Source organism: Burkholderia sp. YHN3-13 (assembly GCF_055810675.1).
This window is the reverse complement of record NZ_JBVVNQ010000004.1, coordinates 504,275-558,253: the sequence shown is the minus strand read 5'-3', so window position 1 is coordinate 558,253 and position 53,979 is coordinate 504,275. Positions and strand designations below refer to the sequence as shown.

The 53,979-nt window shown below is 67.5% G+C and carries 39 protein-coding genes (1 of these 39 running past the window's edge); 21 read left to right on the top strand and 18 right to left on the bottom strand.

Features of this window, described 5'->3' with window-relative positions; genetic code table 11:
• Window positions 1-266: 266 nt before the first annotated feature.
• Together AC0KUR_RS14000 and AC0KUR_RS13995 are read right to left on the bottom strand one after the other, a co-directional pair.
• Window positions 267-980: an OmpA family protein gene (locus AC0KUR_RS14000; protein ID WP_473376045.1), complete on the bottom strand. Its 714-nt coding sequence runs from the start codon at window positions 978-980 to the stop codon at window positions 267-269.
• A 97-nt stretch (window positions 981-1,077) separates the two neighbouring features.
• Window positions 1,078-11,889: a YadA-like family protein gene (locus AC0KUR_RS13995; protein ID WP_473376044.1), complete on the bottom strand. Its 10,812-nt coding sequence runs from the start codon at window positions 11,887-11,889 to the stop codon at window positions 1,078-1,080.
• 451 nt (window positions 11,890-12,340) lie between these two features.
• Here AC0KUR_RS13995 and AC0KUR_RS13990 point away from each other — a divergent pair, with 451 nt between their 5' ends.
• The 3 genes from AC0KUR_RS13990 (at window position 12,341) to AC0KUR_RS13980 (ending at window position 16,307) form a co-directional block, all read left to right on the top strand.
• On the top strand, window positions 12,341-15,322 hold the full coding sequence (locus AC0KUR_RS13990) for an ATP-binding protein (protein ID WP_473376043.1): 2,982 nt from the start codon (window positions 12,341-12,343) through the stop codon (window positions 15,320-15,322).
• A 332-nt stretch (window positions 15,323-15,654) separates the two neighbouring features.
• Window positions 15,655-15,987 carry a SymE family type I addiction module toxin gene (locus tag AC0KUR_RS13985; protein WP_049032091.1) on the top strand — a complete coding sequence of 111 codons (333 nt, stop codon included), beginning with the start codon at window positions 15,655-15,657 and terminating at the stop codon, window positions 15,985-15,987.
• Complete coding sequence (locus tag AC0KUR_RS13980) at window positions 15,987-16,307, top strand: XRE family transcriptional regulator (protein ID WP_034189630.1); 321 nt, start codon at window positions 15,987-15,989, stop codon at window positions 16,305-16,307. Before AC0KUR_RS13985 ends, AC0KUR_RS13980 begins: the two co-directional genes overlap by 1 nt.
• Before the next feature lie 423 nt (window positions 16,308-16,730).
• Here the strand turns inward: AC0KUR_RS13980 and AC0KUR_RS13975 are convergent, their stop codons facing one another.
• From AC0KUR_RS13975 to AC0KUR_RS13965, 3 genes are all read right to left on the bottom strand, one after another.
• On the bottom strand, window positions 16,731-17,573 hold the full coding sequence (locus tag AC0KUR_RS13975; RefSeq protein WP_124670673.1) for a peptidylprolyl isomerase: 843 nt from the start codon (window positions 17,571-17,573) through the stop codon (window positions 16,731-16,733).
• 533 nt (window positions 17,574-18,106) lie between these two features.
• Window positions 18,107-18,841, bottom strand: coding sequence for a glycosyltransferase family 25 protein (locus AC0KUR_RS13970; RefSeq protein ID WP_473376042.1), 735 nt, complete (start codon window positions 18,839-18,841; stop codon window positions 18,107-18,109).
• Between the two features lie 71 nt (window positions 18,842-18,912).
• Window positions 18,913-19,227, bottom strand: coding sequence for a hypothetical protein (locus AC0KUR_RS13965; protein ID WP_034189633.1), 315 nt, complete (start codon window positions 19,225-19,227; stop codon window positions 18,913-18,915).
• A 365-nt stretch (window positions 19,228-19,592) separates the two neighbouring features.
• Between AC0KUR_RS13965 and AC0KUR_RS13960 the strand changes: the two genes are divergently transcribed.
• The 10 genes from AC0KUR_RS13960 (at window position 19,593) to AC0KUR_RS13915 (ending at window position 32,800) form a co-directional block, all read left to right on the top strand.
• A complete protein-coding gene (locus AC0KUR_RS13960) occupies window positions 19,593-21,131 on the top strand; it encodes a tetratricopeptide repeat protein (protein ID WP_473376052.1) in 1,539 nt (512 codons plus the stop codon).
• 81 nt (window positions 21,132-21,212) lie between these two features.
• Window positions 21,213-22,067: a CgeB family protein gene (locus tag AC0KUR_RS13955; protein WP_473376041.1), complete on the top strand. Its 855-nt coding sequence runs from the start codon at window positions 21,213-21,215 to the stop codon at window positions 22,065-22,067.
• Between the two features lie 543 nt (window positions 22,068-22,610).
• Window positions 22,611-23,999, top strand: a complete 1,389-nt coding sequence (locus AC0KUR_RS13950; protein WP_473376040.1) for an undecaprenyl-phosphate glucose phosphotransferase — start codon at window positions 22,611-22,613, stop codon at window positions 23,997-23,999.
• 102 nt (window positions 24,000-24,101) lie between these two features.
• A complete protein-coding gene (locus AC0KUR_RS13945) occupies window positions 24,102-25,331 on the top strand; it encodes a polysaccharide biosynthesis/export family protein (protein WP_473376039.1) in 1,230 nt (409 codons plus the stop codon).
• Complete coding sequence (locus AC0KUR_RS13940) at window positions 25,328-25,825, top strand: arsenate reductase/protein-tyrosine-phosphatase family protein (protein ID WP_034189637.1); 498 nt, start codon at window positions 25,328-25,330, stop codon at window positions 25,823-25,825. Before AC0KUR_RS13945 ends, AC0KUR_RS13940 begins: the two co-directional genes overlap by 4 nt.
• Window positions 25,822-28,092 (top strand): polysaccharide biosynthesis tyrosine autokinase, encoded by a 2,271-nt coding sequence (locus AC0KUR_RS13935; protein ID WP_473376038.1) that lies wholly within the window; start codon window positions 25,822-25,824, stop codon window positions 28,090-28,092. The genes AC0KUR_RS13940 and AC0KUR_RS13935 overlap by 4 nt, the downstream gene beginning before the upstream one ends.
• Window positions 28,089-29,312 (top strand): glycosyltransferase family 4 protein, encoded by a 1,224-nt coding sequence (locus tag AC0KUR_RS13930; protein WP_473376037.1) that lies wholly within the window; start codon window positions 28,089-28,091, stop codon window positions 29,310-29,312. Before AC0KUR_RS13935 ends, AC0KUR_RS13930 begins: the two co-directional genes overlap by 4 nt.
• Entirely contained in the window at window positions 29,309-30,475 is a 1,167-nt protein-coding gene (locus AC0KUR_RS13925; RefSeq protein ID WP_473376036.1) for a polysaccharide pyruvyl transferase family protein, read from the top strand. The genes AC0KUR_RS13930 and AC0KUR_RS13925 overlap by 4 nt, the downstream gene beginning before the upstream one ends.
• Entirely contained in the window at window positions 30,472-31,746 is a 1,275-nt protein-coding gene (locus tag AC0KUR_RS13920; RefSeq protein WP_473376035.1) for a lipopolysaccharide biosynthesis protein, read from the top strand. Before AC0KUR_RS13925 ends, AC0KUR_RS13920 begins: the two co-directional genes overlap by 4 nt.
• Window positions 31,736-32,800, top strand: coding sequence for a hypothetical protein (locus AC0KUR_RS13915; protein ID WP_069705899.1), 1,065 nt, complete (start codon window positions 31,736-31,738; stop codon window positions 32,798-32,800). Before AC0KUR_RS13920 ends, AC0KUR_RS13915 begins: the two co-directional genes overlap by 11 nt.
• On the opposite strand, the gene AC0KUR_RS13910 is transcribed toward AC0KUR_RS13915, so the two are convergent.
• Window positions 32,801-33,787, bottom strand: a complete 987-nt coding sequence (locus tag AC0KUR_RS13910) for a beta-xylosidase (RefSeq protein WP_034189642.1) — start codon at window positions 33,785-33,787, stop codon at window positions 32,801-32,803.
• 448 nt (window positions 33,788-34,235) lie between these two features.
• On the opposite strand from AC0KUR_RS13910, the gene AC0KUR_RS13905 reads away from it, so the two are divergent.
• Window positions 34,236-34,436 carry a hypothetical protein gene (locus AC0KUR_RS13905; protein WP_473376034.1) on the top strand — a complete coding sequence of 67 codons (201 nt, stop codon included), beginning with the start codon at window positions 34,236-34,238 and terminating at the stop codon, window positions 34,434-34,436.
• A 146-nt stretch (window positions 34,437-34,582) separates the two neighbouring features.
• Here the strand turns inward: AC0KUR_RS13905 and AC0KUR_RS13900 are convergent, their stop codons facing one another.
• Window positions 34,583-34,987 (bottom strand): hypothetical protein, encoded by a 405-nt coding sequence (locus AC0KUR_RS13900; RefSeq protein WP_034189643.1) that lies wholly within the window; start codon window positions 34,985-34,987, stop codon window positions 34,583-34,585.
• Window positions 34,988-35,121: 134 nt separating this feature from the next.
• Window positions 35,122-36,831, bottom strand: a complete 1,710-nt coding sequence (gene leuA / locus AC0KUR_RS13895) for a 2-isopropylmalate synthase (RefSeq protein WP_185732892.1) — start codon at window positions 36,829-36,831, stop codon at window positions 35,122-35,124.
• A 958-nt stretch (window positions 36,832-37,789) separates the two neighbouring features.
• Here leuA and AC0KUR_RS13890 point away from each other — a divergent pair.
• The 4 genes from AC0KUR_RS13890 to AC0KUR_RS13875 all read left to right on the top strand — a co-directional run bounded on the left by AC0KUR_RS13890 (window position 37,790) and on the right by AC0KUR_RS13875 (window position 40,982).
• On the top strand, window positions 37,790-38,179 hold the full coding sequence (locus tag AC0KUR_RS13890) for a fucose-binding lectin II (RefSeq protein ID WP_034189645.1): 390 nt from the start codon (window positions 37,790-37,792) through the stop codon (window positions 38,177-38,179).
• Window positions 38,180-38,302: 123 nt separating this feature from the next.
• The gene (locus AC0KUR_RS13885; protein ID WP_473376033.1) at window positions 38,303-39,109 is read left to right on the top strand and encodes a fucose-binding lectin II; all 807 of its coding nucleotides are present in this window, start codon (window positions 38,303-38,305) and stop codon (window positions 39,107-39,109) included.
• Window positions 39,110-39,259: 150 nt separating this feature from the next.
• On the top strand, window positions 39,260-39,994 hold the full coding sequence (locus AC0KUR_RS13880; protein WP_473376032.1) for a fucose-binding lectin II: 735 nt from the start codon (window positions 39,260-39,262) through the stop codon (window positions 39,992-39,994).
• A 148-nt stretch (window positions 39,995-40,142) separates the two neighbouring features.
• Window positions 40,143-40,982, top strand: coding sequence for an AraC family transcriptional regulator (locus AC0KUR_RS13875; RefSeq protein WP_124609161.1), 840 nt, complete (start codon window positions 40,143-40,145; stop codon window positions 40,980-40,982).
• 55 nt (window positions 40,983-41,037) lie between these two features.
• Here the strand turns inward: AC0KUR_RS13875 and AC0KUR_RS13870 are convergent, their stop codons facing one another.
• The 8 genes from AC0KUR_RS13870 to AC0KUR_RS13835 form a co-directional block, all read right to left on the bottom strand.
• Window positions 41,038-41,370: a helix-turn-helix domain-containing protein gene (locus AC0KUR_RS13870; RefSeq protein ID WP_049029949.1), complete on the bottom strand. Its 333-nt coding sequence runs from the start codon at window positions 41,368-41,370 to the stop codon at window positions 41,038-41,040.
• A complete protein-coding gene (locus AC0KUR_RS13865) occupies window positions 41,363-41,725 on the bottom strand; it encodes a type II toxin-antitoxin system RelE/ParE family toxin (protein WP_376699837.1) in 363 nt (120 codons plus the stop codon). The genes AC0KUR_RS13870 and AC0KUR_RS13865 overlap by 8 nt, the downstream gene beginning before the upstream one ends.
• A 307-nt stretch (window positions 41,726-42,032) precedes the next feature.
• Window positions 42,033-42,182, bottom strand: a complete 150-nt coding sequence (locus AC0KUR_RS13860) for a hypothetical protein (protein WP_473376031.1) — start codon at window positions 42,180-42,182, stop codon at window positions 42,033-42,035.
• 139 nt (window positions 42,183-42,321) lie between these two features.
• Window positions 42,322-45,663, bottom strand: a complete 3,342-nt coding sequence (locus AC0KUR_RS13855; RefSeq protein ID WP_473376030.1) for an autotransporter family protein — start codon at window positions 45,661-45,663, stop codon at window positions 42,322-42,324.
• Window positions 45,664-45,784: 121 nt separating this feature from the next.
• Window positions 45,785-45,976, bottom strand: a complete 192-nt coding sequence (locus AC0KUR_RS13850; RefSeq protein ID WP_154233779.1) for a hypothetical protein — start codon at window positions 45,974-45,976, stop codon at window positions 45,785-45,787.
• Window positions 45,977-46,152: 176 nt separating this feature from the next.
• Window positions 46,153-46,719 (bottom strand): cytochrome b, encoded by a 567-nt coding sequence (locus AC0KUR_RS13845; RefSeq protein ID WP_059556338.1) that lies wholly within the window; start codon window positions 46,717-46,719, stop codon window positions 46,153-46,155.
• Entirely contained in the window at window positions 46,716-47,789 is a 1,074-nt protein-coding gene (locus AC0KUR_RS13840) for a catalase family peroxidase (protein ID WP_473376029.1), read from the bottom strand. The genes AC0KUR_RS13845 and AC0KUR_RS13840 overlap by 4 nt, the downstream gene beginning before the upstream one ends.
• A gap of 353 nt (window positions 47,790-48,142) precedes the next feature.
• Window positions 48,143-49,510, bottom strand: coding sequence for a M23 family metallopeptidase (locus AC0KUR_RS13835; protein ID WP_473376028.1), 1,368 nt, complete (start codon window positions 49,508-49,510; stop codon window positions 48,143-48,145).
• 288 nt (window positions 49,511-49,798) lie between these two features.
• On the opposite strand from AC0KUR_RS13835, the gene AC0KUR_RS13830 reads away from it, so the two are divergent.
• Together AC0KUR_RS13830 and AC0KUR_RS13825 are read left to right on the top strand one after the other, a co-directional pair.
• Window positions 49,799-50,668 carry a mechanosensitive ion channel family protein gene (locus AC0KUR_RS13830; RefSeq protein ID WP_034189655.1) on the top strand — a complete coding sequence of 290 codons (870 nt, stop codon included), beginning with the start codon at window positions 49,799-49,801 and terminating at the stop codon, window positions 50,666-50,668.
• Between the two features lie 222 nt (window positions 50,669-50,890).
• Window positions 50,891-51,313 carry an NUDIX hydrolase gene (locus AC0KUR_RS13825; protein ID WP_473376027.1) on the top strand — a complete coding sequence of 141 codons (423 nt, stop codon included), beginning with the start codon at window positions 50,891-50,893 and terminating at the stop codon, window positions 51,311-51,313.
• Window positions 51,314-51,356: 43 nt separating this feature from the next.
• On the opposite strand, the gene AC0KUR_RS13820 is transcribed toward AC0KUR_RS13825, so the two are convergent.
• Together AC0KUR_RS13820 and AC0KUR_RS13815 are read right to left on the bottom strand one after the other, a co-directional pair.
• Window positions 51,357-52,499, bottom strand: coding sequence for a branched-chain amino acid ABC transporter substrate-binding protein (locus AC0KUR_RS13820; RefSeq protein ID WP_034189657.1), 1,143 nt, complete (start codon window positions 52,497-52,499; stop codon window positions 51,357-51,359).
• A gap of 69 nt (window positions 52,500-52,568) precedes the next feature.
• Window positions 52,569-53,606 carry a histone deacetylase family protein gene (locus AC0KUR_RS13815; protein WP_473376026.1) on the bottom strand — a complete coding sequence of 346 codons (1,038 nt, stop codon included), beginning with the start codon at window positions 53,604-53,606 and terminating at the stop codon, window positions 52,569-52,571.
• Window positions 53,607-53,735: 129 nt separating this feature from the next.
• Here AC0KUR_RS13815 and AC0KUR_RS13810 point away from each other — a divergent pair, with 129 nt between their 5' ends.
• A protein-coding gene (locus AC0KUR_RS13810; protein WP_473376025.1) for an Lrp/AsnC family transcriptional regulator crosses the window boundary here: on the top strand, window positions 53,736-53,979 show its 5' end (the start). Its footprint extends 245 nt past the window's final position; 244 of the gene's 489 nt are visible here — the first part of the coding sequence; its start codon is at window positions 53,736-53,738; its stop codon lies beyond the right edge, outside the window.

The following is a 53,979-nucleotide window of genomic DNA, read 5'->3' as shown; positions in this document are numbered from 1 at the left end:
CGGGCGGCGCCGACCGCGCGCAGCGCGGCGTCGTGGATCGTAATTGGGCGCTATCTTCGCACGAAAACGGGGCCGTCAGCCATCGCCCCGGCCGGCGGCGGCCGACGCCGCACCGCGCACCGCCATGAAAAAAACCGCCGGCTCGTGACGAGCGGGCGGTTCCAGGTACAGGGCGGGCGGGTGGGTGGGTGGGTGGGAGCGTCCTTCCATCGGCTCAGTGCCGATCGAGTCCCCGCACGTACCGGTGGAGCGTCATGCGTGACGCATTACTTCGCATCGATCCGGATCTCGACGCGGCGGTTCTGCGCGCGGCCTTCCGCGGTCGCGTTGGGCGCAACCGGGTCGGCGGCGCCGAGGCCTTCCGACACGAACGACTGCGCCTTCAGGCCGTTGCTGCTCAGGTAGTTCATCACGTTGCGGGCCCGCGACGCCGACAGCGCCAGATTGTGCGTCTTGCTGCCGGTCGAATCGGTGAAGCCCGTGATGGCCACGCGGCGGAATTCGATGCCGCCGTTGATCTGCACGAAGCGGTCGAGCTGGCTGCGCGCCTCTGGCGTCAGTACCGCGCTGTCGAACGCGAAGTTCGCGTCGCCCTGCAGCAGCACCTGGCGCTGCTGAACCGGCTGCGGCGCCGGTTGCGGTTGCGGTGCCGGCGGCGCGGCCTGCACGACCGGCTGCGGCTTGCCGCATATGAACGTGATCTCGCGCGGGTCCTTCATCGGTGCGCGGCTGTACACGCGGTCGATCATCTCGAGCGGCGTGAAACCCTTGCCCTGGCAGAATTCTTCCGCCGCACGGGCGCAGGCGTTCGCGCTGCCGAGCAGCCCATCGCAGCTCACGCGGAATACGTTGTCCGGCTTGCCCGGAATCGACACCGCCCGGATGTCGTAGGTGACGCCCGATTGCGTCGTGCACGCACCGAGCGCCATCGCGATCGCGCCGATCGATGCCGCGCGCAACAACAAGGTTTTCATGGTCATGGTGAAACATCCGCCGTGACGGCGGACGCCTGGAAAAAGTTGAATGGAGTCAGTCGGATCGACGTCGCGGGCGGGGCGCGATGCCCCGCCCGGCGACTTACCACTGATACGAAGCGCCCACGCCGACGGTGTTGCCGCCGCTCGACATGCCCACGCCGGCCTTCATCTTCAGGTTCTGCGTGATGCGGGCCTCGCCGCCGAACGCCACCGCCTGATAGCCCTTGTAGGTCGCGCCGCCGATACCGAACGACACCGTCTTGCCCGGATCGACGCCCGGAATCATCGTCAGCGCGGTGGCAGCGGCGATGCCGGAGTACGCGTTGCGCGACAGGTCGTTGACCTGACCTTGCACGCCGCCGATCGCGCGATCCATCTGGCCCTTCGTCGCCGCGTCGGACGCGTTCACGCCATCGGCCAGGTTCGAGATCGTGCGCTTCTGATCGGCCGTACCGACGGACACGGTGTTGTCGCTCGACGCCACCGAACCGGCGCCCAGCGCGACGGAGTTCTTGCCCGATGCGTTCGCACCTTCGCCGATCGCCGTCGACTTCTCGCCGGACGCGTTCGCGCTGCTGCCGATCGCGGTCGCCCCTTCGGCGCTGCTCTTCGCGCCCGAACCGATCGCCGTACCGTTGCTGCTCGATACGTTCGCGTTCGAACCGACGACCGTGGCGTTGTTCGCGCCCGTCCCGATCGTCGAGCCCGAACCCGCGGCCGTGTTGCCCGTGCCGCTGCCTGCGTTCGCCTTCGTCGTACCGTCCGCACCCACGTCGGTACCGGCGAAGTAGTCGTTGCCGGTACCGCCATCGCCCGGATTGCCCGTGCCCGGGTTCCGCTCCAGTTCGCCGACACGGTCGTCGAGGCCGCCGATCTTGTCGTTCAGTTCGCTCAACTGCCCGAAGTTCACCGCGTCATACCGGCTCGAACCGTCCGCGACGTTGCCCAGGCGCACCGGTGCCGCGCCCGAGCCGCCGAGGGTCACCGAACCGTAGTTCGGCGTGCCGTCCTTGTTCAGGTCGTAACGCACCGCGAGCGAATCGGTCGCGCCGTACTGCGCGGCGGCCTGGACTGCTTCGGCCACGGTCTTGTACTTGCTGCCGTTGACCTCGATCGACGTATCCGCGAGCTTGCCGTCCGCATCGACCGTCGTCCCGCCGCCGATCACGTCCGCCACGCTCTGCGCGGTGCCGTGCAGCTGCGCACCGTTGATCGCATCGCGGCTCGTCGCGCTCACCGCTCCCGCGCCCACGCCGGTCAGCACCCGGTCGCCCGCCGTGCCCGCGAAGTTCACGGACGTGCCGTCCGTCTCCTTCGCGACCGTGATCTCGCGCGTGTCCGCGTCCTGCTGGACGAGGCCGATCGAGCCGTGGACGAGGCTGCTCGAGATGTTCTCGATCGCATCGCCGACGTTGTCGTACGTCTTGTCGTTCACGGTGTACGTCGGGTTCGTCACGTTGCCGTTCGCGTCGACGGTCGAACCGCCGCCGAGCGACTTCGCGACGCTCTGCGACACGCCGTGCAGTTGCGCACCGTTGATCGCGTCCGTGCTGGTGGCCGATACCGCACCCGCCTTCACGTTCGTGATCGTCGTACCGTTCGCGCCCTTCAGCGTGATCTGGTCGAAGTTCGCCGAACCGTTCGCCTGCTTGTCGTACGTCACCGCGAGCGACGTCAGGCCCGCACCCGGGTTCGTCGGATCGATCGGCGTGAGCACACCCGCGCTCTGCAGTTGACCGACGTTCACCGCGTCATGCTTGTCCACGCCGTCCGCGACGTTCTTCAGCGCCACCGGAGCCGTCGCGCCCGCGCCGCCCAGCGTCACCGAACCGCGGTTCGCCGTGCCGTCCGCGTTGCGGTCGTACGTCACCGCCGCGATCGACTGGCCGCTCACCGGGTCGACCAGACCCGAATCGGCCAGCTGCTTGTTGATCACGGTGATGTTTTCCGTGTTCGTCGTCGTACGGCCGTCGAGGTTCGACAAGGCGTCGCCCACGTTGTTGTACGACTTCGACTTCGACGCATCATCCGGATCGGCCAGCGAGTACGTCGGGTTCGTCACCTTGCCGTCCGCGCCGACGGTCGAGCCGCCGCCCAGCGAATCGGCCACGCTCTGCGCCGTGTCGTGCAGTTGCGCACCGTTGACCGCGTCCGTGCTCGTGGCCGTCACCGCGCCCGCCTTCACGTTCGTGATCGTCGTGCCGGTCGCGCCCTTCAGCGTGATCGTGTCCTTCGCGGCACCGTCGTATGCGACGGCGAGCGACGTCAGGCCTGCCCCCGGGTTCGACGGGTCGACCGGCGCAACCAGGCCGGCATCCTGCAACTGGCCGAGGTTGATCGCGTCGTGACGCTCCGTGCCGTCGGCAACGTTCTTCAGTGCGACCGGCGTCGTGGCGCCCGCGCCGCCGAGCGTCACGGTATCCTTGGCCGCGCCGTCGTACGTCACCGCCATCGACGTCAGGTTGCCCTTGCCGTCGTCGCCCACCACGCCCGCGTTCTTCAGCTGGCCGAGGTTCAGTGCATCGCCGTCGTCCGTCGCGTCCGCCACGTTCTTCAGCTGCGTCGGGCCGGCGCCGTGGCCCAGCGTCACCGAACCGTAGTTCGGCGTGCCGTCCGCGTTGCGGTCATACGTGACCGCCGCGTTCGCCTTGCCGTCGTCGCCGATCAGGCCCGAACCCTTCAGCTGCGAAACGTTCACCGCGTCCATGTCGGCCACACCGGCCTTCACGTTCGACAGCGTCGTGCCGGCCGCGCCCTTCAGCGTGACCGTGTCCTTCGCGACACCGTCGTACGCGACGGCGAGCGACGTCAGGCCCGCCCCCGGGTTCGCCGGATCGACCGGCGCCACCAGGCCCGCGTCCTGCAACTGGCCCACGTTGATCGCATCGTGACGGTCCACGCCGTCCGCGACGTTCTTCAGCGCCACGGGAGCCGCCGCGCCCGCGCCGCCCAGCGTCACCGAACCGAGGTTCGGCGTGCCGTCCGCGTTGCGGTCGTACGTCACCGCCGCGATCGACTGGCCCGTTGCCGGATCCACCAGCCCCGAATCGGCCAGCTGCTTGTTGATCACGGTGATGTTTTCCGTGTTCGTCGTCGTACGGCCGTCGAGGTTCGACAGTGCGTCGCCCACGTTGTTGTACGACTTCGACTTCGACGCATCCGCCGGGTCGGCCAGCGAGTACGACGGGTTCGTCACCTTGCCGTCCGCGCCCACGGTCGAGCCGCCGCCCAGCGAATCGGCCACGCTCTGTGCCGTGCCATGCAGCTGCGAGCCGTTGATCGCGTCCGTGCTCGTGGCCGTCACCGCACCCGCCTTCACGTTCGTGATCGTCGTGCCGGTCGCGCCGCCTTGCAGCGTGACGCGATCCTTGGTGTCGTCGTCATAGCCGACGGCCAGCGGATTGCCCGAACCGCCCGAGTTGTCCGCGACGTACTGCTTCAACTGGTTGTAGTTGATCGCGTCATGGTCGTCCGTCGCATCCGCGACGTTCTTGATCTGCGTCGGGCCCGCGCCATTGCCCAGCGTCACCGAGCCGTAGTTCGGCGTGCCGTCCGCGAGACGGTCGTACGTCACCGCGGCGATCGACTTGCCATCGTCGCCGATCAGGCCCGAGCCCTTCAGCTGGCTCACGTTCACCGCGTCCAGGTCCGCCACGCCGGCCTTCACGTTCGACAGCGTCGTGCCGTTCGTGCCCTTCAGCGTCACGGTGTCCTTTGCATTGCTGTCGTACACCACGGCCAGCGATTCGCCCGTGACCGGATCGATCACGCCGCCCTTCGACAGCGAATCTTCCAGGTTGCCGACACGCGTGTTCATCGCGAACAGCTGCGAGCCGTTCACGGCGTCCTTGCTCGTCGCCGACAGTTCGCCATCCTTGACGTTGTGGATCGCCACCGGCGTGGTCGCGCCCGTGCCGCCCAGCGTCACGCTGTCCTTCGCCGCACCGTCGTACGTCACGGCCATCGACGTCAGGTTGCCCTTGCCGTCGTCGCCTACCAGGCCCGCGTCCTTCAACTGGCCGAGGTTCAGCGCATCGCCGTCGTCCGTCGCGTCCGCCACGTTCTTCAGTTGCGTCGGGCCCGTGCCATGGCCCAGCGTCACCGCACCGTAGTTCGGCGTGCCGTCCGCATTGCGGTCGTACGTGACCGCCGCGTTCGCCTTGCCGTCGTCGCCGATCAGGCCCGAACCCTTCAGCTGCGAAACGTTCACCGCGTCCATGTCGGCCACACCGGCCTTCACGTTCGACAGCGTCGTACCGGTCGTGCCGGCCAGCGTCACGGTGTCCTTCGTCGCGCCGTCGTACGTCACCGCCAGCGACGTCAGGTTGCCCTTGCCGTCGTCGCCCACCAGGCCCGCGTCCTTCAACTGGCCGAGGTTCAGCGCGTCGTGGTCGTCCTTCGCGTCCGCGACGTTCTTCAGCGCCACCGGAGCCGTCGCACCCGCACCGCCGAGCGTCACCGAACCGAGGTTCGGCGTGCCGTCCGCGTTGCGATCGTACGTCACCGCGGTGATCGACTGCCCGGTCACCGGATCGACCAGCCCGGAATCGGCCAGTTGCTTGTTGATCACGGTGATGTTTTCCGTGTTCGTCGTCGTACGGCCGTCGAGGTTCGACAGCGCGTCGCCCACGTTGTCGTACGACTTCGACTTCGTCGCGTCCGCCGGATCGGCCAGCGAGTAGGCCGGGCTCGTCACCGTGCCGTCGGCACCCACCGCCGCACCGCCGCCAAGGGCATCGGTCACCCCCTTCAACTGGCTGACGTTGACCGCGTCGGTTGCCTGCGTGCCTGCCGCGACGTTGACGATCTGGCGTTCCGCCCCTGCACGGCCGACGGACACTGCGTTCGCACGATTCGAGAACGCGTTCGCGCCGAGCGCGACGCTGTTGGCCGCGCCCGCGGTCGCATTCGAGCCGAGCGCCATCGCGCCTTCGACGCTGCGCGCGACGTTCGCACCCGTGCCGATCGCGACCGCATTGGTCGAGCCGGCCCGCACGTTCGCCGCGCTGCCGAGCGCGATCGAGCCGTCGCCGATCGCCTGCGCACCGTTGTTACCGACCGCCAGCGCATACTCGCCGTTCGCCTGCGCGTTCGCACCAAGCGCGACGGCCTGCGTGCCGTTCGTCTGGACGTTCGAACCCACGGCGACCGAGTAGTCCTGGCCAGCGCCGGTTTGCGCGAAGCTGCCGATTGCGACCGAGTTGTTCGAACCCGCGCCGCTCTGGAGGCCGACCGCCACTGCGTTGGCGCCGCTTGCCGCCGTCGACGATCCGATCGCGGCCGCCGTTGCCGTAGCCGGATCCGCGCCGTTCAGCGAAGCGACGTTGTTGCCCCGCAGACCTTCGATCGCGACGAGCGGGTCGCTGACATCCATCGGCTGCATCGAGCGCGAACTCACTTCGTCGATTGCAGCCTTCGTCTTCTTGTCGATCTCCGACGAGAAGGTATCGATCGCCTGCTGCGTCTTCGAGGTCACCGATGTCGACAGGGTGTTCAGTGCCGCATACAACTGGCCGCCGTTGACCGCATCGGTGCTCTGGAATGCGACGTCGCCGTCCGCCACGTTGACGATTTTGCGTTCACGGCCCACGTCGCCAACCGACACGACGTTGTTCTGGTTCGCGACCGAGTTGTAGCCGATCGCGACCGAGCCGTTGCCGGTCACGCGCGCACCGCTGCCGAGTGCCAGCGAGTTGGCGCTGGTCGCCCGCGCGTCGGAACCGATGGCGACGGCGAGCGCGCCGCTTGCGACCGCCGGCGTGCCCGTGACCGGGTCGGCATTGACCTTGACGAAGCGCAGGTTGCCGCCGGAAAACTCGTCGCGGAGGTCAGACAGGCCCGTGTTCAGTTGCTTGACATTGACCGCGTCCAGGTCGTCGACGCCCGTCGCGACGTTCTTGATTTGCGTCGGGCCTGCGCCGTTGCCGAGCGTCACCGTGCCGTAGTTCGGCGTGCCGTCCGCGTTGCGGTCGTACGTCACCGCCGCGATCGACTTGCCGTCGTCGCCGATCAGGCCCGAGCCCTTCAGCTGCGACACGTTCACCGCGTCCATGTCGGCCACACCGGCCTTCACGTTCGACAGCGTCGTGCCGTTCGTGCCCTTCAGCGTGACGGTGTCCTTCGCGTTGCCGTCGTATACGACAGCCAGCGATTCGCCCGTGACCGGATCGATCACGCCGCCGTCCTTCAGCGAGTCCTTCAGGTCGCTCAGGTTCTGGTTCGTTGCGAACAGCTGCGAGCCGTTCACGGCGTCCTTGCTCGTCGCCGACAGTTCGCCTTCCTTGACGTTGTGGATCGCCACCGGCGTGGTCGCGCCCGTGCCGCCCAGCGTCACGCTGTCCTTCGCCGTGCCGTCGTACGTCACCGCCAGCGACGTGAGGTTACCGCTGCCGTCGTCGCCCACCAGGCCCGCGTCCTTCAACTGGCCGAGGTTCAGTGCGTCGTGATCGTCCGTTGCGTCCGCGACGTTCTTGACTTGCGTCGGGCCCGCGCCGTTGCCCAGCGTCACCGTGCCGTAGTTCGGCGTGCCGTCCGCGTTACGGTCGTACGTCACCGCGGCGATCGACTTGCCGTCGTCGCCGATCAGGCCCGAACCCTTCAGCTGGCTCACGTTGACCGCATCCATGTCCGCTACGCCGGCCTTCACGTTCGACAGCGTCGTGCCGCTCGCGCCGGCCAACGTCACCTTGTCGCGTGCCGTGCCGTCGTACGTCACGGCCATCGACGTCAGGTTGCCCTTGCCATCGTCGCCCACCAAGCCTGCGTCCTTCAGCTGGCCGAGGTTCAGTGCGTCGTGATCGTCCGTTGCGTCCGCGACGTTCTTGACTTGCGTCGGGCCCGCGCCGTTGCCCAGCGTCACCGTGCCGTAGTTCGGCGTGCCGTCCGCGTTACGGTCGTACGTCACCGCGGCGATCGACTTGCCGTCGTCGCCGATCAGGCCCGAACCCTTCAGCTGCGAAACGTTGACCGCGTCCATGTCGGCCGCACCGGCCTTCACGTTCGACAGCGTCGTGCCGCTCGCGCCGGCCAGCGTCACCTTGTCACGTGCCGTACCGTCGTACGTCACCGCCATCGACGTCAGGTTGCCCTTGCCATCGTCGCCCACCAGGCCTGCGTCCTTCAACTGGCCGAGGTTCAGGGCGTCGTGATCGTCCGTTGCGTCCGCGACGTTCTTGATCTGCGTCGGGCCTGCGCCGTTGCCCAGCGTCACCGCACCGTAGTTCGGCGTGCCGTCCGCATTACGGTCGTACGTCACCGCAGCGATCGACTTGCCGTCGTCCCCGATCAGGCCCGAGCCCTTCAGCTGCGAAACGTTGACCGCGTCCAGGTCCGCTACGCCGGCCTTCACATTCGACAGCGTCGTGCCGTTCGTGCCCTTCAGCGTGACGGTGTCCTTCGCGTTGCCGTCGTATACGACAGCCAGCGATTCGCCCGTGATCGGGTCGATCACGCCGCCGTCCTTCAGCGAGTCCTTCAGGTCGCTCAGGTTCTGGTTCGTTGCGAACAGCTGCGAACCGTTCACCGCGTCCTTGCTCGTCGCCGACAGTTCGCCTTCCTTGACGTTATGGATCGCCACCGGCGTCCCGGCATTGCCCAGCGTGACCGCGCTCTTGGTTGCATCGTCGTACGTCACGGCCAGCGACGTGAGATTGCCCTTGCCGTCGTCGCCCACCAGGCCCGCGTCCTTCAACTGGCCGACGTTGACCGCGTCCATGTTCGCCACGCCGGCCTTGACGTTCGACAGCGTCGTGCCGCCCGCACCGGCCAGCGTCACCTTGTCGCGCGCCGCACCGTCGTACGTCACCGCCATCGACGTCAGGTTGCCCTTGCCGTCATCGCCCACCAGGCCCGCGTTCTTCAACTGGCCGAGGTTCAGCGCGTCGTGATCCGCCTTCGCGTCTGCAACGTTCTTCAGCGCGACCGGCGTCGTGGCGCTCGCGCCGCCCAGCGTCACCGAACCCATGTTCGGCGTGCCGTCCGCGTTGCGGTCGTACGTCACCGCGGCGATCGACTTGCCGTCGTCGCCGATCAGGCCCGAACCCTTCAGCTGGCTCACGTTGACCGCATCCATGTCGGCCGCGCCGGCCTTGACGTTCGACAGCGTCGTACCGGTCGCGCCGGCCAGCGTGACCTTGTCCTTCGTCGCACTGTCGTACGTCACCGCAGTAATCGGCTTGCCCGTCACCGGATCGATCAGCCCCGAATCCTTCAGTTGGTTCACGTTCACCGCATCGGTGTCCGCCGTCCCGGCAGCCAGATTGGTGATGCGTCGCTGCAACGCCGACGAACCGACGGAGACCGTGTTGTCTGCGGTCGCGATGCTGCCGCTACCCAGTGCGACCGACGACACGCCGGTCGACGACGCATTCGCGCCCAGCGAAACGCTCGAATTGCCCGACGCAAGCGCAGCAGGCCCGAATGCGAGCGTATTCATCCCCGATGCGGACGAACGGGTGCCGAGCGCAACGCTTTGACTGCCGGCCGGTCCCATTGCGGTCGCGCCATCGCCGATCGCATAGTTGGCATAGTTCGACTTGGCGCCGAACCCGATCGCACCGCCGCCAGCGTACCCGCTCGTGCCGGCTTGCGCGTTCACGCCGATCGCCATCGTGCCGTACCCGCCGCCGCTGGCATTGGCCGTGGCACCGTTACCGATGGCGATGTTTCCGCCAGAGCTTCCCGACTGAGCCACCGCTCCGCTTCCGAGCGCGACAGATCCCGATCCGCTGGCCGTCGCCGCGGTACTCGTCGCGTTACCCAGAACCTTGATGTAGGTGTTGTCCGTCTTCGTCGACAGCGCCGTGTTCATCTGGCCGACGTTTACGGCATCCGTATTGGCGACGCCGGCCTTGACGTTCGACAGTGTCGTGCCGCCCGCGCCCTTCAGCGTGACCTTGTCCTTCGTCGCGCCGTCGTAGGTCACCGCGTTCGGATCGCTGCCGCCATTCGCGGCCAGCGCATCGAGCGCGTCGCCGACGTTGTGGTAGTCGGTTCCGGCGACCTTGTAGGTCGGCTGAGTGACGTTGCCGCTGCCGTCGACCACCGCGCCGCCGCCGAGTGCCTTGGTCACGCCCGACAGCTGGCCAACGTTGACCGCGTCGGTGGCTTGCGTGCCGGCCGCGACGTTCACGATCTGGCGCTGCTGCGTCGCCGAGCCGACCGAAATCGTGTTGTTGCGGGTCGCGCTCGAACCGGAGCCGAGCGCCATCGCACCGGTCACGTTCGCGGCGACGGCTGCTTGCGTGCCGAGCGCAACGGAATTGGTGGCCGATGCGCCAACGACCGCGCGATCGCCAATGGCAACGGCACCATTCGCGCCGGCATTCGCCTGATTGCCCAATGCAGTTGCGTGACTGCCGCTTGCCGATGCCATACGACCCAGCGCCGTTGCGCCTTCACCATTGGCCACCGTACCGGAACCGAGTGCCGTCGCGGACAGGCCCTGTGCGGAAGCCGCATTCCCGATAGCTGTCTCCGCGCCCATGGTGCCGGCCACGGCCGCATTGCCGATCGCGACGCCATTCGTGCTGCCCACGCTGGCCGCCGCGCCCGTCCCGCGAACGTTGACGTACGTGTTGTCGACCTTCTTCGACAGCGCCGTGTTCATCTGCCCGACGTTCACGGCATCCGTATTCTGCGTACCGGCAGCCACATTGACGATCTGTCGTTGCAGCGACGTCGACCCGACCGACACCGCATTGTTGCGATCGCCCACCGAGTTCGCGCCGAGCGCAACCGCATTCGTACCGCTGGCCAGTGCACCACGACCGAGTGCCGTCGAGGTCGCGCCCGTTGCACTTGCCCGCTCACCCAAGGCAACGCTCGACGCCGATGTCGCGTTCGCGAGCACACCGATCGCAACGGCGTTCGTGGTTGCATTCGCTGCATAACCGATTGCGGACCCATAGGTCCCGCTGGTGCTGGCACCGCGGCCCACCGCAATGGCGTTCGCGCCGACGGCACTTGCCGTCATGCCGAGTGCCGTGGCACCGTCGGCGCCCGAATAGGCGCCATAGCCGACGGTAGTCGCATTGGTGGACAGAGCCGCCGCACCTCGGCCCATTGCCGTCGAATTGCTCCCCGTCGCGCGTGCGCTCACGCCGACCGCCACGGTCTCGCTGCCCGTCGCGTTCGCAAGGGTGCCGAGCGCAACGGCATTCTGCCCCGTTGCAACGGTATTCCCGCCGAGCGCGACGGCCGACGTGCCGCCGGCGTTCGCATTCGCCCCGATTGCCGTCGCGCTGCCGCCCGCGCGTGCAGCCGTCGCAGTCGCATACGTACCGGTATTGGTCACCACGTACGGGTTCGCCGTCCCCGCGGCCGCAATCGCCGCGTTCAACTGGTTGACGTTAACGGCATCCGTCCCGGCCGTACCGGCAGCCAGGTTGTTGATGCGGTGATTCGTCATGTTGAAATTGCTGTCGACGTCCACCGGGCCGCGAAGGTGCACGCCCGAGCCGCCCAGCAGGAAGAGATGGCCGTCGACGGTACCGCTGATGCCGGCCTCGGTCGCCGCGCTTGCCTGACCGACACCACCACCGTTGACGTTGCTGTTGTTGTACAACTGAAACGACCTGACGTGACCTTCGCTCAGTCTGAAATTGGAGATCGCCGTACCGCACGCCGCAGTCGTCCTGGTTCCGACCGTGTTGCCGCCGCCAAAGGTCGTCCCATAATAGCCGCTGCCCGCCGGCGCACACAGCGACAACGATCCACCGCCATTGGCGGCCTGCGCCATCGCGTCGTTCGCCATGGCACCACCACCCACACCGGCCATCACGGCGACCGCCGCGGTGACCGACGAACGCATCGTCGTATTCGACTTCGATTTCGTGCGCATCCGCGCCGTTTCGGCTGCCGCCGTCCATGTACCCGTCGTCGCGTTCCAGACGGTGCGATAGGTCTTGTTCACGTTGTTTGCCTCAGTAGAAAAAAGGGAGAAGGACGCTCCTCGTCCACCATTGGCAATGTATTGATCGCCCGTCGTTTCGATAATCAGACGGCCGGACGTCACATGACTTATTTCGTAGGCCTGGTCCTAACATGACGTTGCTTGACAATCGGTCATGTCAAACGCGACGCGACATTCCGTTCTCTTGAACGATTCCGTTTGACACGGCTGCGTTGCAGGACGTATATACGCTGCGCGCGACCGATTGCATGAATAGGACTGGTCCTATCCTTCGCGCGCGAGTGTTTCGGACTGCCCTACATACAGCCTCGTCCACTATCCCGATAATTTTCCCGTTCCCCGAGCCGGCGGCGCATCGCGCTGCCTTCAATCGGCTCGCGGAGATCGTCCGCGTTCCGGCCTCGCCGCGGCGCGTCCCCGATTCGCGCATTGATTCACCAGTCTTCGCCCCATGCCCATTCGCCACCTCTTCGCGTCCCACACGGACGCCAGCGCGCCGTTCGCATCGATCGACGACGACACGCGCGACCTGAGCCTGCTGAACCGGTATCAGCGCTTCACGCTGTACGGCGGCGCGGTCGTGCTGTCGCTCGTGATCCTGATCGCGGCAGGCATCCTGCTCGTCGGCTCGGTGCGCGACTACATCGCCGAGCGGCGCGACCTGTTCGCGACGCACAAGGCGCTCGTGCAACTCGAAATGGACGCGAAACATGCGTCGATGCGCCGCGCGGTGATCAATGCCGAGCTGCTGTGGAACGGCCATCCGCCGCACGCGCGCGAAGCCTCCGACGCGCTGCGCAGGGACGGGCACGTCCTGCTCGCCCCGATGCCCGGCGTGAGCGAGATCTTCGTGGCCGCGTCGCCCAAGGCGCTCGCCGAGCGCGAAACGGATCGCTACGTGCAGCTGATGGAGCGCCAGACGATCTCGGTCGCGGCCGCCGAACGCCAGACCGGGCGCGCGGTACGCGGTTATGCATACAGCCCCGACCGCAACGTGATCGCGATCACGCCGCCGCCGTCGATGCCGTATCCCGACCTGCTCGCACGCATCGGCGTGCCCGACACGCCTACGCTGATCGAACACCTCGCGTTCGACGCGGCCGACTGGTCCGATCCGGCCATCGCGCGCTACTGGCGCCTGTCGCGCCGGATCGCCTGGCAGGCGCCGGCGATCGATCCGCTGACCGGCAAGACGGTCTTCCGTCTCGTCGAACCCGCATTCGACGGCCAGCAGCATTTCATGACCTTCGTGAGCGACTTCGACGTCGACGTGATCGCCGAGCGGATGAAGCATGCACCCGGCGATGCCGTCGCGATGTTGATCGACGAAAACGGCCGCGTGCTGCTGGATGCCGATCGCACCGGCGACGCGGAGGACGGCGCGGCCCTGATGAAACAAGCGCTGGCCGAAGGCACCTGGCGGCGCGGCCTCGCGCATTTCGACGAAAGTTACCGTCACGGCATGTTCACGATCACCGACCGGATTTCGGACACCGGCTACGCGATCGTCTATGCGTACTCGTGGCGCACGATCGCCTTTGCGATCTGGTCGACGATGCTGCGCGAGTTCGGCACGACCGCGACCATCCTCATCGTGCTGTGGACGCTCGTGATCGCGTTCGACCTGCGGGTGTTCGCGCCGCTGTTCCGTCGTTCGCGCCGCGTGTTCGAAAGCGAGCGGATGAGCCGCACGATCGTCGCCACCGCGCCGTTCGGCATCGGCCTCGTGTCGCCCGATACGCAGCAGGTGCTGCTGCGCAACCGGATGCTCGAGCTGTACGACCGCGAGGCCGGCGATCCGCCGCTGCACGAGCGGCTGCTGGCTCGCTACCGCGAGCGCGCGGACGCGTCGCCGGTGCAGCTCGACGTCGAACTGCCCGTGACGCTCGACGACGGCCGCGCGCGCGACCTGCTCGTCAACTTCGTGCGCGTCCGCTACAAGGGCAAGGAAGCGCTGCTGTTCAGCTTCTCCGACATCACGACGCGCGCCGACGCCGAACGCGCACTCGACAGCGCGAACCGCGCGAAGTCGACGTTCCTCGCCACGATCAGCCACGAGATCCGCACGCCGCTGAACGCGATGCTCGGCAATCTCGAACTGCTCGACAAGGCGCCCGACCCGAGCCGCCAGAAGCCGCGCCTGCATGCGGTCACGTCCGCCGCGCGCATGTTGCTCGACATGCTGAACAACGTGCTCGACATGACGAAGATCGAAGCCGACCGGATGACGCTCGAAGCGACGGGGTTCGGGATCGACGAGCTGATGCGCGACGTGGCGGACCTGTTCGAGCCGGTGGCCGGCGCGAAGGGCGTCGCGCTGCGTATCGACGTCGATCCCGCGGCGACCCGCACGTATCTCGGCGATCCGATGCGGGTGCGGCAGATCGTCGTGAACCTGGTCAGCAACGCGATCAAGTTCACCGATCGCGGCACGGTCGCGCTGTCGGTGTCGGCGCCGCCGGGCGATGCGACGCCCGTGACGATTCGCGTCAGCGATTCGGGCATCGGCATGACGGCCGACCAGCTTGCGCACGTGTTCGAGCCGTTCGCGCAAGCCGACGAATCGATCGCGCGCCGCTTCGGCGGAACGGGCATCGGCCTCGCGCTGAGCTACAAGCTCGCGGAGTCGATGGGCGGGCGCATCGACGCGAACAGCGTGCCGGGCGTGGGGTCGACGTTCGTCGTCACGTTGCCGCTGCCGCTCGACAGTCAGCCGGGCGCCGCGCACACGCCGTCCGGCGAGGATGCGCCGAACGTGCGCGTGCTGTTCGTCGACGACAACCCGGTCAACCGTTCGCTCGTCCACGATCAGCTGGACGTCCTCGGCTATCAGGCCGATATCGCATCGAACGTCGCCGAGGCGCTCGATCTGGTGGACCGTCACGACTATCCGGTCGTGCTCACCGATCTCAACATGCCGGGCCTCGACGGGTACGCGTTCGCACGCGTGCTGCGCGAGCGCGGGCGGGTGCAGCCGATCCTGGCGGTGACCGCGCATGCCGAACCGGACGAGTTGCGCCTGGCGTGGGAAGCGGGCATCGACGAGATCGTCACGAAGCCGACGTCGCTGAAATCGCTCGAACAGGCGATCGCGAGGTACACGGGCACGTGGCGTCGGCCGGTCTATCCGCCTGCACCGGCGCGTGCGTCCGGCCCGCTGCCGAAAGACCTGCATACGGTGCTCGCCGATGCAACGCGACGCTCGAGCGCGACCATCGCTCGGGCGCTGCAGGACGGCGACCTGAAGGTCGCGCGCTCGGAGATTCACAGCATGCGGGGCGCGTTCGCGATGATCGGCGAGCGGGAGATTTCGGGGCTCTGTGCGTCGATGGAAGCGCTGGCGCTGGCGGGCGATGCCGCCGCGTTCGCGCGGGAGTTCGAGCGCTATCGACGGAGCGCGAACGAGATCCTCATGCGGCGGGCGGCGGGCTGATCGAAATCGCCGACTGAAACGATTGCTGACACATCCGGAAGGAATCGATCATGCGGCCGGCCGGCTCGATTGCGCCGCACACGTTGTGCAGCAGGCATTCGAGGCATTGACCTGATGGCCATCGCGGATGATTTCGTACATGACTGCCCTCTGACACCGCGCGATCTCGGCTACAGTGGTTGCACGTTTTCGCCTGGACCCCGACATCATTTCGACATGCCAAGCATGTGACGGACTGATCGTTGGCATCCACTGCGTAAACGAGCGCGGCCCGCAGGTGATACAGCACCCACGGGCCGCTGACCACAACCAACTCAACACAGGAGTTGACCATGGCTGGCGCGCATCATAACGCACCGATGTATTTCCGCGATTGTTTTGTCTCCCCTCAATCTTCTTTCCAATCTGGCCGCGTCGTCCCGCACATCAGGCTGACCGACATGGCGCCGCCTGTCGTGTATCTGTGGACGCAGCTGTCCGGCCGGTGGATCGAGGCTGCCGGCTTCGATCCCGGGCAGCGCCTGCGGATCGAGGTGTCGCACAAGCGGCTGGTGATCACGCCGATCGAAGACGCTGGCTGCACGTCCGTTGAACGAGCGGGATGCCCCGATATCGATCGCGGAACCGGGCGGCAGCAACGATCGGTGATGACGGAGGAAGCGTAATGAACTACGACGCATCGAAGCAGCACACCGACGACGTACCGGACGATTTCGACTACTACGATGTCGGCGAACTGGCAGCCAAGTCCGTACTCGTACTTAAGCTCAACGCATTGATGGCATCGCGCGGCCTGACCGAAGAAGAGGCCGCGGCGCTCGCGGAAATGGCCCGGCCGGTCGTGACCCCCGAGCAGCGCGAGCGGCTCCGCAACGTGACGCTGGATCAACTGATGCTGACACTCGCCTCGTTCGGCCAGCATGTGGAGATCGTCGTACGACCTGCGCGGGAAGGCGGGCCGGCCGGGATCACGGTTTCGGTGTGACGGCCATCGGGCCGGCTTGAAGGAGCGTGTGGCGGCCGGAAGCGCCTCGGCGCTCGCATGAGGCAGCGTTAGGAGTAGTGCTATCGAATACATAGCATGACGACGGCCGGGCCCAGCGGCCGACGCCGAAGCGGCTCCGGCACCACACTCGTTCAATTTAACGTGAACGATCGTCACAACCAATCGGACCAGGCTGATTCTTCTCCTGTCGTAGCGGCATCCTCGGCCATGCCATCGGTGGCGCATCCGATCGACTCCAATCCGTTACCTGAATCCGCCGCCTCCAGTCCACACGCGCCACGCGCCATCGATCCCCCAAAGCAGACGCGGCGACCGTCCGGTCACGCATCGAAATGACATCGGCCCGCGCTCGAATCGAGCAACGGGCCGACGTATGTGACACATACCCGGAATGTGGGCCGTTTACTGCTGAATCACCGCCTGCTGCGCCAGCTTGTCCACCAGCGCCGTCATCGCACGCTGCTGCGCCTGTGCTTCGAGCTGCTGACGCAAGACGTTTTTCGCCGCGTCGAAGGTCGGCACGGTCGTCGCACGCTTCTCGTCGAGTTTCACGATCGCGAACGCGTTGCCGATCCGGATCGGGCCCGCGACGGCGCCCGGTTGCAGCGACGTGATCGCCTGCGCGAGCGGCACGGGCAGGCCCCCCGTCTTCCCTTCGGCCACCGGCGTGCGCAACTCGACCCACTGTGCCACGCCGCCGTTCGGTGTCGTGTTGTATTTCTTCGCCACGGCGTCGAACGCGGCGCCCTGCTTCAGCTCCGCGACCAGCGCGTTCACGTCGGCCGGATCGGCCACGGCGATCACGTCCGCGCGATATTCGAACTGCGCGGCATTCGCGACGACGTCGTCGTAACGCGCCTTCACCTGCGCATCGGTCACCGCTTGCGGGTGCAGGTTGTCGCGCAGATAGAGATCCGTCGCCGCCACCGTGCGGGCGCGCATCACGACGCGGTTCACTTCCGGCCGGCTGCCGTAGTTGGCCTTTTCAGCCGCCTGCTCGACCAGATGCTGGGCGATCAGTTCACGCTTGGCCTGTGCACGCAGTTCCGGCGTGGCGGCCAGCCCGGTGGTTTCGATCATGCTGTCCACGTCGCTGCGCGCAATGGGCGTGTCGTTGACGACCGCTTCGACGCCCGACGGCAGCGGCGTTTCGGTTTTCGTGCCTGCGGCGCGCGCGACGGGTGCGCCGCAGGCGCATGCGAGTGCGATCAGCGTGGAAACAATGGATATGTGGTGCTTCTTCATGAGGGTTCCTTCATCGAGGGAGGGAGTTGCCGCACGCGATGGCGGTCGGGAGAAAGCGCGGCGGTTTCGCCGCGGGCAACCGAACGGATCGGTGCCGGACAGGCCGCGCGCGAACGATCGCGTCGCGGCCGGACCTGGAACGAGAACCGGTCGACCCGGTCTCGCATGGGATGGCACAGCGGCCGCCGGCGACGCAACGGCGGCCGTCGGCGCGGAAGACAGAGATGAATGCCCTGCGCTCGCATGTGGCAGCGTTCTCCCAACCTGCGACCCAAATGGGGCAGACGCGACCGAGCCCACCGGTCGCCGCAGGGCATTCACGTCTCGCCATCCGGCTCGGCCCGCTTAGGCTGTATCGTTCGATTCGGGCGCACGCGGAGAAAAATGCGCCGCCCGGCGAACGGGCAGCGCGTCCAACGAAGCGGGGCTTCGGATACGAGGTGTCGGGCGCACACCATGCGACCGCCCGACGTTTGCATTGTCGAAGTTCGGACAGCGTCCGCACAATCAGCCGGGTCCTATTCCGCACGACATCACCGTTGAATCGTCGAGGTCTCGCGCGCATTCATCGTCACGGCGAGCGGCGGGAATGCGGCGACGCTGCGCATCGCGCCGTAGAACTTGTTCATCGCGACGTCGATCCCGTAGTTCGGCAGCGTGCGGCCAAGCCCGTGCGAGAACAGCGTCTCCGGCTGCAGCGGAAAACAATGGTCGAGCAGGAAGCGCGCACCGGCCGGCGAGATCGTATACGCGCAGATCCCGTAGAACTCGAGCAGGTTCATCACGAGCACGGGGCCGCGATCGATACGGAAATCCTCGGCGGCCTGCGCGAGCGACGCCTCGTCGAAACGCATCGTCACCGGCGTGCGGCTGTTGAAGATCGAGCCGCGCAGGATCGAATCGAAGTTGTAGCCCCACGCGACGAAGTCGTAACGGCCGGCATGCGCACGCAGGAACCGCATCGCGGTGTCGTCGAAGTCGGGCCTGAAGATCGCGTCGTCTTCGGCGACGGTCACGAGCGCGTCGCCTGCGGCGATCGCGGTCCACAGCCGGTGCGTGGTCATCGCAATGCCGATCGCGCCGCGCGTATAGGGCAAGCCCGGTGCGAACAGCCCGCTTTCCTCGATCGTCGCGTCCGACAGCGCGCGCCCGTCGACCGCGTCGACGAACGCAAAATCCAGATTCGGGTTGTTCGCCCGAAATGCGTCGCGACGGCCGCGTTCGTCCTCCAGCGAAATCACGCGCAGCGTGCGGGATACGGTCGGCATGCACGCGTCGGACACCGAGGCGGAATGCCGGGCGGTCGGGCCGGGCCGATCGGTAACGGGTGTCGACATCGTCACCACCCCGTCACGACCGACACGCCGAACACGATACCGAGCACGATGCCGACCGAGCGCCCTTGCAGAATCGGCTTCAACGCCGCGGGCTCGAAAAACGGATCGACCGCTTCGTGCCGGTTGCGCCACGCCGCGAGCAACGGCGGCGCCAGCAACGCCAGCGCCATCAGCAGCGCGGTTGCGCCCATCACGACCGCGCCGGTCGACGTCCAGCGCGTGCCGAACTCGACGACGACATGGACGAGCGCCACCGTCGCCGCACTGGCGATCATGCCCATCACCGTGCCTTTCACCAGATGATCCGCGTCGCTCATGGTTCGTTCTCCCAGTAGGTTGGCGGCCGAACGCCGTCGGCCGGAATACCCCGTATTAAAGGGATGCGCGACGCGAATCTCTGTCAGACGAGTCCGATTGGATGGCCCGACACGCAAAAATAGGACTGGGCCTACACGCGCGGCGCGGAAATCCATCAACGCGATGCAGATTAGGACTGGTCCGATTCAGTTGCCGAAACGGCATGCCTAAAGTGGCAGTCGACACGGAGCCGGTGTCGTCGAGCTCTCTCTCGTCGCCCGGCTCCACGACCGACAACCCGACCGTCCGCATGCCGTCACGCGGACGACTCACCGGAGCGACTTCCATGCAGACCATCTTCCCCGACACGCCGCCCGCCGCCCGCATGCAGCCGATGCCGATCGCCCGCGAGGACATCGTGTCGCCGGCGATGCATGCCGACGACAACGCCGTCGCGACGCTGACGCAGGCACTCATCGATCGCGGCGCCATCGCGGATGCCGTGGATCTCGCCGCGCGGCACTGGCACGCGCACCCCGACTCGGCGCATGCCGCGTTCAACTGCGGCTACGCACTGCAGATCGCCGGGCGCCACGCCGACGCGCTCGCGCCGTATCTGCGCACGTACGAACTGGCGCCCGCGTGGCCGTCGCTGAAGAACAACCTGGCACTGGCGATCCGGCTGACGAACGGCGACCCGGATACCGAATACGCGCTGCTCGAACACGCGCTCGACGACGACCCGAACGACGCGCAGGCATGGACCAATGCGGTCGTCACGCGGCTCGAACGGCTCGATCTCGACGGCGCGCTGGATGCCGCCACGCAGGCGTACGCGCTCGCCCCGGAAAGCCCGCTGGTCGCCAACAACACGGCGACCGTGCTGAAGGAAGCCGGACAGTGGGATGCCGCCGAGGCCTATGCGCGACGCGCCATCGATCTCGCGCCGGACAACGCGGCCTACCGCCACAACCTGTCGCTGCTGCAGCTCGCGCGCGGCGACTTCGCGTCCGGCTGGCGCAACTACGAAGCACGCTGGGACGGCTCCGGCGAACTGCGCGGCCGCCTGCCGGTGTTTGCCGGGCCGCGCTGGCGCGGCGAATCGCTTGCGAGCAAGACCTTGCTCGTCTGGGGCGAACAGGGGCTCGGCGACGTGCTGCAGTTCTGCCGCTACGTGCCGTTGCTCGCGGAGCGCGTGCGACGCGAAGGCGGACGCCTCGCCTGGAACGCGTTCCCGGTGATGGGCGCGCTGCTCGAGCGCAGTCTCGCGCAACACGTCGACGTGTACGACATCGCGACGCAACCCGACGCGCTGCCGGCCTTCGATTTCGAACTGCCGCTGATGAGCATTCCGTGGATGCTCGGTCTCGACGGCGACACGCTCGCCACGCCCACGCCCTATCTGCACGCCGACCGGGCCGCGACCGATGCCTGGCGCACGGCGCTCGCCGACGAGACACGCCTGAAAGTCGGCCTCGCATGGACCGGCAGCGTCACGCATGCGCGCAACCGCTACCGCCGCGTCGGCCTCGACCGCTACGCCGATGCGTTCGCCGGCCTGCAGGACAAGGTCGCGTTCTATTCGCTGCAGCCCGGCGCGCAGCACGACGTCGAAGCGGCGCGCGCGCGCGGGTTCGTGGTGAAGGACTGCACACACGAATGGAAAACGCTCGACGACACCGCATCCTTCGTCGGCGCGCTCGACCTCGTGATCACGGTCTGCACGTCCGTCGCGCACCTGAGCGGCGCGCTCGGCCGCCCCACGTGGGTGCTGCTCGATGCGAATCCGCACTGGGTCTGGCAGCACGAGCGCCGCGACAGCCCGTTCTATCCCGACGCGTCGCTGTACCGGCAGCCGACGTTCGCCGACTGGGGGCCGGTGCTGAACGAAGCGGCCGACGATCTCCGTGCGCTCGCCGCCTGACGGCGCCGCCCGATTCCACACCGCCGCCGGGCCGACGACGCGCGATCGCCGTCGGGCCCGGTGCGACACCGGAGCCTCGCCATGCACTACAACATCTGCGTCGTCCGGCCGCCGGGCTACGCGCATTCCGGCGCATTCACGGAACTCGCCGAAGTCGTCGCCTACGGACTCGACGATCTCGGCCACACCGTCCATATCAGCGAGAACGCGATGATGCCCGACGCGCGCAATCTGCTGATCGGCTGCCATCTCGCCGATCCCGACGCGACCGCGCACGTGCCCGACGACACGATCGTCATCAACACCGAGCAGATTCACGTCGACGAACAACCGTGGAACGAGAAGATTTACCGCTGGGCGTCGCGTTACGAAACCTGGGATTACAGCGAACGCAATCTCGCCAAATTGCGCCGCCTCGGCATCGCGCATGCGCACTATCTGAAGCTCGGCTTCCATCCGGCGCTGCGCCGCATTCCGCACGACGTCGAACAGGACATCGACGTGTTGTTCTACGGCACGATCGGGCCGCGACGCGCGGCGATACTCGACACGCTGCAGGCGCGCGGGCTGAACGTCGGCATCGTCAGCGGCGGCATCTACGGCGCGCCACGCGACGCGGCCATCGCGCGCGCGAAAGTCGTGCTGAACCTGCATCACTATGCGTCGCAGATATTCGAGGTCGTGCGCGTGTTTTATCTGATGACGAACGGCAAGGCCGTCGTCGGGGAAGTGTCGCCTGCCACGGCCCTCGATCCGGACTATGCAGGCGGGTTTCAGGCGGCGCCGTACGACGGACTGGTCGACGCATGCGTCGAGCTGGTTCGCCATCCGGAGCGGCGTCGGGCACTGGAGGCGGCCGCGCTGGAAACGATCGGCCGGCATCCGCAGGCACGCGCGCTCGCACCGCTGCTGCGGGAAGCGCTTGCCGCATCGTGACGGGACGCGTTCGATCGGTCGCGCGTGGCCGCCTTGTCCACACCGTCGGCTGCCATTCCGAAGCGGCGTCAAGCGACTCGCCCATCGGCCCATCCAATTCTTCTTTCACAATCGTTGACAGACAGCTAAGACGCGTCTGATTCCCTGCACCCCGCCCATTCGACACAATGGCTGCGCTGGATGGCTAACAGGCCGTCACCCGGCAAGTAATGCGAATTTCGTTGCGATTGGCGTCGTCGTTTTTTTGTTCTCGAATCGATGTTTTTTGTACGGAGTGCGTATCGATTTCTCGTCGATCACCTTCCGCATCGATCAGACGCCATGGGCGAAAACCGCTTTACATCGGGCGCGCGCCGGTGATTCCCGGTCACGAACAGCTCGATTTTTCGTACATGTCCCATGGTTTCGGGACAAGACGGCACCTAGACTCGTCTTCCTCTCCGGATACGTCGGCAGTTGGCCCGCCGAGCAGCGTCCCGTGACCGGGCAGACGAGACGGCGCCCCATCGCGCCTAGCGGATCAGGTTGGAAGGGAAGAGAGACATGAATGGCAGGCAGCCCACAGGCAGCGAAATCACCGTGTGCGCGGTAGACGTCGCCGCGATCGTCGCGATCGCGGCCTGGGCGCATACCGGTTCGTTCCGCGATCTCGCATCGATCCGCGTCGAATCGATCCTGGTCGGCGTCAGCGCACTGCTCGCGGCGTTCCTGCTTCGCCTCACCGGCGCCGGCATGGACGGCCGGCGCCTGCCTGCCACACGCGCCGCATTGCGCTCGCTCGCGCTGTGGTTGGTCGTGCAGGGCTTCGTGTTCGTGAAGATGATCGCGCTGACGACGCTCACGGCCATGTTGCTGCACTGGTTCTTCGACTGGACGATCGGCGTCGCGATCGCGCTCGTGGTGTTCCGCATCGCCCTGAGCGTCGCGCGGCGGCGCAGCCTGCGCGCGACGGTCGCGCCGTGCCGCGTCGCGATCGTCGGCGACGGTGCGCGCATCGAGCGCCTGGCCGCCACGCTGCGGGCGAACGCCGCGCCGCAGTATCGACTCGTCGGCGCATACCTGACCTCGGGCGACATGCCGGAGCTCGACGGCGACGCACGCATTCTGGACACGCTGCCGTCGTTCTCCGCCTGCGTGCGGCGTGCACAGGCGGAAGAAGTCTGGATCGCGCTCGCGATCGAGGACGACGCGGTCGAGCCCGTGATCGACGAGTTCCGCAACGATTTCGTCGAATTGCGCCTGATGCCCGATGTCAGCAAGCACGCGCTGTTCGGCAGCCGCATCGACGAGATTCTCGGCGAGCCGGCGATCTCGCTGGCCGCACCGCCGCTGTCCCGCGGCGCCCGGTGGACCAAGGCGATCTTCGATCGTGCGTTCGCGGCGGTGGTGTTGATCCTGCTGATGCCGTTGCTGCTCGCGATCGCCGCCGCGATCAAGCTGAGTTCGCCGGGCCCGGTGCTGTTCACGCAGAAACGGCGCGGCGGCGACGGCGGCACGTTCGACATCTACAAGTTCCGCACGATGCGCGCGCATGCCGAATCGCCCGGCACCGTCGTGCAGGCAACGCGCAACGACCCGCGCGTGACGAAGGTCGGCGCGTTCCTGCGCCGCACGAGCCTCGACGAGCTGCCGCAGTTCATCAACGTGCTGTTCGGCGACATGTCGGTGGTCGGCCCGCGCCCGCATGCGGTGGAACACGACGCGCAGTACCGCACGCTGGTCGACGGCTACATCCATCGCTACCGGATCAAGCCCGGCATTACCGGCTGGGCGCAGGTGAACGGATTGCGCGGCGCGACCGAGCGGGTCGAAAGCATGCAGTCGCGCGTCGATTACGACCTGTACTACCTGCGCAACTGGTCGTTCGCACTCGACCTGCGAATCATCGCGGCGACGGTGCTCAAGGGGATCGTGCATCCCAATGCGTACTGAGCGGCCACGCCGCCCGGGGCGGCATCGCGGCCGCCGATTGATGTGACTGCGGCGCAGTGCCGACGCCACGGCCGCGCTGCGCGGCGCTCCTGGAAGGAACCCATGACCAATCCGATCGTACCGGCGGCCGTACGCCGCCTTGCCGCGCCCATGCTCGCCCTGACGGCCTGCGTGTGGCTGTCCGGATGCGCGCTGGCGCCCGGCATGAAGATGAGCCCGTCGTATCTCGGCTGGCTGGCGGACGACCCGCACCCCGCGCCCGCCTCCGCCGACGGCCCACGCGAAACCCGCGACGGCTCCGGCGGTGCGCCCGCCGCGCCGCAACCGCCGGGCGCTGCCTCCGGCGCGATGCCGCCCGTCGTCACGATCGACCCGGCGCTGATCGCGCGCCAGCATGCGGCGCACGAAGCGGCGGCCGCGTCGCTGGCGGCGCTCGCCAGCGCGCGCGCACCGGCCTACCGGATCGGCCCGGGCGACGTGCTGCAGATCACCGTCTGGGATCATCCGGAACTCGCGGCCGCGCAGGGCGGCACGCCGCAGACGCCGTCTCGCGCCGCCGATCCCGTCGCGGGTTTCGTCGTCGACGATCGCGGTAACCTGACGTTTCCGTATGCGGGCACGCTGAAGGTGGCCGGTTCGACGGCCGCCGAGGCACAGGCGAGCGTGCGGCGCGCCCTGGCGTCGGTCTACCGCGATCCGCAGGTGACGCTGCGCGTCGCGTCGTTCCGTTCGCAGCAGGTCTACATCGACGGCGAAGTCCACACGCCTGGTGCGCAGCCCGTCAACGACGTGCCGATGACGCTCGCCAGCGCGATCGCCCGCGCGGGCGGCTTCACGCCCGCCGCCGACCAGAGCGACGTGACGATCGTACGCGGCGGCATACCGGTTCGCATCAGCCTGACCGGCCTGCTCGAACGGCGCACCGATCCGTCCGGCATCGTGCTGCGCGACGGCGACCTGCTGCGCGTCAATGCGCGCGACGACAACGGCGTCTACGTGATGGGCGAAGTGAACCGGCCCATGCTCGCGCTGCCGAAGCGCAACGGCCGCCTGACGCTCAGCGACGCGCTGCTGCAGGCCGGCAGCATCAACTCGAACACGGCCGACGCCGCGCAGATGTTCGTGATCCGCGGCGCGCACAGCCGCGCGCCGACGATCTTCCATCTCGACGCGCGCTCGCCGGTCGCGATGGTGCTTGCGAACCAGTTCGAACTGGAGCCGAAGGACATCGTCTACGTCGACGGCAACGGGCTCGTCCGCTTCAGCCGCGTGCTGAGCCTGCTGCTGCCGAGCGTCAACACGGGCGTCGCCGCCGGGATCGCCGCGAAATGAGCGCGCGCCCGTTCCTGCTCGTCGTATGCGAAGGCAACCTCTGCCGCAGCCCGCTCGCGGCCGCGCTGCTCGCGGCGCGGTTGCCGCAGGCCGACGTGGAATCCGCCGGCCTCGCACCGCCGCCGCGCCGCCCGGCCGACCCGCTCGCGTGTGACATGGCCGAAGCGCGCGGCCTGACGCTCGACACCCACGCCGCCCGCCCCGTGACGACCGCGCTGTGCACGCGCGCCGACCTGATTCTCGCGATGGACGACGGCCAACGCCGCGTGCTCGAGGCGCGCCACCCGTTCCTGCGCGGGCGCGTGTTCCGGCTCGGCGAATACGCGCGTGCGTCGGACGACGCGCGTCCCGGCCTCGACATCCCCGATCCGTATCGCGGCACGCGCGCGGATTTCATCCGTTGCGCGGCGCTGATCGATCTCGCCGTTGCCGGCTGGCTGCCGCGCCTCGCCGCGCGCTGGCCGGCCCACCCCGTTTCCGTCTCCCGGTCATGAACACGCCCTCTTCCTCCGAACGCGAGATCGACCTGGTCCGCGTGCTCGACGTCCTGCGCCATGCGCGCTGGACCGTCGCGTCGATCGTCGCGGCCTGCGTCGCCGCCGGCGCGCTCTATGCGTTCGTCGCGCCGCCCACCTATCAAGCCGACCTGATGATCCAGGCCGACGATGCGAGCGACGCCGCATCGAAGAACCTGCTCGGCGACGCCGCGTCGTTCTTCAACGTCGGCTCGCCCGCGTCGGCCGAAGCGCAGATCCTGTCGTCGCGGCTCGTCGTCACGCGCGCGGTGGAAGACCTGCGCGCCTACATCGTCGCGAAACCGTCGCGCGTGCCCGTGATCGGCGCGTTCGTCGCGCGTTTCAACGACGGCGCGGTGTCGCCCGGCCTGCTCGGCTTCGGCGGCTATGCATGGGGCCAGGAGCGCGTGGACGTCGCGCGCTTCGACGTGCCGACGCGCGCCGAAGGCGACACGTTCCACGTCGTGCGGCTCGACGCCACGCGCTACCGGCTGACGGGCGCCGACCTGACGGCCGACGCCGTCGGCCGCGTCGGCCGCGCGGAAACCTTCGCGACGCGCTACGGCCCGCTGCAGATCGAGATCACCGGTTTCGACGCGCTGCCCGGCACCCGCTTCAGGCTGGTCCGGCATTCGCGCGCGGAAACGATCGACACGCTGCGCACCGCGCTCGACGTGCAGGAGAAGGTCAAGCAGTCGGGCGTGCTGGTCGCGTCGCTGCGCGGCGACGACCCGGCCGACCTCAGCGCGACGCTGAACGCGGTGGCGAACCGCTACGTCGAGCAGAACATCGCGCGCCGTTCCGCCGAAGCGGCGCAGTCGCTGACGTTCCTGAACGGACAGTTGCCGATCGTGAAGCAGCAGCTCGAACGGGCGGAAACGCATTACGCGTCGCTGCGCAGCCGCACCGGCTCGGTCGATCTCGCCGAGGAAGGCAAGCTTGCGCTCCAGCAAGGCGCGGACCTGCAGACGCGCGCGCTCGAACTGCGGCAGAAGCGCGACGAACTTTCGCGCCGGTTCCTGCCCACCCACCCCGACATGGCCGCGCTCGACGCGCAGCTCGCGACGCTCAGGCGCCAGCAAGGCGCGCTCGACAGCCGCATCGCACACCTGCCCGCGCAGCAGGCCGAGGAAGTGCGCGCGCAGCTCGACGTGAAGGTCAACACCGACCTGTACACCGCGCTGCTGAACAACATCCAGCAGCTCGAACTCGTGCAGGCCGGCCGCACGGCCAGCGTCCGCGTGGTCGACGCGGCCGTCGCACCGGCCGATCCCGTCCGGCCGAACCGGCCGGTCGTGATCGCGGCGGCCGCGCTGGCCGGCCTCGCGCTCGGCATGCTCGCCGCGTTCGCGCGCGAGTTCCTGTACGGCGGCCTCACGGCCGTCGACGAGATCGAACGCCACACGTCGCTGCCGGTGCGCGCGGTACTGCCCGCCGCCGCGCGCCAGCGCCGCCTGATCCGCGCGGTCGAACGGCGCGACGCGGGGTTGTACGTGCTGGCCTACGACGATCCGGACGAACCCGCGATCGAAGGGCTGCGCAGCCTGCAGACCGCGCTGCACTTCTCGCTGGCCGACGTCCCGCATCCGCTCGTGCTGGTCACCGGCCCCGCGCCCGGCACCGGCAAGTCGTTCGTATCGGTCAACCTCGCAGCCGTGCATGCGGCGAACGGCCAGCGCGTGCTGCTGATCGACGGCGACCTGCGCAAGGGCTATCTGCATCAGTACTTCGGCCTCGAACGCGGCGCCGGTTTCGCGGAACTGCTCGACGGTCGCGCCCGCGCGGACGACGTCGTCCGCCGCGGCGTCGCGCCGAACCTCGACTTCCTGCCGACCGGCGAACTGCCGGCCGCGCCGATCGCGCTGCTGCAGCACGCCGGCACCGGCGCGCGGCTCGCGTCGCTGCGCGAGCGCTACGACCTCGTGATCGTCGATGCCGCGCCGCTGCTCGCGGTCACCGACGCGACCTGGCTCGACACGCACGCGGACGCGACCCTGCTCGTCGCCCGCGCGGGGTCGACCCGCGCCGGCGAACTGGTCGAGTCCGCGCGACGGCTGCCGCAACGGCCCGCCGGCTCGCTGGGCGTGGTGCTGAACGGCCTCGATCCGCGCTCGGGCGCGTCCGCGTTCGGCTCGAAATACGGCAGCTATCGCTACGAGGCCTATCGCTACACGTGCGGGACGCGCTGCACGTATCCGGCCCGTCTGCGCGCGGCCCTTCAACGCCTGCTCCGGAGGTCCGCATGACCGACATCGAACTTGCCCCGCCGCCCGCCACGCGCACGGCCGCCCGCCCCACATCGAACCTGGCCGCGCCCGCAGCCCGCGCCGCACGGCCGACGCGCATCGCGCTGGTCGTCGAAGCAGCCGGCGGCGGCGTCGCCGTGCACCTGAGCGACCTGATCGCAGGCCTGCGGACACGCCCGGGCGTCGAGATTCATCTGATCGCCCCGCTCGGCGAACGCTTCGACGAAACCATGCTGTCCGCCGCCGCCGCGCAATGTCACGCGTTCCACCGGCTGCCGCTGCAACGCGCGGTCGGCCTGCACGACCTGCACGGCGCACTGGCGTTGCGGCGGTTGCTGCGCAAGCTGCGGCCCGACATCGTGCACAGCCACAGCTCGAAAGCCGGCGCGCTCGCGCGGCTGTGTCGCGGGCCGTGGAAGCAGGTCTACACGCCGCACGCGGTCTATACGCTGAACCCGGCGCTGTCGCCTGTGAAGCGCGCGTTCTACGGCGGCATCGAGCGCGTGCTCGGCAATGCCTGCTCGGACGCGGTGATCGCGGTGTCGCAGGACGAGGCCGATCACCTGCAAGCGCTCGGCATTACGCACCAACGGATTCGCGTCGTCGAGAACGGCGTCACGCCGCCGCGGCTGCTCGCGAGCCAGGCCGCGCGCATCGCGCTCGGGCTCGCCGACGACACGTTCGTCGTCGGCTTCGTCGGCCGTTTCGATCATCAGAAGGGCGTCGACCGCCTCGTGCGCATTGCACGCGCGCTGGACCGGCGCCACGGCCGCCGCGTGCAGGTCGTCGCGATCGGGTCCGGCGATTTCGCCCGCGCGGCGGGCGACGAGGCGCGCGACCTGCCGCTGAACCTGTACGTCGCGGGCCGCGTCGACGACGCGCGCCGCTACTTCGCCGCATTCGACCTGCTCGCGCTGCCGAGCCGCTACGAAGGCTTTCCGTACGTCTGCCTCGAAGCCGTCGCCGCGCATGTGCCGATGGTCGCGACCCAGGTCGCGGGCGCGGCCGAACTGATCGCCGCGCACCACGTCGGCCTTACCGTGCCGAACGACGACGATCCGACCGTGTTCGCCGCGGCGGTCAGCCGGCTGGTCGAGCACCCGGCCGCATTCCGCATGATGCGCGATCGCTGCGCTCAAGCGTCCCCGCATTTCTCGGCCGACGCGATGGTCGACCGCACGCTCGCCGTCTATCGCGCGCTTCTCCAGGAACACGCATGATGAAACGCTCCGTTCACGTCGTGCTGCTGCACGCCTACAGCGCACGCAACTCCGGCGACGGACTGCTCGTCGACCTGTCGGTCGCACTGCTGCGCGAGGCGTTCGGCCCCGACACGCAGGTCTCGATCGTCGCGGCCGATCCCGCGTCGTTCCCCGGCTACCCGGACGTGCATCCGGCGCCGGTGCTCGCGGCCGGCGGCGCCGGCCGCCTGATCGGCGCGGCGATGGCCACACTGCCCGTCGGCGCGAACCCGGCGCTCGCCGGGCTGCGTGCGCTGCTGCGTCGTGCGGACCTGATCGTCGGCGTCGGCGGCGGCTATCTGCGCGCGCGCAACGCGGTCGAAGCGCTCAAGCTCGAGGCCGGGCATCTCGTGCAGATGCGCGCGGCCCGCGCGGCGGGCAAGCCGGCCGTCTATCTGCCGCAGAGCATCGGGCCGGCTGCCGGCAGTCCGGTGCTCGCCGCGCACCTGACGTCGCTGCTCGCGGGCTTCGACGCCGTGTTCGTGCGCGACGACCGCTCGGCCGAGCTGCTCGCCGCCAATGCGAACACGCGCCGCGCCCCCGATCTCGCGGTGCTCGAATTCGCGCACCGGGCGAACGACCTGCGGATGCGCACGCATGCAGCCGCGTCGACGCCCGCCCACGTCGCATTCGTGCTGCGACGCCCGCCGGCGTGGAGCGACGCGCAACGCGCGCGCTATCTCGCGGCGACCGACGCGCTGATCGAGCGGCTCGGTACGCTCTGCCGCATCACGTTCGCGGTGCAGAGCACCGGTCGCGGCAACGACGACGCCGCGTACTACCGTGAACGCGGATTCGACGCCACGCGCACGCTGAAGGACGTGCTCGCCGACGACACCCCCGACGCGGTCGTGTCGGTGCGTCTGCACGGTGCGCTCGAAGCGATCCTGCACGGCGTGCCCGCGTACCACCTGAGCTACGAGCGCAAGGGTTTCGGCGCGTACGCGGATCTCGGCGTCGGCCACTGGGTCGCGAACGCGGCCGATTTCGACGCGGACGCGGTGTGCGACACGCTGCTCGCGCCCCATGCACTGAGCCGCTTCTGGATGCAGGCCGACGCCGGGCTCGCCCGTCTCGCACGCGAACGCGGAAAGATCGTCGCCGCACTGCGCGATGCGCTCGACCGCGAGGCAACGCGATGAGCGCCGCATGGTTGCGCCTCACGCTGCGCGTCGGCGCGCTCGGGCTGAAGTTCATGCTGACGATCGTCGTCGCGCGCACGCTCGGCTTCGATGCGGTGGCCGCGTACGGTTTCGCGCTCGCGATGTCGGTCGTCGCGTCGAAGGTGCTGGGGCTCGGCTTCAGCACCGAGATCAACCGCCGGCTGGCCGGCCCCGATCCGCACGACGCGGTGCGGACCTGCGTGCGCCTGTCCGTGCTGTACGCCGGGGTCTACGCGTTGCTCTGCGGCGTGGCCACGCTGCCGATCGCCGCGCCCGGCGCGCTGCGCGATGTCCCGCTCCTGCTCGTCGCGCTCGTGGCGTGCACCGAGCATGCCGCGCTCGAAGTCAATACGTGGCTGTTCTCGCTGCATCGCGCACGCGCCGCATCCTGGCTGCTGTTCGTCCGCACGGGTGCATGGGCCGGCGTCGCGATCGGCGCGCTGACGCTGCGCGCGATCGCGTCGGTCGAGGATCTGTTCGCGATCTGGATCGCCGCCGACGTGCTGGTCGTGGCGATCGGCTGGATCCTGATCGCCGGCGCCGCGCGCCGCTTGCCGGCCATGCCCGCGCTGTCGGCGACGCGCGTGCGGCTCGCCCCGGTGTGGCGCGACGGTGTGCCGTTTTTCGTCGCGCTGCTGCTGCTGTCGGTGTTGCAGTATCTCGAGCGCTTCGTCGCGTCCGCGCAGCTCGATGCGAACGCGCTCGGCCACTATGTGTTCGTCTGGTCGATCGCCAATGCGATCCAGACGGTCGCGGCGGCGACCGTCGTCGCCGTCGCCGCGCCACGCGTCGTGCGCGCGCTCGACAGCGTGCACGCAGCCGCGCCCGCGTTCCGCGCCGAGCTCGCACGGGCCCTGCGTGCGTCGCTCCTGCTGACCGGCGCCACCGCGCTCGCGATCGCGCTCGCCCACCCGTGGCTCTTCCGGCTTGCGCACGGCGGCGACGATGCGCGGTCGACCGTGCTCCTGCTGATCCTGCTGCCGTCGTTCGTCCTGCGTGCTGCCGCCGACGTGCTGTGGGCGGCGGCAGTCGCGCTGCGTGCGGGGCGCACGGTCGCATGCGTGATCGCCGCGCTGACGGTTGCATGCGTGCCGATGTCGATCGCACTGGTCCAAAGCGAACATGAGCTCGGCGCGGCCTGCGCCCATCTGGTTGCGAGCATCGCGGTAACGGCGTGGCTCGCGTGGATCGTCACGTCGCGCCTGCCCGCCGTGCGCGGCAAGCGCACTCGAGCCGGCCATGCTGCGTAACGTCATCCGAAGCGCGATCCGCAGCGGGCCGCTGCTGAGTCCCGGCCTGCGCGACGCGATCGCGGCGCTCGTCGCGTTGCTGTACGTGGGCGTCTACGCGAATGCACGCGCGCTGCTGCCGGAATTCATCTTCCGCGATGCGGACAAGATCCAGACCCAGATCGGCGGCGGCTCGACCTACGACGGCTCGTCGTTCGACGCGGTCGGCAAGCTGTACCAGGCGCTCGGCAGCGCGGGCACCGCCGTGTTCGTCGTCGCGCTCGGCGTCGCGACGATCTGGATCGCGCTGCGCGAGACGCGCCGGCTCGGCGGGCTCGTCATCTATCTCGCGCTGATCGCGCCGTGCCTGTTCTTCAACCTGTTCGTCGCGAGCAAGGATACGATCGTCGCCGCGATGTCGATCGCCGTGCTCGCCGTCGCGCGCCTGCGCGGCACGGCGCGGCGGATGCTGATCGTTGCCGTGCTGTATCTCGCCTACGCGGCGACGATCCGCAGCTACTTCGCGCTGATTCTCGCGATCGCGTTCGCGGCGTGGGTATTCCGGCGCGTGTCCATGCTGCCGAGGGTGGCCGGCGCGCTGCTGCTCGTCGCGGTGCTGGTCGCGCTGCCGAACGGCGTTTATACGCTGCTCCAGCAACCGCGCGACCTCGCGGTCGACTATCTCGTCTATTCGTCGCCGTTCGGCGCGCGCACGAGTTTCTACAATCCGCTGCCGCCCGATTCCTTCGTGCATTTCGTCGGCAATTACGCGTATTCGGTCGTCCGGCTCAACCTGCCGGTGTTTTTCTCGTTCGATCCGAAGGGCTGGGCGATGCAGGCGCTGATCGCGCTGTTTCTCTGCGCCGCGTGGCGCCGCCTGCCGGTGCGGCGCATCGACGGCCACGCGATCGCACCCGCACGCGATGGCGAGTTGCTGGCTTGCGTGGTGCTCGGCCATGTCGCGGTGTCGATGCTGTTCGAGCCCGATCTCGGCAGCTACCTGCGGCACCTGTCGAGCGTCGCGCTGCTGGCCGTCGCGCTGTGGTCGGTCCGCACGGGACCGAGGTCGCCCTGATTACCGGGGAAGCGGCGCCGTGCGCAGCGCGGCACGCAATGCGTCGAGCGCTGGCTTCGGCGACCGGTCCGCATGCACGACGCCGTAGGCGCGTTGCGCCGCGTCGCCGGCGCTTGCGGTATCGGCCCACTCGTAAACCGAAATCAGCGGCGTATGCAGTTCGCCGCGCGCATCGAGCAGCGCGCGCAGGCGATGCGCCTGACGCTGCTCGCCATCGCCGCCCGTCGACGCCGCGCCGACTTCGGTCACGATGGCCGGCAGCCCATAGCGCGTGTCGATGTCGCGCGCGGCCGCGCGAATCTGCGCGGGCGTCATCCCGTACGCGTGGTAAGACACAGCGTCCAGACAGCCCGGTGCGGCCGCATGCACGCCCGCCAGCAAGCGGTCCGGCACGCTGCCCGGCAGCGGCGCGCGCGCGAACCCGAAGCCGACGACCGGCACGCCCGGCGCCGCGTCGGCCAGCGCGCGGCACAAGGCTACGGCGAATGGTGGAAAGGTCCGCGCGACATCGCCGGTCGGCCAGTAGCGCGCGAGGTCGGGTTCGTTCCAGAGTTCGACGGCGATCAGGTCGTGCCGATGCCGCGCGGCCAGCGCCGCGATCGCATCGGCCATCCGGCGGCCCGCGAGCGCGAGCGCGTCCGTCTTCGTTTTCGCGTCGTGCGCCGGCACGAGCGGACCCAGCGCGCGCACGGTCAACAGCACCGGCAGGCCCGCGGAACGTGCGGCCGCGAACGCCTCGTCGAGTTGCGCCCGATAAGCCGCCTGATCCAGACGTTCGGCCCACGCGCCGAAGCGGACGAACGCGAAGCCGGTGTCGCGAATGTTGCGCGCATCGTCGCGCGTCAACGACTGGATCTTGACCTGCACGCCGACGCGCGGCTCACCGCCCGACGCGCCAGGCCAGCGCGCCGTATCAGCGGCACCGGCCGCAGCCGCCAGCATGCAGCCGGCGGCGGCGATCGCCAGCTTGCGAATTCGATTGGACATCGCGGACAAGGCCCCCCTTCTGTCATGGAACGCGCACGAGCCGCGTCGATCGGCGCCGGTCACAATACGAAGAATATGGCGACGGTGACGCATATCGCGATGATCAGCAGACCCATGCAAGGATTCCCTCAAATCCCGACAGCATCGCCTGTGTCGCGCATGTGGGCAATCGGACCGGTCTTAGCCGCGCCACCAGGAAAACGTGGGCGGCCGGGCGCGATGGGCGCGCTCAGCGTTGGTAGGTTTGGGCTTGATCGGATTGCGGCGCAACTGTCATTTCATCGACGGTCAACGCGCGGGATGCCCTGATTGATGACCGGGTCCCGGAAAACGTCGTCTTGCCGGCACGATCACGCTTTCATCGGTAAGCACGTCCCTGAGCGCGTATGTGCCGTTACCTGTCCGCTCACCGAAACTCGTCGACGCGAATGCGCGTCCGGAGGATTGCATGCGGGAAGCAGAATACGCGGACACCGGCGAGCGCGGATCGCCGCTGCAACAATGCTCCGTGACATCACCCGGCAGCCCGTTCATCGTGTCGAAGGTCGCGCAATGGATCAGAAAGCGCCCTTCCTGCCGGTTCGTGCGCAAGCGCCGCGAGCGCGGCGACGATTTCGTTCGCTTCCCTATTTCGGCAACGGCGAAATAGGGAAAACCGAAAAGCCGGCTTGACGAGGGAAAGCTGCCGAGCAATAGAGCGACGCAGCCGGACGGCATCCCGTCGACGGCCGCATCACATTCACCTGCACACTTCTCGATGCACGACCGGCCGTCAGCGTCGGCCCGGCGCCCGGCTCACGGCCGCGAGAACACCATCACGCGCCCGTTGACACGCTGGAGCTTGAGCCAGCCCATGTCGGCCGTGAAACGCAGCTGCTGCAACGTGAAGTCGAACGACGCATGCTCGGCGGCGCTCACGACCGCGTTGGCGATCCAGCGGATCAGCGCCTTGCCTTCCTCGGTCGTCACGCTGCCGTTCTGGACGCCGTAGAAATAGCGATTCCCGGCGTTGACCTCGTTCTGCAACTGCATCCAGTGCCCCGGCAATCCCGGCAAGGTCCTGAACAGGTCGGCGACCCGCTGCGTCGTGAGCCCGCGCGCCCACAGCGCGCCGTTCGCGGCCGGCCGCGCCAGGTTGTGGCGGTCCGCCGCCTGGGCCTGCCCCTTGATATCGCCCCGCAGGGCATCTTCTTTCGACATGACACATTCCTCGTGGTGATGGGCGCGATAAAACGGACCCGCGCGCCGCTTGCACGATACGCTCGTTATGTGAAGTCATCGCCTGTCAGGTTTGTCAGGCCTGCGTCACACCGGCGCACCCATCACCGCTCGACTTACGCCACGGCCTTCACCGCGCGCGCCACGTCAAAGAACGTCGCCTGCACCGCCTCGTCCGCGCGCGCATACGCGCGGTTGATGCCGCTGATCACCGCGCGGATCGACGCGGTCGTCAGGTTCGCATCGATGCCGACGCCGAACGCGCTGCCGCGCACGCCCGTGCCGGCCAGCTCGGCGATCGCGATCGCCTTCGCATCGGCGCCCTGCGACAGCGCGCGCTCCTCATAGTGCTGGATCCGCAGCGGCGTGCGCAGCGCGTGCATCAGCGCGTCGAGCGGGCCGTTGCCTTCGCCGCGCAGCACGCGGCGCTCGCCGTGCACGTCCGCGGTCAGCACGATCGTCTCGCGGCCGTCGCGCTCGGTCAGCTCATGGCCGACATAACGCAGCGGCGCATCGCCCGCCACATACTCCTGCTGGAACAGCGACCAGATCTGCGCGCTCGTCACCTCGTGGCCGCTGTCGTCGGTCAGGCGCTGCACGGCCGCGCTGAAGTCGACCTGCAGACGGCGCGGCAACGCGACGCCGTAGCCTTGTTCGAGCAGGTACGCGATACCGCCCTTGCCCGACTGGCTGTTCACGCGAATGATCGAATCGTAGGTGCGGCCGAGATCGCTCGGATCGATCGGCAGGTACGGCATTTCCCACACGGCGTCGGGTTTCTGCACGGCAAACCCCTTCTTGATCGCGTCCTGATGCGAGCCGGAGAACGCGGTGAACACGAGATCGCCGACATACGGATGACGCGGATGGATCGGCAATTGCGTGCATTCTTCCGACGTGCGCGCGACTTCGTTGATCTGCGAGAAGTCGAGGCCCGGGTCGACGCCCTGCGTGTACAGGTTCAGCGCGAGCGTCACGAGATCGACGTTGCCGGTGCGCTCGCCGTTGCCGAACAGGCAGCCCTCGATGCGGTCGGCGCCGGCCATCACCGCGAGTTCGGCCGCCGCGACCGCGGTCCCGCGATCGTTGTGCGGATGCACCGACAGGATCAGCGCATCACGACGCGCGAGGTTGCGGTGCATCCACTCGATCTGGTCCGCGTAGAAGTTCGGCGTGCCGACTTCGACGGTCGCCGGCAGGTTCACGATCGCCTTGTGCTCGGGCGTCGGCTGCCACACGTCGAAGACGGCATCGCAGACTTCCTTCGCGAAGTCGAGTTCGGTGGCCGTGAAGGTTTCGGGGCTGTATTGCAGCGTGAACCGCGTGTCGGTCGCCGCGTCGGCGCAGCGCTTGATCGTGCGCGCCGCGTTCACCGCGAGTTGCTTCACGCCGTCGCGCTCGAGGCCGAACACGATCTTGCGGAATTCCGGCGCGGTTGCGTTGTACAGGTGCACGATCGCGCGCTTCGCGCCGCGCAGCGACTCGAACGTGCGCTCGATCAGGTCGTCGCGCGCCTGCGTGAGCACCTCGATCGTCACGTCGTCGGGAATGTGGCCGCCCTCGATCAGCTCGCGCACGAAGTTGAAATCGGTTTCCGACGCCGACGGGAACGCGACCTCGATTTCCTTGAAGCCGATCGCGACCAGCGTCTTGAACATCCGCATCTTGCGCGCGGCGTCCATCGGCTCGAACAGCGCCTGGTTGCCGTCGCGCAGGTCGGTGCTCATCCAGATCGGCGCGTGCGTGATCGTGCGCGACGGCCACGTGCGGTCCGGCAGGTTGACGGGCGTAAACGGTCGGTACTTCGTCGCGGGGTTCTTCAGCATCATGATGTTCGGTCCTCGGTCGGTATGTCGGGAAACCGCGTCGCGGCGGCCCTCGGCGGGTGTGGCCGGCTGCGCGCGCAGCGGTGACAGCGATGAAACGGCACAACGGCAAAGCGGTACGGCGAACGACGGCCTTGGCGGTTGAGCGACCGGGACGGAGCGGAGCGATACGGAAAAAAGACGAACTCAGGCGCCGGTCGACAACCGGGGCCAGGTCGGTGATACGGGGAAAATCTGGCGCTTCAGGACAGAAGCAGACGGAAAGCGCGCAGCCGCAGACCCAGCCCGGAGAAACGGGCGAGTAGTCGTAGCGAGAAGAGGGACTGGGCGGCTTGCATGGCCGGAATCAGATCACAGGGCGACCGGGGCTGTCAACCGGGCGCTCGGGATTCGCGGTTTTTGCCGGCACTCAGTGCGGGCGCAAAATCAGTCCAGTCCGATAGGCGACGGCCTGCCCCGTCGATATGCTTCACGGGTGCGGCGCCGGTGAGGTCCTATTCATGTTCGGAGTGAGTCGGTCCATCCTCTTCGCCGGTGTCGCACCCCTTCCCCTTGCGATCGGGCTTCGGTGCGGGCGTTCGACGGTGGCCGGTGGGCGCGGCCACGACCGAGATGCTGATGTTGAAACGAAACGCTGCCATATGCGAACGCCGAGCGTCTGCTCCGAAGCCCGATTGTCCGCTGCACCTTCCCGCCACGCTCTCGCCGCGCTACGGCCCGCATCGTTCAGGAAAACGATACGCGCATCGACATAATTTCCCGAATACATCGAAAATCGATTCATTAACTGCAATTCATTAAATCGATTAACCTTGATTTTCGATTTACTGAACAATAACCATTCCCGCTCGAATATTTTTTTATTTATTTTTCGCCATGCTTTGACCGTCGCGTTTCAAACGGCAAACGTTTGCGCGACAGCGCTCACGCCTTATCCAACAAACCTCAGGAGGCAAGCATGGCCGACTCTCAAACGTCTTCCAATCGTGCCGGCGAGTTTTCGATTCCGCCGAATACCGATTTCCGTGCGATTTTCTTCGCGAATGCCGCCGAGCAGCAGCACATCAAGCTGTTTATCGGTGACAGCACCGAACCCGCCGCGTATCACAAGCTGACGACGCGCGACGGCCCGCGTGAAGTCAAGCTGAATTCCGGCAACGGCAAGCTCCGCTTCGAAGTGTCGGTCAACGGCAAGCCGTCGGCCACCGACGCGCGCCTCGCGCCGGTCAACGGCAAGAAGTCGGACGGCTCGCCGTACACGGTCAACTTCGGGATCGTCGTGTCGGAAGACGGCCACGACAGCGACTACAACGACGGCATCGTCGTGCTCCAGTGGCCGATCGGCTGACCTGACGCGATCGACGACCGACCACCGCCGGCTGGCCGCGTCCGCGCCGGCCGGCGGGTTCGCGCCGCGTTCGGCGCCCCCTCACGCCGCCATCCCAGAACCGTGTCATCACCGGAGACTTCCATGCCGCTCCTTTCGGCTTCGATCGTCAGCGCGCCCGTCGTGACGTCGGAAACCTACGTCGACATCCCCGGCCTGTATATCGACATCGCCAAGGCGGAGATTCGCGACGGCAAGCTGCAGGTCATCCTCAACGTGCCGACGCCGTACGCGACCGGCAACAACTTCCCCGGCATCTACTTCGCGATCTCGACCGATCGAGGCGTCGTCGCGGACGGCTGCTTCACGTATTCGTCGAAGGTGCCGGAAAGCACCGGCCGCATGCCGTTCACGCTGGTCGCGACAATCGATGCCGGCAGCGGCATCACGTTCGTGAAAGGCCAGTGGAAAAGCGTGCGCGGCAGCGCGATGCATATCGATTCGTACGCGAGCCTGTCCGCGATCGGTGAAACCGCCGCGCAATCGTCGTCGCACGGCAGCGGGAATCCGGGCACCGGCAACATCGGTGGAGGGGCCGGCGGCGAACGCGACGGCACGTTCAACCTGCCGCCGAACATCAAGTTCGGCGTCACCGCGCTCACCAACGCGGCGAACGACCAGACGATCGACATCTACATCGACGACAACCCGACACCCGCCGCGACGTTCAGGGGCGCCGGCGTGCAGGACCAGAACCTCGGCACGAAGGTGCTCGACTCCGGCAAGGGCCGTGTGCGCGTGATCGTGATGGCGAACGGCAAGCCGTCGCGGCTCGGCTCGCGGCAGGTCGACCTCTTCAAGAAGTCGTTCTTCGGGATCGTCGGCTCGGAAGACGGCGCCGACGACGACTACAACGACGGCATCGTGTTCCTGAACTGGCCGCTCGGCTGATCGGCGGCAGTCACGCAGCTTCGCGATGGCGACGGGGCCAACCACACATTGCGAAACTTTCAAGCAGTCCCACGCTTTGCGCCGCGCGCGGCACGGTGACCCCGGTCACCGGCTGCGCAACGCGAGATATTCCATCGAGACGAGGACGACATGTCACAACCGTTTACCCATGACGATCTGTATGCGCTGCTGCAACTCGCCGGCAACGACGCCACCGCCGTACAAGCCAACGGCGACCAGGCCGTGCTCGACCGGATGCGTCAGTTCATGACCGCGCAGCTGGTCGAGAAACTGCCGCAATACGACGTGTTCGTCGATATCGCGACGATCCCGTACAGCTTCGACGTCGGCAGCTGGCAGAACAAGGTGAAGACCGATGCGGCGGGCGAAGTCGTCGCCTGCACGGTCACGTGGGCCGGCGCGCCCGGCGTGCTGCCCGGCGCCGCCGCCAAGTTCGGCGTGGGCGCAGTCGTCAACTATTTCTCGAAGGCGACGCCGCAGCCCGTGCAGCCGGCGCCCGCGCCGACCGGCGGCGGCGAACGCGACGGCATCTTCAACCTGCCGCCGAACATCGCGTTCGGCGTGACCGCGCTGGTCAACTCGTCGGCACCGCAGACGATCGAGGTCTTCGTCGACGACAACCCGACACCGGCCGCGACGTTCCAGGGCGCCGGCACGCAAGACGCGAACCTGAACACGCAGATCGTGAACTCGGGCAAGGGCAAGGTGCGCGTGGTCGTGACGGCGAACGGCAAGCCGTCGAAGATCGGCTCGCGCCAGGTCGACATCTTCAAGAAGACCTACTTCGGGCTCGTCGGGTCGGAGGATGGAACCGATGGCGACTACAACGACGGCATCGCGATCCTGAACTGGCCGCTGGGTTGAACCGCAGCAGCCCGTCGATCATCGCCACGCCGACCGGCGTGGCGATGTGCATTTGTGCAGCCGCCCGATCACGGCTGCCGCGCAAGAACGATCAAATGCCCCGGCCGCCGATACCATATAGTCCACCCGACACCCTCATTGGTACGCCATGCACCCGGTTGGACAAGCACTCTGGTTTATCGAAACCGAACTGGACAGGGAACTGACGCTCGACAGGATTTCCGCCGATTGCGACATGACGCGCTTCGGCTTCTCGCGCCTGTTCTCGATGAATACCGGCTGGCCGGTGATGCGCTATGTCCGGTCGCGGCGGCTGACGCGCGCAGCGCATGCATTGGCGCAAGGCGCGCCGGACATCCTGCACGTGGCGCTCGATGCCGGTTATGGCTCCCATGAGGCGTTTACGCGCGCCTTCCGCGATCTCTTCGGCATGACGCCCGAGGAGGTGCGGGCACGGCGCACGCTCGACGGATTGTCTGTTGTGGAGCCGCTTCGCATGAAAGAACTGAAGATCGTCGACGTGATGCCGTCACGTTTCGAGACCGCCGGCACGCGGCTGATCGCGGGCATGAGCGACCGCTATACGTTCGAAACCAACGAAGGGATTCCAGCGCTCTGGCAGGCGTTCATCCCCTACCTCGGGTCCTTCCCCGGCCAGCTCGGCGACGTCACGTACGGCGTGTGCTGCAATCCCGATGCGGACGGCAGCTTCGAATACATCGCGGGCGTGGAAGTCACGCGCGTCGACCGGCTGCCCGCGCCGTTTCGCTGGGTCGAACTGGCCCCGCAGCGCTACGCGGTGTTCGAACACGCCGGGCATATCTCGACGTTGCACCAGACCTTCCACAGCATCTGGAACGGCTGGCTGCCGACGTCGGGATTCAAGGCGGTGGACGCGCCCGAGTTCGAGCGCTACAGCGGTGACTACGATCCGGTGACGGGTGCCGGCGTGCTGGAAGTCTGGTTGCCGGTCGAACAGGCGGCGTAAGCGGTCGACTTTGGTATCCGCACCTTCGGCTGATCAGCGCCTGACGCCGGCGTGTTCAAGCGAACGAAATGACGAGCTTCTTGCCGCACGCTGCGGCGTACTTGCGCAGCGTCGCAAACGACGGCGAGTGCTTCTCGCTCGAAAACGAAGCTTCGAGCCTGGATACGGCCGATGTCGTAGTGCCCATTCGTTCGGCGACCTGAGCCTGAGTCAGGCCCGCGTCTTTACGCGCGTCGAGCAACGCACGAAGCGCGGTGAACTCCTCTTCCAGCGCATCGTACTCCGCCTTGATCGCCGGATCGGTAAGTAGACGCGCGGTGTCTTCGGCAGTGTGTCGGACCGGTGCATACCGCTCCTCGCTTGCATGCGCGTGGCGGGCCTTAGCCATTGTTACGTACCTCCTTCATTCGCCGGCGGGCGATTCGCAACTCGTCGCCGGATGTTTCCTGGGTCTTCTTGACGAAGGAATGCAGGACGACGAGGTCATACCCCACCTGCATGCAATAGAACACGCGCCCGATGCCCTCGCGACCTCGCGGGCGCAACTCAAACAATCCTTCCCCCATCGCGCGCGAATGCGGCATCCGTAGATCCGCACCGTATTCTTCCATCGTCTCGATCAGTCGGAGGTAGCCAGCCAGAATGCCCTTGGGCAAAGCGAACACATCACGTTTTACTCGTTCGTCGTAGTACAGGATCGTCCACTTCTTCATCGCAATGTTAGCAAATTTGCTAATTCTCATCAAGCTGTCGAGTCCTTCCGGTCAACGCGCCACGTACACGTGACCACCCGCATGTATTGAGACTCCCGCGACAACGCGACGTGCCCGTTGCCGGTCACGAGCCCCGATCAGGTCACGCTCGTCAGGCCAGGTGAGCCGGGTATCTGGCTTCGGTATGTCAAAGCGTCTCTACACGCTTCCTTCGGACTCTAAGGCGACCTCCTCGCGATTCGTCAGTTAGCTAAACGATCTAATTCTTGCGTTGCACGTACTCTGAAAAAATCCGCCGTCATCGACAATGGCAGCGGCGTGACCGGCTCGCACACGCTTACTGCTTAATCATCGTCTGCGCGGCCAGCTCGTCGATCAGCGCCGTTATCACGTGCTGCGGCGCCCGCGCTCCAAGTCGCTGACACACCACTTTCTTCGCGGCATCGAAGGTCGGCACGACCATCGGGCACTTCTCGTCGAACTTCACGATCGCAAACGCATCGCCTCTCCGGATCGGGCTCGCTGCAACGAGCTTCAAATGCTGCATTGCTGCTAGTTGCGATACGCATGCTCCATGCGAGCATCGATTGCCCGCGCCGCAGCCGAATCGCTGCCACGGCGCGCCCTCACCACGCCCACCGCACACCCGCATTCCCCGTGATCGTGCGCTGGTGCTCGCCGCCCAGGTTCGTCAGATAGCTGACCGTCGCATACACGCTGCCGCGCTTCGTCAGTTGCGCGACCAGCCCCGCACCGACCTGACCGGCCGTCTGCCCGACCTGCGTTCCGATCGTCGTCGAACCGCCGAATGTCGTCTTGTCGTCGCTGCCGAACGAACGCAGCACGTTCACGCGCAGGTATGGCTTCCAGCTCACGCCGTTCGAATCGAACGCGTATTGCAGGCGAGCGCCGATCCGGCCGAGGAATGTGTTGCCGTTGTTCCACGTGACATCCGACACGCCGTCGTTGAATTTGTCCAGCGACAGGTACTGCCACACCAGTTGCGCCTGCGGCTCCAGCGTCAGCCCGTAACCGAGCGCGATCGGGAAACCCGCTTCGACCGAACCCGTGAACGCGTTGCCGTTCGTCGAGCCGCTCACGTTGTCGTTCGAATGCGTGCGCACCGTGAGTGCACTGCCCATCACGACCGCATCCGTATACCAGCCGCCCGGGCCGATATGCGTCCAGTAACCGCCGAGGTTGTACGCATTGACCTGCAGCGAGCCGACGCCCATGTCCTGCTGTGCGAGAGCAAAACCGTTCACGTCACCGACCGCGCGCGAGAAGCCGAGGAAGAAGCCGTAGTGATTGCGATGGCCACCGGCAGTCGTATCGGCGTAGAGATCCTGGCCGACCTGCATCCCCCACACCGTGCCGTCGAACGACGGCGTCACGTCGCCCTTCTGCTTGATGTCGCTCTTGCCGCCCCACATGCGTGCCCATGACGCGGGCACCGAACCGTTCTCGGCCAGCAAGCCCTGTTCGCCCTGCCGGTCATGGAACGTGTCGATCTGCAGCAGGCCGAGCTGGCGCGCGACGGCCGGCGCTTCCGCGTACAGCGGCACTTCGGGACGGTAGATCGGTTCCGGGTTACCGCCGGTGCCTGCATTGTCGACAGCTTCAACGATCGATCCCGGCGTGCCTTCGGCCGGCGTGACCGGCGGTTCGGTCGGCGGCGTCGGCTGGCCGGGCTCGACCACCGGCGGCTGCGGTTTGGGCGGTACCGTGTTGCGCAGGTACCAGTTGTCGCCGGTGCCGTTCGCCGTGCCGCCCTTCGCGAGGAAATACGAATACGCGCCCGCGCTCACCGTGCCGCCCGACAGCGAGAACGCGCCCGCGCCAGACGTCCCGCCATTGTTCAGCTGCACGACCTGGATGCCGTCGCCCGTTGTCTGCGCGCCGGGGCCGCCCACGTTCGTCACCTTCAGCATCGACGAGCCGCTGACACCGCCTGTGCCGACAATCAGCCGATCCGATGCAGCGCCATCCCCGGCCAGATAAGTATTCAGCGCAACCGTCCCGTTCTGCCCGATGTAGCCGCCACCGACGATCGTCAGCGTGTTGCCAACGCCGGCGCCACCCAGTTGCAAGAGCCCCGCGTTCGTCAGCAGCCCCTTGATCTCCAGGTTGCCGTTGCGGCCGCTCGCGAGGCCGGTCAATGCGTTCGCGACGGCAACCGTGCCATAGTTCACTACGTCGCCCGCCACACTGCCGTAACCGCCGAATGTTGCACCGGGCTCGATCCTCGCCCCGCCGCCACCAGTCATCGTGGCAGGTCCACCCAGTCCATCGCCAAGCACCAGCGTTCCCGCCTTGATTTGGGTGAAACCTGTGACATTGCTGGGGCCGTTCAGCGTCAACGTGCCGCTGCCCAGCTTCGTCAGGGAGCCATTACCTGTGAAGTTCTGCGTCAGTGTCGTGTTGAAGCCCTGCGTATCGATCGTGCCGGTGCCCCCGGGCGTGATCGACACCATACGGCTCGACGACAGGTTGAACGAGCTACCAAGCTGCAATGTGCCGCCGTTGAACGTCAAGCCTCCCGACGCCGCACCGAGCGCGTTGTCCGCCGCGACCGACAGCGTGCCCTGCATAATCGTCGTGCCGCCCGAGTACGTGTTGCCGCCGGCAGAAGAAGGCGTGACCGTCAGCGTCCCCGCACCGGTTTTCTCCACCGCGCCCGAGCCGCCGATCGTACCCGTGTACGTGCCGGGGCTGTCCTGCTGGAAGCGCACGAGCCCGTTGTCGGTGACGGACAGCGGCAGGTTCGACGCATTCGCCTGCAGCGTCGCGCCCGCGTTGACGGCCGCGACGACCGACGCCGTCGTCGTGCCGAGCGTGCCGGTCAGGTTCAGCGTGCCGCTCTGCACCAGCGCGGTCGAGAACGTGCCGGTGCCGGCCCACGTCCAGTCGGTGCCGGCCATCGTCAGGCTCTGGAAGTTCGTGAACGCGTTCGACGCGGTGCCCGTGCCCTGCAGCGTCACCGTGTTGGCGCCGGCGCCGCCGTTCGCCGTGCCGACGATCTGCGAGCCCGTCTGCAGGATCAGCGTCACGTTGCCGTTGCCGCCCTGGATCGCGGTACCGCCGCCGCCCTGGATCAGCCCCGCGTTGGTAATGGCGGTCGCGCCGTTGGTCGACCGCACGCCGATCCCGTTGTTGCTGATGATCCTGCCGCCGGCCTGGTTCGTGATCGTCGCCGTGAACGCACTGCCGAGCGTGTTCGATACGACGGCGTCGACGCTGCCGCCGCTCGTCGCGGTACCGGTCGTCTGGATCGTGCCGCTGTTGACCAGCGTGTCGTTGTTGCCCTGCATGTAGACGGCCGGCGCATCGCGGCCGTTCGACGTCAGCGTGCCGCTGTTGGTGATCGTGCCGTTGCCGCCGAGCAGCGACGCCGCACGCGCGTTGTTGCCGGACGTCGTCACGGTGCCCGTATTGACGATCTGGTTGCCCGCCGCGCCCGGATTGCTCTGCCCCCACGCGGCCGTCATCCCGTACGCGTTGTTGCCGGTGGTCGTGATCGTGCCGTTGTTGACGAGCGTGTTGTTGTTGCCGTTCGCGGCCATCCCGTCGTTGTACTGACCGGTCGTCGCGATCACGCCGGCCGCGCCGTTGGTGAGCGTATTGCCGTTGTTCACGCCGAGCAGCACCGCGCCGCGGTTCGCGACGCCCGTGCCGTTGCCGGACATCGACAGGTTGCCGTTGTTGGTGACCGTGCTCGACGTGTCGACGGAGAACGGTGTCGGCACGGACGACAGCACGTAGCTGCCCGTCACCGTCGAATCGAGGTTGATCGTCACGTTGGTGCTGCCGGCCGTGGCCACGACCGACGGCGCGTTCGCGCCGGTACACGTGACGGTCGTGCCGCTGCCCGGCGCGGTGGCCGAGCATGTCGCATACGTACCGACCGGCATTGCGCCGGTCAGGATCGCCACTCCACCCAAACCCAGATTCCGCGCCTTTCTTTTCATTTTTCCGCTCGCATTTATTGGTGACGTTATTGCTGCAAATCGGTGCGTGAAACGGGTTATATCACCTGCCTCGAAATAATCGCAAGATGCGATTGCGTGATATCGGCAATCACGCGGCGATTCATTTCGGATTGGGAAACAAGCGAAACGGGCTGGGCTGCTGCTTTGCAGCAACCCTTTGCGCGACGGCGCGGCGGCCGCGCGGCGGGGAAACCGGTTGAATTTGCCGGTTTGGACGAAAACGCTGAAAGTGCGGATGACGGATTTCGGGCGATTCGGAAATACTGACGCAATGCCGCCATTCGTTGGCCATGCATTGGCGATATGCCGCTCGACGATGCTGCTCTGCACGATGCGGACGACCCGCATCCGGTACACCCGCTCGCCGATTCGATTGTCGAACCGGCCGATACGTATTCCAGCTTGCCGGACGACTGTCGCCGGAGCCGTCATTCGACAGGCTCCGGCGACAGTCAGACACTGGGCCGCTTATCCGCGTCGGCGCTCGCCTCGTGCCATGCTCGAGAAAACGCCGTCCCGGTAGATCCACGCATGAACCAGGGCAGCCGACAGATGGCCCACGACGACGACGAACAGCAGTCGCGCCAACAGGCCATGCGCATCGCGCAGCCATGCGAAGAGGGTCGGACTGGCCGGCACGATCGCCGGCAGGTTGACGCCCTTGAACAGGACGATCGGGAAACCGCCCGCCGACAGCAGCGCCCACCCGATCAGTGGAAGCGCCAGCATCAGCGCATACAACATCCAGTGCGATGCCTTCGCGGCCAGCCTCTGCCAATGCGGGAGATTCTCGGGCAGTGCGGGCGGCCGGCTGTGCAACCGGTTCGCGACGCGCAGCAGCGCGAGCACGAGGATTGCGATACCCAGCGGCCGATGCAGGTCGATCAGCCAGATTCGATGATGCAACGACGTCATCATGCCCGCACCGATGAACAGCATGGCCAGGATCATCGCGGCCATCAACCAGTGCAGACCTCTCGCCAGCGCATTGAAATGGCGCGGCGCGCCGCCGCTCGCGCGCTTTTGCGTACTCATTTGACCTCCTGCTTGCCGACCGCCTCGGTCGCGTTGCCGTAGCCGATTTCCCGCTCGCGGCGATTGAACGAATGCGCGTATGCGCCCGAACGCGCATTCAGGATCGGATCGTTCGACACCTCGACGCCCGCAGGCACGATCGAAGGATCGAAGTTGATGTCCCGGCAGGCGCCCTCCGCCTGCTCGACGACGCCCGTCATTTCCAGCGTGCCGGCGACGATCTGCTTGCGATCGGCCGGCCACGGCTGCGATGCGTCGTCCACGGCATCGCCGGGCTGCGCGAGCTGCAGTACGTAGTCCCAATAGAGCGGCTTCTGCGCGAGCCGCGCGCGCACGCCTTCGAACAGGAAGTCGTGGTCGGCCTTCCGCCGTTGAACATCGCTCAAGGGCACGAACGGATCATGCGGGCGCATCATCCAGCGCACCGCTTGCCGGTGCCCGTCGGCGGCCACGAGATAAAAGGCGTTGACGCTATGGAACGTCGCGCCGGCGAAGCTGCCCGGCGCCGGTTCCCGTGCCGCCCATTTCATGAACTTCCCTGCCTCCGGGTACGCCTTCAGAAAAGCGGCTACCCGCTCCGGGTCGGGTTGGCCGGTGGCCGGATCGGGAGCCGTTGCCCGCTGCATCGCCAGAAAACCTTCCGGTTCGTGTGTCGCGAAGTACGGCTGGTTGTTCATGGCCATCCGCCATTGCTGCTTGTCGTCGGTCGTCAGCAGCAGGGCCATGCTCAGCGTCGTCGTGGAACTGTCCGCCGCATGCGGACTGCCGGTCCCGATCGAGAGCCGCCCGACGACGGGAATATCCGCCTGCGTGAAGACGCGCGCAGTCGACAACGGCACCGCCGCGCCGTCGGGACGAAAGGTGCCGGCGAAACAGATGCCCTTGCCGTGCGCGCGGCGAAAGCCCGGCGGAAACGGCTGCGGCGTCTCGGACACCAGCGATGCGCTCGTCGTGCGCGATCCGATCCAGCCCGCCGCCCACGCGAGCGCGGACGTCAGTGCGCCGGCCACGACCGCGATCGCCGCCAGTGCGCTCCAGGTGCGTTTCGATGTGAGGTCAAGTTTTGACATAGATGGTTTTTCATCCCGTTGTGTCGTCGCGCATTCCGCGCCGCGGCCGTCGACACATGAAGCGTCGACACGCCTGCGGACACCATCCGGCGCGCGCGATCGAGCCGATTGACGCGCGAACGCGACAGCGACGATCACCAGCGGAAATCGCCATGCGCGTTGCATACGAAAATCTTAGCGACGGGACGAAGACGGGTACATCGGACTGGGCTGAAAGCACCGGACGGACGTAGGCCCCGTCCTGCCGTACGAGCGCCGGCGACGCGCACATTCGGTGGCGACGGAGCACCGGTTGGCCCACGCAACGATGCCGGTCATTGCGACCGGCATCGACGGACTTCGGAGGCTGGCGGTCAACCCGCCCGCGGCGCATCGACCTTCGACATTGCCACCGGCTGCGCCAGCGCCGCCAACGCCAGTTGCGTGCGCGCATCGCGCGCCACGCGGCGGAACGCCACGCGTTGCTCCCCCTTGAGCTTCGCCGCTTTGGCCGCCTGCACCAGCGCGATCGGATCGACAAGGCGGGCATGCCTGCGCACCTCGAAGTGCAGATGCGGGCCGGTGGCCGTCCCCGTGCTGCCGACCGCACCGACGCGCTGGCCGCGCACGACCCGCATGCCGGTTCGCAACGCCGGGTCGAACGCCGACAGGTGCGCGTAGTACGACGCATAACCGCCGTCATGACGGATCACCACGTACTTGCCGTAACCGCGCGGCTCGGTGCCGATGAACGTCACGACGCCGCGCTCCGACGCATGCACCGCGCGCCCGGCCGGCGCCGCGAGATCGACGCCGGAATGCACGTGACGCGCGCCGCTCACCGGATGCACGCGCGCACCGAAATGCGAGCTGATTCGCGTCGCGGCGACCGGCATGGCAAACCGCGAACCAGCGAGCGGCATGCCGTCGAGGTCGTAATACGCGCCGGGCGCGCGCGCATCGGGCACGAACCATACGGCCGCGACCCGCTGCCCGCGAAAGCGGATATCGAGCGCCGTCACGCGTGCACGGCCCGGCTGCTTCGCCCTGCCGTCGGATTCGAATGCGACGCGGAAGGTGTCGCCGGCCGCACCACGCTGCGTCGGATCGACGCGTCCGGCCAGCAAGCGGGTGATCTGCGCGGCGACGCCGGCCGGCAGTTCGGCGCGCGCCAGCGACGCCCGCAAGGTGCCGGTGATCGCGCCGGCACGGGTGCCGCGGCTGGGCGGCGCGAGCGTGAACGCCTCGGCCGATGCGAGATCGACGGCGGGACGCCCGGGCACCGATGGCGGATCCAGCGCGGGCAACGGCGACGCAAGGCCGTAATCGAACCGCGCTGCATAACTGCGTTCGACCGCGCCGCGTGCCGCCTCGCACAGCACGCGGTAAGCCACGCATGCACCGAAGCGGGCAACGGGGCCGTCGCGCTCGGCGGCCGGCGGCCCGTGCAACGCGTACGATGCGTACGCGACGTCGAGCGGCACGACCGACGCGCGCAAACCGCCCCACGTCGTTCGGGCGGAACTGAAAAAAGGCACGCCGGCAAGGTCGCTGGATTCCGCGGTCGCCGGTGCGAAGGCGGCATCGTGCACCGCTTGCGCCGCCGACCCGTGCGCGCCGGCCACGCAGGCCGCCGCGGCGACACCGCGCATCAGCGCGCGGAGCGTCGGAAAACATCGGAGGCCGCGCTCGGCGGGTCGACCTTGTTCGCGTGCGAGACGGGAACGCAGGTCTAACCGCATGACGTCGTCACTCGCTATCAATGAAAAATCGGGAAAAAACACGGAAAAACCGGGCATCACGAACCATGATCGGCGCGGCCCGGCAACTTGAAACCGAGTGTATCGGCGTACCCACTTCGGCTAAATAGGACCAATCTTATTTTTGGAAAATGCCGTTTAGTACACGAACGAAATTGCGTTTCCACCGTCCGACCCCGTGCAATCGCGCGAACCGCCGTGCGCCGGGTAGAGTCGAAGGCTGCCTGCGCACGATATACCGCGCCCCTGTCTTCAACCCGGAATCCCGTCATGTTTCTCGATCAATTTCATCCGGAACGCTGGACGTTCCTGTGGAACGCGTTGTCCACGCTCTCCCTCCGGCTCTGCGCCGGCCTGGCGCTGCTCGTCGCCGGCTGGTGGCTGTCCAAACGCATCGGCCGCTGGCTGAACCGGCTGCTCGCGAACAAGGAACGCGTCGACGACACGCTGCGGCCGATCCTCTGCGACGTCGCCGTCTGGGGCATCCGCATCGTCGCGATCGTCGGCGCGCTGTCGCAGCTCGGCATCGAGACCGCGAGCCTCATCGCGGTACTCGGGGCCGCCGGCCTCGCGATCGGGCTCGCGCTGCAGGGCACGATGCAGAACATCGCGGCGGGCATCATGCTGTTGCTGCTGCGGCCGTTCAAGGTGGGCGACTACATCGACGGCGGCACCGGCGTCGCGGGCACCGTCGACGAGGTCGGGCTCTTCATGACGCGGTTGACGAAGCCGGACGGCATCTGCGAATACGTGCCGAACAGCGCGCTGTGGGGCAGCGCGATCCGCAACTACACGCGCAACCCGACGCGCCGCCTCGATCTCGAAGTGGACGTGTCGGTACACGACGATATCGATCGCGCGCTCGACGCGCTGCGCGCGCTGGCCGCGGCCGATCCCGACGCGCTGCAGGATCCCGCGCCCGACGTGATGGTGATGCGCTTCGACGACAGCACGGCCGTCGCGAACCTGCGCGTGTGGACCCATACCGACACGTTCTGGGCGATGCGCTGGCGCCTCGCACGCCAGGTGCGCAAGACGCTCGCCGACGCGGACTGCGCGCTGCCGATCCGCACGCGTGAACTGCACATCGTGCACGACGCCGAACGCCGCACGGACGGCGCACGCGCGCAGCGGGTGTAAGCGGCGGGGACATCGCTCCGGAGCGATGCGCCCGCTGGCCGCGCTCAAATCAGACTTGTCTGATTCACTGCGCGTGCGACGCTCGCCACAATGAGCGTGCCGGATGAAGCGGTCATCCCGTCCGGCACACGCCAGTATCCATCTCCGTTCTTCGCCGCTCTTGCCGAGCGGCGTTTTTTTGCCCGTCGATTCGACACACGGGCATTCAATCGGGAAACCCGCATGAAAGAACGCGCCACCGTGCTGTGCCGACGCGGCGACCGGATCCTGCTGGTCGCCCGGTTGAATGCCCGCTGGGTACTGCCCGGCGGCACGCCGCGGCCCGGCGAATCGTTGCGCGACGCCGCGCGCCGCGAACTGCTCGAGGAAACCGGGCTCGCGTGCGGCAATGCCCGCTATCTGTTCCGGATCGCAGGCGCGCACAAGGTGCACCACGTGTTTCTCGCCGAGATCGATCCGGATGCGATCGCGCGCCCGATGAGCGAGATCGCGCATTGCGCGTGGATCGACCGCGCGTCCGTCGGGTCGCTGCATTGCAGCCGGCCGACACCGCTCGTCGTCGAACTCGCGTTCGACTGGCTGCGGCAGCCGCGCCTCGTGCCCGTCGTGATCGACCACGACGTGTTCGCCGATATCGCGGCCTGAGGTCCGCGCGTGCGACGGGCGCGCGATACCGGCGCGCACCGCGTCACATCTTCACGATGTCGAGCAGCGCCTTCTTGCCGCCCCTGTACGTGAACACCGAGATCGCGCCGTGCTTCAGGTCGCCCTGCGGCGTGAAGCTCGTCTCGCCGATCACGCCGCGATAGTCGGTGGCCGGCATCGCGGCCAGCACCTTCGCCGGGTTCGTCGAATTCGCGCGCTTCATCGCGTCGACGATGATGTACACCGCGTCGTACGAGAACGGCGCATACACCTGCATCGGCTGGTGATAGCGCGCTTCGTAGCGTTTCGCGAATGCCGCGCCGCCCGGCATCTTCTCGAGCGCGATGCCGGCTTCGGAGCACACGACGTTGTCCGACGCCGGGCCCGCGAGCTTCGGCAGGTCGGTCGAGCACACGCCGTCGCCGGCGAGGAGCTTCGCGCGCAGGCCGAGCTGGCGTGCCTGCTTCGCGAGCGGGCCGCCCGTCGCATCCATTCCGCCGTACATGATCGCGTCCGGGTTCTCGCCCTTGATCTTCGTGAGGATCGCGCGGAAATCGATCGCCTTGTCGTTGGTCGCGTCGCGCGACACGACCTTCATCCCGGCCGATTGCGCGGCCTTCTCGAACTCGGTCGCGAGGCCCTGCCCGTACGCGGTCGCATCGTCGACCACGGCGACCGTCTTGATGCCCAGGTGCTTCGCCGCGTACATCGCGAGCGCCGGCCCCTGCTGCGCGTCGGTCGCGACGACGCGATAGGTCGTCTTGAACCCCTGCTGCGTGTACGTCGGATTGGTCGCGGCCTGCGAGATCTGCACGATGCCGCCGTCGCGATACACGCGCGACGCCGGGATCGACGTGCCCGAGTTGTGATGGCCGACGACGCCGACGACCCTGTCGTCGACGAGCCGCTGCGCGACCTGCGTCGCGGTGCGCGGATCGCCCGCGTCGTCCTGCGCGTCGAGTTGCAGCGTGACTTTCCGGCCGCCGATCGTCAGGCCCTTCGCGTTGATTTCCTCGACCGCGAGCCGCGCGCCGTTCTCGCTGTCCTTGCCGAGATGCGCGATCGCGCCGGTCAGCGGCGCGACGTGCCCGATGCGCACGATGTCGTCCGCATGCGCGGGCCATGCAGCCAGCGCGCACGTCAGTGCGGCCGCGGTGGCGAGTGCCGTCTTGTGATGCCGGTTCATGCCTGTCTCCTCCTTAATCACGCTTCGTTCGTGTCCGGATCCGTCGTTCGTCGAAGGCCGCGCATGCGCTCACGCGCGCCCTTCGAATCCCAGCAGGACGTTCACCGCGTTGATGCCGATCTCGTCGACCATGTAGCCGCCTTCCATCACGAACAGCGTCGGCAGGTTCAGGCGCGCGAGCGCCTCGCCGATCCGCAGGAAGTCGGGCGAGCGCAGCTTGAAATGGCTGATCGGGTCGTGCTCGAACGTGTCGACGCCGAGCGACACGACGAGCAGGTCGGGCGCGTGCCGCGCGATCGCCGCCGCGGCGTGGCCAAGCGCCGCCGAGTAGGTGTCCCACTGCGTGCCCTTCGGCAGTGGCAGGTTCAGGTTGAAGCCTGCTCCCGCCCCCTCGCCGCGCTCGTCCGGATAGCCGGAGAAGTACGGGTACGACACCGACGGCTCGCCGTGCAGCGACGCGAACAGCACGTCCGGCCGCGTGTAGAAGATGTCCTGCGTGCCGTTGCCGTGGTGGAAATCGACGTCGAGCACCGCGACGCGCGCGGCACCGCTCGCGATGCCGTGCTGTGCCGCGATCGCCGCGTTGTTCAGGTAGCAGTAGCCGCCCATGTACTCGCGGCCCGCGTGATGGCCGGGCGGGCGGCACAGCGCGAACGCCGCGCGCGCGCCGCCGCCCGACAGCAGGTCGGCACCGGTGAGCGCCGAGTTCGCGCTCGCGCTCACCGCGTCCCACGTGCCCGCGTTGATCGGCGCGCCGGCATCCATCGCGAAGAAGCCGAGCTTGCCGTCGATGAAATCGGGCAGCGCGGCCGACGCCGGCATCGCGCGCACCGGCCACACGAGCGGCAGCGCCTGGCAGGTGCGGCCGGTCGCCGTCCATTCGTCCCACGCGCCGGCGAGGAAATCGACGTAGCGCGCGCTGTGCGCGCCGGCGTAGCTTGCGCGGTCGAACGCACGCGGCGCGATCACGTCGCCGAGGCCCTCCGTGCGGACCTGCGCGAGCACCGTTTCGGCGCGAAGCGGGTTTTCGAACGACTCGGTTATCGCGCCGTCCTTCAGTTCGACGCCGCGATGCAGGTGGTGATCGCTGCTGTAGACCGTGAGCATGATTGACCGTTGCCGTGATGACCAGGGGAATGGGGTGGTAACAGTCTATTGACGCCGGCCGGCAATAACTTTGCTTTTCGCTTCTTCGTTTCGTACAATTTTGAGAAATCTGTCTACGAGACACCGGATATGAGCAAAAATCGCGCTTCGGTTGAACTGGACGGTGTCGACCGCGCAATGCTCCGCCTGCTGCAGGAAGACGGCGCGCTGTCGAACGCGACGCTCGGCGAGAAGCTGTCGCTGAGCGTCACGCCGTGCTGGCGCCGCCGCAAGCGGCTCGAGGACGAGCACGTGATCACCGGCTACCAGGCGAACCTCGACCGCCGCGCGCTCGGCATGAACGTGTTCGCGTTCGTGCAGGTCACGTTCAACA

What these genes read in the sequence shown, in the direction of transcription:
- AC0KUR_RS13900 (WP_034189643.1), bottom strand. Translation starts at nt 34,987, where the DNA reads ATGTCGAAAGAAGATGCCCTGCGGGGCGATATCAAGGGGCAGGCCCAG.
- AC0KUR_RS13870 (WP_049029949.1), bottom strand. Translation starts at nt 41,370, where the DNA reads ATGGCTAAGGCCCGCCACGCGCATGCAAGCGAGGAGCGGTATGCACCG.
- AC0KUR_RS13935 (WP_473376038.1), top strand. Translation starts at nt 25,822, where the DNA reads ATGAACACGCCCTCTTCCTCCGAACGCGAGATCGACCTGGTCCGCGTG.
- AC0KUR_RS13990 (WP_473376043.1), top strand. Translation starts at nt 12,341, where the DNA reads ATGCCCATTCGCCACCTCTTCGCGTCCCACACGGACGCCAGCGCGCCG.
- AC0KUR_RS13950 (WP_473376040.1), top strand. Translation starts at nt 22,611, where the DNA reads ATGAATGGCAGGCAGCCCACAGGCAGCGAAATCACCGTGTGCGCGGTA.
- AC0KUR_RS13890 (WP_034189645.1), top strand. Translation starts at nt 37,790, where the DNA reads ATGGCCGACTCTCAAACGTCTTCCAATCGTGCCGGCGAGTTTTCGATT.
- AC0KUR_RS13820 (WP_034189657.1), bottom strand. Translation starts at nt 52,499, where the DNA reads ATGAACCGGCATCACAAGACGGCACTCGCCACCGCGGCCGCACTGACG.
- AC0KUR_RS13905 (WP_473376034.1), top strand. Translation starts at nt 34,236, where the DNA reads ATGCGGGAAGCAGAATACGCGGACACCGGCGAGCGCGGATCGCCGCTG.
- AC0KUR_RS13825 (WP_473376027.1), top strand. Translation starts at nt 50,891, where the DNA reads ATGAAAGAACGCGCCACCGTGCTGTGCCGACGCGGCGACCGGATCCTG.
- AC0KUR_RS13945 (WP_473376039.1), top strand. Translation starts at nt 24,102, where the DNA reads ATGACCAATCCGATCGTACCGGCGGCCGTACGCCGCCTTGCCGCGCCC.
- AC0KUR_RS13955 (WP_473376041.1), top strand. Translation starts at nt 21,213, where the DNA reads ATGCACTACAACATCTGCGTCGTCCGGCCGCCGGGCTACGCGCATTCC.
- AC0KUR_RS13910 (WP_034189642.1), bottom strand. Translation starts at nt 33,787, where the DNA reads ATGTCCAATCGAATTCGCAAGCTGGCGATCGCCGCCGCCGGCTGCATG.
- AC0KUR_RS13835 (WP_473376028.1), bottom strand. Translation starts at nt 49,510, where the DNA reads ATGCGGTTAGACCTGCGTTCCCGTCTCGCACGCGAACAAGGTCGACCC.
- AC0KUR_RS13830 (WP_034189655.1), top strand. Translation starts at nt 49,799, where the DNA reads ATGTTTCTCGATCAATTTCATCCGGAACGCTGGACGTTCCTGTGGAAC.
- AC0KUR_RS13815 (WP_473376026.1), bottom strand. Translation starts at nt 53,606, where the DNA reads ATGCTCACGGTCTACAGCAGCGATCACCACCTGCATCGCGGCGTCGAA.
- AC0KUR_RS13975 (WP_124670673.1), bottom strand. Translation starts at nt 17,573, where the DNA reads ATGAAGAAGCACCACATATCCATTGTTTCCACGCTGATCGCACTCGCA.
- AC0KUR_RS13875 (WP_124609161.1), top strand. Translation starts at nt 40,143, where the DNA reads ATGCACCCGGTTGGACAAGCACTCTGGTTTATCGAAACCGAACTGGAC.
- AC0KUR_RS13925 (WP_473376036.1), top strand. Translation starts at nt 29,309, where the DNA reads ATGATGAAACGCTCCGTTCACGTCGTGCTGCTGCACGCCTACAGCGCA.
- AC0KUR_RS13960 (WP_473376052.1), top strand. Translation starts at nt 19,593, where the DNA reads ATGCAGCCGATGCCGATCGCCCGCGAGGACATCGTGTCGCCGGCGATG.
- AC0KUR_RS13885 (WP_473376033.1), top strand. Translation starts at nt 38,303, where the DNA reads ATGCCGCTCCTTTCGGCTTCGATCGTCAGCGCGCCCGTCGTGACGTCG.
- AC0KUR_RS13980 (WP_034189630.1), top strand. Translation starts at nt 15,987, where the DNA reads ATGAACTACGACGCATCGAAGCAGCACACCGACGACGTACCGGACGAT.
- AC0KUR_RS13880 (WP_473376032.1), top strand. Translation starts at nt 39,260, where the DNA reads ATGTCACAACCGTTTACCCATGACGATCTGTATGCGCTGCTGCAACTC.
- AC0KUR_RS13845 (WP_059556338.1), bottom strand. Translation starts at nt 46,719, where the DNA reads ATGAGTACGCAAAAGCGCGCGAGCGGCGGCGCGCCGCGCCATTTCAAT.
- AC0KUR_RS13930 (WP_473376037.1), top strand. Translation starts at nt 28,089, where the DNA reads ATGACCGACATCGAACTTGCCCCGCCGCCCGCCACGCGCACGGCCGCC.
- AC0KUR_RS13985 (WP_049032091.1), top strand. Translation starts at nt 15,655, where the DNA reads ATGGCTGGCGCGCATCATAACGCACCGATGTATTTCCGCGATTGTTTT.
- AC0KUR_RS13940 (WP_034189637.1), top strand. Translation starts at nt 25,328, where the DNA reads ATGAGCGCGCGCCCGTTCCTGCTCGTCGTATGCGAAGGCAACCTCTGC.
- AC0KUR_RS13915 (WP_069705899.1), top strand. Translation starts at nt 31,736, where the DNA reads ATGCTGCGTAACGTCATCCGAAGCGCGATCCGCAGCGGGCCGCTGCTG.
- AC0KUR_RS13865 (WP_376699837.1), bottom strand. Translation starts at nt 41,725, where the DNA reads ATGAGAATTAGCAAATTTGCTAACATTGCGATGAAGAAGTGGACGATC.
- leuA (WP_185732892.1), bottom strand. Translation starts at nt 36,831, where the DNA reads ATGCTGAAGAACCCCGCGACGAAGTACCGACCGTTTACGCCCGTCAAC.
- AC0KUR_RS13850 (WP_154233779.1), bottom strand. Translation starts at nt 45,976, where the DNA reads ATGGCCAACGAATGGCGGCATTGCGTCAGTATTTCCGAATCGCCCGAA.
- AC0KUR_RS13965 (WP_034189633.1), bottom strand. Translation starts at nt 19,227, where the DNA reads ATGAGCGACGCGGATCATCTGGTGAAAGGCACGGTGATGGGCATGATC.
- AC0KUR_RS14000 (WP_473376045.1), bottom strand. Translation starts at nt 980, where the DNA reads ATGACCATGAAAACCTTGTTGTTGCGCGCGGCATCGATCGGCGCGATC.
- AC0KUR_RS13920 (WP_473376035.1), top strand. Translation starts at nt 30,472, where the DNA reads ATGAGCGCCGCATGGTTGCGCCTCACGCTGCGCGTCGGCGCGCTCGGG.
- AC0KUR_RS13840 (WP_473376029.1), bottom strand. Translation starts at nt 47,789, where the DNA reads ATGTCAAAACTTGACCTCACATCGAAACGCACCTGGAGCGCACTGGCG.
- AC0KUR_RS13855 (WP_473376030.1), bottom strand. Translation starts at nt 45,663, where the DNA reads ATGAAAAGAAAGGCGCGGAATCTGGGTTTGGGTGGAGTGGCGATCCTG.
- AC0KUR_RS13970 (WP_473376042.1), bottom strand. Translation starts at nt 18,841, where the DNA reads ATGCCGACCGTATCCCGCACGCTGCGCGTGATTTCGCTGGAGGACGAA.